We start from the raw sequence: 54,580 nt of genomic DNA on the forward strand, positions 1-54,580 counted from the left end.
GCGCAAGGTAGAGATCTGCGCGCGCGCCTATGACCTGCTGACCGGCATCGGCTTCCCGCCCGAAGACATCATCTTCGATCCCAACGTCTTCGCGGTCGCCACCGGCATCGAGGAGCATGACAACTACGGCGTCGACTTCATCGAGGCCACGCGGGAAATCAAGGCGCGCTGTCCGCACGTCCATATCTCGGGCGGTCTCTCGAACCTGTCGTTCAGCTTCCGCGGCAACGAAATCGTGCGCCGCGCGATGCACTCGGTGTTCCTCTATCACGCGATTCCCGCTGGCATGGACATGGCCATCGTCAACGCAGGCCAGCTCGACATCTACGACCAGATCGACCCCGCCCTGCGCGAGGCGTGCGAGGACGTCGTGCTCAACCGCCGCAAGTCGGTCGAGGGCGAACAGACTTCGACCGAGCGCCTGATTGACCTGGCCGAAAGCTACAAGGGCAAGGACGTCGTCGCCGAAAAGGCCGCCGAGGAATGGCGCGGCTGGGACGTCGTGCGCCGTCTGGAGCACGCACTGGTCAAGGGCATCGACGCGCATATCGTCGCCGATACCGAAGAAGCCCGCGCGCAAATCGACGCGCGCGGCGGCAGGCCGATTGAGGTCATCGAAGGCCCGCTGATGGAGGGCATGAACACGGTTGGCGACCTGTTCGGATCGGGCAAGATGTTCCTGCCGCAGGTGGTGAAATCCGCCCGCGTGATGAAGAAGGCCGTCGCCCACCTCATCCCCTATATCGAAGCGGCCAAGGAGCCGGGCGCCAAGGCCAAGGGCCGGATCATCATGGCCACGGTCAAGGGTGACGTCCACGATATCGGCAAGAACATCGTCGGCGTGGTCCTGCAGTGCAATGGCTACGAAGTGCTCGACCTCGGCGTGATGGTGCCATGGTCGACGATCCTCGACACAGCGCAGAAGGAAGGCGTCGACATCATCGGCCTGTCCGGCCTGATCACGCCATCGCTCGACGAGATGGTCACCGTAGCCGAGGAAATGAAGCGCGCCGGGATGTCGATTCCGCTGCTGATCGGCGGCGCGACCACCAGCAAGGTTCACACCGCGCTGCGCATTGATCAGGCCTATGACGGTCCGGTCGTCCACGTGCTTGACGCCAGCCGCGCGGTCGGCGTCGCCTCGCAGCTTCTGTCCGATACGCAGGCCGACCCGTTCATCAAGGCGACCGCCGCCGAATATCAGCACGTCCGCGAAGCCCGCGCCAACAAGGGCGCGTCCAAGCTGCTCACGCTTGAAGACGCGCGGCTCAATGCGTTCGAGCCCGACTTGTCGGACAAGGCCCCGCCGCCAGCACAACCCGGCCGCCACGTGTTCGAATCATGGGACCTGCAGGACCTAGTCGATTGCTTCGACTGGACGCCGTTCTTCCGCGCGTGGGAGCTCGCGGGCAATTACCCCGCGATCTTCGAAGACGAGGTGATCGGCGAAAGCGCGCGCGGCCTCTACGAGGATGCCCGCGCGATGTTGGACAAGATCATCTCGGAGAAGTGGCTGACTGCGCGCGGCGTCGCGCAGTTCTGGCCCTGCGCACGGCACGGTGACGACGTCGTCCTGCACCCGCACGACGATGAACTCTCAATTCGCCTGCCGTTCCTGCGCCAGCAGGTGATCAAGAGCCGCGACCGCGCCAACTTCTGCCTGGCCGATTTCATCGATCCGGCGGGCGACTGGATGGGCGGTTTCGCGGTGGGCATCCACGGCATCGACGAACACCTCGCCCGCTTCAAGGCGGACAACGACGACTATTCGGACATCCTGCTCAAGGCCTTGGCCGACCGCTTCGCCGAAGCCTTTGCCGAGCGTCTGCACCAGCACGTCCGCACCACGTTGTGGGGCTATGCGCCGGGCGAGCAATTGACCAACGAGGCGCTGATTCGCGAACAGTATCGCGGCATCCGTCCCGCTCCGGGCTATCCGGCGTGCCCCGACCACACGCTCAAGCCGATCCTGTTTGACCTGCTTGATGCTACCGAAACCGCCGGAATCATCCTGACGGAATCACAGGCGATGCTGCCGACCTCGGCGGTCTCGGGGTTCTACTTCGCACATCCCGAGAGCTCGTACTTCGGCGTCGCTACCATCGGTCGCGACCAGTTGGCCGATTACGCCGTCCGTCGCGGCATGGACCTGCCGACGATGGAACGCTGGTTGCGTCCGAATCTCGACTGAACATGCCCACCCCCGATCCCGCTTGCGGGAGGGGGGAATCTGGGTGTGCATCTAGCCCTCCCGCCAGCGGGAGGGCCGCGAGATTTGGGTCACGCAGTGGCCCTAGTCGCAGCGGGGTGGGGCTGCGACGCGGCGGTGATCCCCCGCGCGTGAAAATTGGTCCCCCTCCCCCGCCAGGAACGGGGAAGGGGGTGGGAGGCAGCGGCCCTCCACAGGCCGACCGCCTTTTCAAATCTCGTTATCCCCATTGCTGACTCTCTTCGTCATCCCCGCGAAGGCGGGGCCCCAGAGTCGGTGCGGCTGGGTCCCCGCCTTCGCGGGGATGACGAGGGGGGGGCGGGAATGACGAAGGGGTATGCGGGAATGACCAGGGGGTGTGCGGGGATGACGAAGCATCACTGCATCCCGCTGGCCGCGATGCGCCCCTGCGCGCGGCGGCGCAGGTAATCTTTCTCGACATTGCTGCCCGACTGTCCGGCCAATACGCCCAGCGCCGCGCCAAGTCCGTGCTGCGCCAACTGGTCGATCGCGGCATCGGTATCCTGCCCGAGTTCGGTGGCGAGCGACTTCAGCACCCGCGCCATCTCGGCGAATTCGACTTCGCTCTCCCACGCTGCCTTGCGTTCCTCGCGCTTTACGAACGCGCCTCGCGGCTCAAATCCCATCGCCTGCTCCTTCAAGCGGAAAGCCCGCCGTCAGGTGCAATCGTGGCGCAAGGTGCCCAAGAGCCGCTTAATCGAAACCATGCGCGATGCCGGAGCGCGCGAATGGTTAAGCGGTAACCCACATTTGGCTGAGCCTGCGCTTTGCCGCCGCCCCTCGATCTGGCATAGGCCGCTGCGTGACTTCCGGCGACAGACCCTACGAGCTCGATTACCTGCCCGACGAGGCCTTCGAGGAAGGCATCTTTTCAGGCTTTCCCGATGCGGATGAACCCCTCGTCCTGCGCGAGCCGAAACCGCGCCCGATCTATGCCGATACCGCCGAGGCGCTCCACGCGGTGTTCGGCTTCCCTGCGTTTCGCGGCGTGCAGGCTCAGGTCGTCGATCGCGTGCTCGCCGCGCAGTCGACGCTCGCGGTCATGCCGACAGGCGCCGGCAAATCGCTGACCTATCAGTTGCCCGCGGTGATGATGGAGGGCACTTGTGTCGTCGTCTCGCCGCTGATCGCGCTGATGCACGACCAGCTGCGCGCGGCCACCGCCAACGGCATCCGCGCGGCCACGCTGACCAGCGTCGATACCAACCGCGAAGAGACGATCGAACGCTTCCGCAACGGCGATCTCGATCTGCTCTACGTCGCCCCCGAACGCGCCAGCCAGCAGCACTTCCGCGAACTGCTGACGCGCGGCCGCATTTCGCTGTTCGCCATCGACGAGGCGCATTGCGTCTCTGAATGGGGCCACGATTTCCGCCCCGATTACCGCCTGCTGCGTCCGATGATGGACGCGTTCCCCGATGTCCCGCGCCTCGCGCTGACGGCAACGGCAGATCGCCACACCCGCGCCGACATTCTCGAACAGCTCGGTATTCCCACCGAGGGCCTGATCGTCTCGGGCTTCGACCGGCCCAACATCCGCTACGCCATCCGCCCGCGCGACAACCCGCTGCGCCAGTTGCAGGCGCTGCTGGACGAGCACCCGGGTCCGGGCATCATCTATGCGCCCACCCGCGCCCAGGTCGAAAAGCTCGCCGGGCAATTGAGCACCGGCGGCAGGCAGGTGCTGCCCTACCACGCCGGGCTCGACGCGCAGGTCCGCGCTGCCAACCAGTCGGCCTTCGTTGCATCCGAAGACATGGTCATGGTCGCCACGGTCGCGTTCGGCATGGGCATCGACAAGCCCGACGTGCGCTTCGTCGCGCACGCCGCCTGTCCCAAATCGATCGAGGCCTACTATCAGGAAACCGGCCGCGCCGGGCGCGATGGCGATCCTGCGGTCGCGGTCATGCTGTGGGCCGCCGACGATTTCGCGCGTGCCCGCCAGCGTCTGGCCGAGGTTGAGGAACACCGCCGCGCGGGGGAACGCACCCGCATCGATGCGTTGGCTATGCTGGTCGAAACGCCGCACTGCCGCCGTGCCCTGTTGCTACGCCACTTCGGCGAGGACCCGCCCGCCACTTGCGGCAACTGCGACAACTGTATCGAGGCGCCCGGCATCACCGATGGCACCACCGTGGCGCGCAAACTGCTCTCGGCGATCTACCGCACCGGGCAGCTGTTCGGACTCGGCTATATCGAAAAGGTCCTGACCGGGGTCCCCGACGAACGCGTGCTCCAGCGCGGCCACGACCAGCTTTCGGTCTACGGCATTGTCACCCCCGACGAAGCTCCGCTGCTGCGCCCGCTCGCCCGCGCCTTGCAGGCAAGGGGCGCGTTGGTCTCGACCGAACACGGCGGGTTGGCCCTGGGCGGCGATTCCCGCGCGATCCTCAAGGGTGAGGCCGAGGTCCAGCTCGTCGTCGTTCCCAAGAAGGAAGGTCGCAGCCGCCGCAAGGGCGCACCGGGCGCGGTGTTCAACCCGGTCGGCGATTCGCTGTTCGACGCGCTACGCAGTCTGCGCCGCGACATCGCGCGCGAGGCAGGCTTGCCGCCCTATGTCATCTTCCACGATTCGGTCCTGCGCGAAATGGCGGCGTCGCGTCCCGCCAGCGCCTCCGAACTCGGCCAGATCGGCGGAGTAGGAGCAAAGAAGCTCGAAGCCCACGGCGATCGTTTCCTTGAAGTGATCCGGCAGTTCTGAGCACCCCCCGTTCGTCATCCCCGCGAAGGCGGGGACCCAGATGTAACGCGTTTAGCGCGCCTGGATTCCCGCCTTCGCGGGAATGACGAAGTTAGGTTCAAGCCTTCAACGCCATCCCCCGCGTCTTCCACAACGAGAACAGCACGCCACCCGCTATCAGGCCCAGCGTTACAGCCAAGCTCATCACCGGCGGGAACTTGTCCCCGCCCAGCAGGAAGTCGGAGACGAAGATCTTCGAGCCGATGAACACCAGCACCGCGGCCAGCGCGTACTTGAGGTAGGCAAACCGGTCGATCATCGCCGCCAGCGCAAAGTACAGCGCGCGCAGGCCAAGGATCGCCATGATGTTCGAGGTGTAGACCACGAACGTATCGGTGGTGATCGCAAAGATCGCCGGGACCGAATCGACCGCGAACACGAGGTCGGCCAGATTGATCACTACCAGCGCCAGGAACAGCGGGGTCGCCGCATTGACCAACTTGCCGGTCTTTTCATCGGGCACCTTCACGAAGAAGTGCTGGTCGTGCAGGTCCTTGGTCACGCGCATGTGACGGCTGATCCAGCGCACCACCGGATTGTTGCCGATGTCGGGATCGTGATCCGAGGTGAAGAACATCTTGATCCCGGTGAACACCAGGAACGCTGCGAAGATATACAGCACCCAGTAGGCCTGTTCGACCAGCGCCGCGCCACCCGCAATCATCCCGCCACGCAGGAAGATCACCGCGACGATGCCCCAAAGCAGCGCGCGATACTGGTACTTTGCCGGGATCGCGAAGAACGTGAAGATCATGCTGATCACGAACACGTTGTCGATCGACAAGGCCTTCTCGATGAAGAACCCGGTGTAGTACTTCATCCCCAGATCCGCGCCCTTTTCGGCCCAGACCCACGCGCCGAAGGCCAGCGCGATGGTGATGTAGAATGCGGTCAGGCGCAGCGATTCAGCTATGCCCATGGCCTTGTCCTCCTTGTGGAGGACGCCAAGATCGAACGCGGTCAGCGCGACGACAAGGCCGAGAAACGCCAGCCAGAACCACGCCGGGGTGCCGAGCCAGTCGGCAAACAGAAATTCCATCACGCTACTCCATCAACCGGCCCGTGCGACTGCAAATGCAGTAGCACGGGCGGCGTTCCTCTATGTCAAAGTGTGACGGACTTGCGCGGAAGCAGGCGGGACAGGCGGTCCTTCACCATCAGCTTCAATTTCTTGATCCGCGCGATCTCGAACGGATCGACCCAGCGGCTGCGGCGGGCAAGCCGCAGCGCCTCGTCGAGTTTCTGGTGACGTTCAAGCAGGCTGAAATAACGATCGGACATATCAAGCTCCCTATCGAAGCGGTTGCAACGATCGGGTGCGCCGAGCCTTGAAGCCAGATCCGGAAGGAGGGGTTAGTAGATCCGGACCACAAGACATCGGCATCACCCGATGCGGTCCGACATCACGCAAGCGACTTGCCATCAGTGGCCAAATCGCCGCGCCAGAGGGGCCCGGTCCGCGACTTGAATGTGGAGTGATTCGCTCCGGATTGCAAGAGCCATCCGAATCCGCTTGCGGGTGCAACCTGAATTGATATTAATATGATATCATATTTAAGGGGGAAGTCCGATGTCCGATTCGCGTACGCAAGCCGCCAGCCAGGAAACCACAGCGTGGACCACCAGCGGGTATCTCATGCTCGGCCTGTTGATCGTCGTGTTCGTGCTCACCGCTGCGCGGATACTGGGCTTTGCTTCGGGCAATCCGACCGACGCCGATGTTCCGGGCTTCCTTGCCGGGATATTTTTCGGTCCCGTCCTGTTCGTGCTGATCGCCAAGGGCTTCTATATGATCCAGCCCAACCAGGCCGCCGCGATCACCATGTTCGGTTCGTATCGGGGCACCGATCGCAGCCACGGCTTGCGCTGGGTCTGGCCGTGGATGAGCAAGAACCGCATTTCGGTGCGCGCCAACAACGTCGTTTCGGAAAAGCTCAAGGTCAACGACTTGCGCGGCAACCCGATCGAGATCGCCTGCAACGTGGTGTGGCGCGTGTCGGATACCGCGCAGGCGCTGTTCGATGTCGATGACTACAAGGCGTTCGTCTATGTCCAGATCGAAAGCGCTGTTCGCTCGATCGGCTCGCGCTATCCCTATGATGATATCGAGCATCAGGAAGTCACACTGCGCAGCCATCATGACCAGATCAACGCCGAACTGCGCACCGAACTCAACGCCCGCCTGATCCTTGCCGGGATCACCGTCGACGAATGCGGATTGACCCACCTGGCCTACGCGCCTGAAATCGCAGGGGCCATGCTCCGGCGCCAGCAGGCCGAAGCGGTCATCTCGGCACGCCGCAAGCTGGTCGAAGGCGCGGTGTCGATGGTCGAAATGGCGCTCAACCAGCTTTCGGAAAAGGGCGTGGTCGAGTTGGACGACGAACGCCGCGCGACGATGGTCTCGAACCTGATGGTCGTATTGTGCGGTGAACGCGATGCGCAACCGGTCATCAACGCCGGTACGCTGTACCAGTAAGGCCTGCCGATGGCCCCGCCGCCGAAAAAGGCTTTCCCGTTGCGCATCGATCCGGCGCTGTTCGCCGCGATCGAGCGCGCGGCAGGGGCGGACCTGCGTTCGGCCAATGCCCAGATCGAAGTTCTCCTGCGCGAGGCGCTGGGCAGGCGCGGGGTGAAAGTCGCCACGACCGAAGCTCCACGTCGGGGGCGTCCGCCAAAGATCGATTGATCCGGTTCCCGCCGGAACGCAACGGCATGTCAACCATTCGTCGCTATCCACGGCATGGCAAACTCGCCCGCCGGATAGCACAAGATGTACATGACCCAAGCCAATCCCTTTGCGGTTGCAGGCCGCCGCCACCACAAGCAACGGGTCGGGATTTTCCTGCTGGCGCTTGGCGTATTGGCAGCAATCCCGGCCAGTGCCCTGTTCGCGCAGGAACAGCGCAAGCCCTACACGATCGTCGAGAGCGGCCGCAGTTTCGCCGCGCTGCAGGACGCGGTCAACGCCATCGGCGAGGGCACCGCCACGATCCGCATCGAACCCGGCACCTATCGCGATTGCGCGGTCCAGCAGGCGGGCGATGTCGGTTTTGTCGCGCAGATACCCGGCCAGACGATCTTCGATGGCGCTGCCTGCGAGGGCAAGGCGACCATCGTCGCGCGCGGTCGCTCGACCCGCGTCGAAGGGCTGATCTTCCAGAATATCCGCGTGCCCGACGCCAACGGCTCGGGAATCCGCCTCGAACACGGCAACCTGACCGTGCGCCAGTCGTGGTTCCGCGACAGCGAACAGGGCATCCTCTCGGCCGACGACCCCTCTGCCGCCGTGCTGATCGAGAAGTCGACCTTCACCCGCCTGGGTCGCTGTGATCGCGGGCTGTCCTGCGCGCACTCGGTCTACTTCGGCGACTATGGCAGCGTCACCATCCGCCGCAGCCGCTTCGAAGCGGGCAGGGGCGGGCACTACGTCAAAAGCCGCGCCGGTCGCGTCGAAGTCAGTGAATCGAGCTTTGACGATACTGCAGGGCAGACCACCAATTACATGATCGACGTCCCCGCCGGAGCCACCGGACGCATCACCGACAACGTCTTCGTCCAGGGCAAGGACAAGGAAAACTACAGCGCGTTCATCGCCGTGGCCGCCGAGGGCCGCGTGCACAGTTCGAGCGGCCTTGCCATTGCGGGCAACGACGCGCGCTTCGCTCCGGGCATCAGCCGCTCGTCGGCCTTCGTTGCCGACTGGTCGGGCGATCAACTCTCGATCGGCAGCAATACGCTCGGGCAGGGCCTGACCCGCTTCGAAAAGCGTTAGACCCGCACCACAACTCAACGCTTCGTCATTGCGAGGAACGCAGCGACCGAGCCATCCAGAGCACAGTACGTTGGCGCTCTGGATCGCGATGCTTCGCCCGCAAGGACGAGTGGATGGAGAGAGTCTGTGAGGGCCTATGGGTTGCCCCAGTGCGGGCTACCCCCTACCTTGGCCCAAGTGCACACGCTGTCATCCACACGCCTGACCGCAAGGTTCTGGGCCGCGCTCTTGGCGCTGACCGTGCTGTTCCACGCCGCCGCACCGTTCGACGCGCCGCTTGTCGCGCGAACCGGATCGGCATTCAGCGCGGCGACGGTGGACCTTGCGGTTGCGCCCGAGCGTCGGCTTACCGTGCAGCGTGTCGCCCTGCCGGTAGCGCCGCCGCCAGTCCTTCTGGCACCGCTCCCCGCAGCACCTCCACTCCTTGAATTCGCCCACGCTTGGCCGCCGCAGACAGCGCCCCCGGCACCGGCGCCGTTGTTGCTGCGTCCCGCACCACGGGCACCCCCGATCACCTGACCTGCCGCCCGCGCCGTACCCTCCGGCGCTGCCCAAACGCATGTCAGGAATCAAGAAATGTCAAAAACCTACACCGCATCTGCGGCCGATGCCCGTCGCGCCCATGTCGAGGCGCTGCTGTCCGCCTATCCAGATGTCACCCCGCAGGAGCACAACCTGCTCGTCAACTGGTTCCGCAACGACGCCACCGCGCTCGACGTCGGCATGGTCGCCAGCAATCCGGCGGCCGAACGCGGTTATCGCCGCTTCCGCGCCGAACATCTCGATCGCTTTACGCTCAAGGACATGGGCTGGGCCCTGGCGTTCGCCGCAGCCATCGCCGTTGCTGTGCTGCTGATCGCCTGGCGGGCGCTCTGACCCAACCCGCGACCGCGACGGGCTAGCGCAACAGGTGTCCCGAGCGGTCGCGTTTGGTCGCAAGGTAGCGCGCGTTGTGGGGATTGGCGGGCAGTTCGTGCGGCACGCGCTCGGACACCTCGATTCCCAGTTCCTGCAACGCCGCCACCTTCATCGGGTTGTTGGTCAGCAGCCGCACGCGCGACACGCCGAGCAGGTCGAGCATCCGTACGGCCACCGGAAAGTCGCGCGCCTCGCTCGGCAGGCCCAGCCGCTCGTTGGCGTCGACCGTGTCAAACCCCTGGTCCTGCAGTTCATAGGCACGCAGCTTGTTGATCAGCCCGATCCCGCGCCCCTCCTGCCGCAGGTACAGCAGCACGCCCCAGCCGCCCTTGGCAACCTCATCGGCCATCTGCGCCAGCGCGCCATCGAGTTGCGGCCCACAATCGCACTTGAGGCTGCCGAGCACGTCGCCGGTCAGGCATTCGCTGTGCAACCGCACCAGCGGCTCGCGCTCGCTCGTCTGCACGCCGAGCACCAGCGCGACATGCTCGCGCAAGTCGTCCCGGGCGCGGAACGCCACGATCTCGGCATCGTCGCACGGCGCGACGGGCAACCGCGCCCGCGCCTGAATGGTCAGACCGCGCGGGTCCTTGAATACCGCCAACTCCTCCGCCGAAACCTCGGCAGCGATTTCCACACCGGTCGAGACCATGAATGCGGGCAGGATTCCCGCCAGCCGCGCCAGTTCCATCGCCGCGACCGCCGCCTCGCGCGGCTCGATCGGATCGGCCTTGAACGGACCGCGCAAGGGATTGCCCAGATCCTGTGCCGGGTCGGCCAGATTTCGCGCGCCAGAAAGGCTGAACGGCTCAGCCCCCCGGATCAGCACTGGCGCTTCGGGCACGGCTGCATCGCGCTGGTTGGCAAGCTTCAGTGTCGCCGCGCGCGCATCGGAAATCAGCAGGCGCGCGGCATAGATTCCCGGTTGAACGAACGCGGTTTCAGCAGGCAACAGGTCGAGCGCGCCGTCCACCCCGGTCACCCGGATCGCCCACCCGTGGCGCAGCGCATCCAAAGCGCGGGCGACGTTTCGCGCGTCGCTCAAAGGTCCAGCTCTGTGATCAGCGGGATGTGATCCGAAGGCTGCTCCCACCGCCGCGTCTCTTCGACGAAGCGATGCCCACGCGATTGCGCCGCCGCTTGGGGTGAGGCCCACATGTGATCCAGCCTGCGCCCCTGGTCCTTCTCGCGCCAGTACGACCGGTACGACCACCACGAATAGTTGCGCTCGGGCGCAGCGATATGCTTGCGCCCGAGATCGACCCAGCCATGCGCATCGCCGAACCGCTGCAGCGTTTCCACTTCCAGCGGCGTATGGCTGACGACCTTGAGCAGCGCCTTGTGATTGTAGACGTCGCACTCGAGCGGCGCGATGTTGAAATCGCCCACGATCAGCGTCGGGCGCTCGATCTTTTCGGCCCAGCGCGTCATGCGCTCGAGGAAGTCGAGCTTCTGCCCGAACTTGGCGTTGACCTCGCGATCGGCCACATCGCCGCCCGCCGGGATATAGACGTTCTCGATGATCAGGCCTTGGCCCGGGCCGGTGAGTTCCACGCCAATATGCCGCGCCTCGCCATTGTCCTGCCAGTCATGCTTGCTGAAATCGCGGAATGGAATGCGGCTGACCGTGGCGACGCCATGATAGCCCTTCTGCCCATGCACCGCGCGGTGGGTGTAGCCGAGCTTCTCGAAAACCTCGTGCGGAAACAGGTTCTCTGGCGTCTTGATCTCCTGCAGGCACAGCACATCGGGCGCCTCCTGCAGCAGAAAACGCTCGACCTGCTCGGCGCGCAAGCGGACCGAATTGATGTTCCATGTGGCAACCGAGATCATGCGCTCGGCTTTAGGGTCGCGGGGTGGCGATTGCTAGATGGGATGTGGGGTAGGATCGGGAGGATCGACCGGTAGCACCGCGGCTTTGCGGTAGTGTCTTTGGATGTTCCGTCAGTGAAGGCAAGGCCTCGGTGTGAGACGCAGTACTTTCGCTGGAGACGCATTGAGGGCTACCTCTGGCGTCGAACTACCTTGTTTTTTCAGTATCTTACATACGATACGGCTTTCGTCCCTTGGCGGCAATTTCCGCCCTGGTGATCTCCCGGTGATCGCTGGACGCCGGGGGTTGCTGGCGAAAAATTGCGAAGGGACAAGATTACCTGACGCACGATTGAGGCATTGGTTGCCGCGCGATCAGATGGCTTTTTGTGTGACGAGGGAATCGAAGGTTTGGGATCGCGGTGATATCGACCGGAGCGCGATTGAAACCATGGAGAGTCCGTCCGCAATGAAGGCGCGCGGCAGCGAGGGCCTGCTGGCCCCGCTTGTAGAGTTCGGTCACGCCAGGATTGCTCCGCCCATAGCGGCCACGACAATCGCGGCAAACACCTTCCAACCAAAATGCCGACCTCGCGTGATCAACCCGTTTGCGACCACGCCGAACAGAATTGGTGAACAGATCAAGGGAATTGCAAGAGGCCGGTCGGAATCCGAAAACAGCCACGGTGACGCTGCGATCAAGACACCACAGCCGATCCAGATCATCGTGCTGAATTGCCACATCGCGCTCACGAGCAATCTTGATTGCCGAGTGGGAAACGTCGCGGGGCCGATCAGTTTCACTTCGCCAAGATAGCCGTGCAGGCAGGCTGCGGCCACACAACTGATACCAACCGCAACCATCCAAACGGTCATCGACGCCTCCATACATTGATGTATGGTATTGCTACTCCGATCTACTCTTGTCAAGGCTGTGACCATGGAGACCAACAGGCTCACTCGAAAGGATTGGCTGAGGGCTGCGCTTCGAGCGCTAACCGACGGCGGGGTAAAGGCACTGAACCCTGACCGTCTGGCTACCGCGCTTGGAGTATCTCGTGGGAGTTTTTACTGGCACTTTGCCGATGTGAAGGCCTTCCATCGAGCGGTCCTGGAGGAATGGGAGGGACTGGCAGTCGATGGCCCACTTGAGCGGGCTTCGATTGCTGGGAACTACGAGGCAGCCGCTTCCTTGCAGCCGCTGATCCAAAACGCGTTCACCGCACCACAGGCACTGGAACGCGCCATCTTCCGCTGGGCGACAAGCGATGCACAGGCGGACCGCGCGGTGAAAAATGTCAACTCTCGCCGGCTTCGCTTGCTTGGCGAGATGTTTGAGGCAACCGGTGGCCCACGCGATGCCATGCGCGCCAATGCCAGGATTGCCTATTCTGCCTATCTCGGTTCTATTCTGCTTGACGATGGGCCGCCCGAGCAAACCATGGTAGATAGACTTTGCGAATTGCTGGATCTGCGTGCGACGAGCCCGGATGACGCACCCTTGCCCATGCGCAACAAAACGGCCCGGCTCTAATCCCAATTGGTGGAGTGGTCGGGGTCGGCCTTGCCAACACTGGCAGGACATCAGCGCGGAGCCATAAGAGCCTGTCGCGTCCTTGACGTGCGGCAGGCTCGAATTGACGCGCTCGCCATTAATCGCCCCATTGATGGCGACATGCGCAACATGACACCCCTGCGGCACGAGTCGCGCGCCATCGGCTGCCCAAGGTCACGCAAGCCCATCTTCGCGGACGGCGTATCCGACGAATCCGATATGACCGCGCAAGCGGGCCGACGCGCCGCTAAAGATCACGATACCGCCGCGCGGAAGCAGCGCACTTCCGCTACAGAAAGCGATCGTCATCGTTTCGTCGCGAAAAACTCTCTCTTTGGGGTAGAGTATAATTTCTCTATTCGTGCAGCGGGTGATCGCGGCTAGCGCAAGGCCGCAGACAGGGGTGAACATATGGACTTTCTCGCCGGGCTCGACTGGACGGCACTGCTGCCGTTCATCGCCGTGGGATTTGCCGCGCAGATGGTCGATGGCGCGCTCGGCATGGCGTTCGGGGTCATCTCGAACACGCTGATGGTCGGCGTGCTCGGCATTCCGCCGGCACTTGCCTCGCAGCGCGTGCACCTTGTCGAGTGTTTCACCACGGCAACTTCGGGCATCAGCCACCTCATCCACGGTAATGTCGACAAGAAGCTGTTCCTGCGCCTGCTGCTGCCGGGCATGGCTGGCGGCATTCTGGGTGCCTACGTCCTGTCGTCGCTCGATGCGTCGCTGGTGAAGCCGTGGGTGCTGCTCTACCTCAGCGCGATCGGCATCTACCTGCTTTTGCGCGGCCTGTTGTATCCGCCCAAGATCCGCGAAGCGGGGTGGGTTGCCCCGCTCGGGCTTGTCGGCGGGTTTCTTGATGCGGTTGGCGGTGGCGGCTGGGGTCCGGTCGTGACTTCCAACCTGCTGATCCAGGGTGCCGATCCGCGCAAGGTGGTGGGCACGGTCAACACCGTCGAGTTCTTTCTGACCCTCACGGTATCGGCAACCTTCATCTGGCATCTCGGGTTTGCCGACCTGGCAGGGCCTACGCTCGGGTTCCTGATCGGGGGACTGGCCGCGGCACCGTTTGGCGCATGGGCGGCCAAGCACATCCCGGCCAAGACGATGCTGATACTGGTGGGAACCGTGCTCACGCTGACCAGTCTCTACGGGGCCTATAACGCGTTTTCCTGATCGTTAGCGCAGGCTAGGGGTTCGGACGCAGGCCTCGCGCCGCGCTGTGGTTACTCCGCGTTAACCACGCTGTGCCACACTGCAACAGCCGCGCGGAGTGACTAGCGGCTGGAGGGCAGACATGGCGCGCTTCGATGCCAGCGGAATGACGATCGCGGAACTGCGGGAATTTGCGAGCTTTGCTCCGGGCGAGCAGCGCTACATCCGCCGCAGCCTGGATATTGCGCTCGGTCGCGGCGATGCGGTGGCCCGCTGGGGCCGCGACGAGCCCGAGATCGCCGCCATCATCGCACAGACCAATGCCTACCGCGATCTGGTGATGCTGCGCGCGATGCTGCCGCAGGTCGATGGTCTCGAAACGCTCGAGCCGTTCATGGGCAGTCTGATGCGTCTGGCCGCGTTCGACCTCGCGCAGGATCGCCTCGGCGGGTTTTCCGCCTTCCGCTTCCTCTATGAACGCCTGCTCGGAGCCGAGGCACGGCCGTGGCTGCCGTCGGCGTTCTGCGGCGCAGCGGCCTTGCCAGTGATCCGTCCGGACCGGCGGCGGCACCTGCTGCAGTCGATCAGCGAAGCGGCTGCGACCGCGCACGGCTGGTCCACCCGCGCGCCGTTGTTCTACCCCGAATTCGTCGAGGCCGAAGCGGCCTAAGGCACCAACACCGTATCGCGGGCGATCTCGTCGGTTTGCGGATAATCGAGCGTGTAGTGCAGGCCCCGGCTTTCGTGCCGCGCCCGTGCCGAGCGGACGATCAACTCCGCGCTCTGCAGCAGGTTACGCAATTCGATCAGGTCGGTCGTGACGCGGAAGTGTCCGTAGTAATCGTTGACCTCGCCCGACAGCATCTGAATGCGGTGCGCGGCGCGTTCGAGCCGCTTGTCGGTGCGCACGATGCCGACATAGTTCCACATGAACCGGCGGATTTCGGTCCAGTTCTGCTTGATCACCACTTCCTCGTCCGAATCGGTGACGCGGCTTTCGTCCCACGGACGCACTTCGGGTGGCGCGTCGAAGCTGTCCCAGCGGCGAAGAATATCGCGCGCGGCGGCGTCGCCGAACACGAAGCATTCAAGCAGCGAGTTCGACGCCAGGCGATTCGCGCCGTGCAGACCGCTCTCGGTGCATTCGCCGGCCGCATAAAGACCGGGCAGGTCGGTCCGCCCTTCGAGATCGATGAGCACCCCTCCGCAAGTATAATGCTGGGCTGGGACTACCGGGATTGGCTGGCGGGTCATGTCGATACCAAGGCCAAGCAGCTTATCGTGGATGTTGGGGAAGTGTCCGCGCACGAATTCGTCCGGCATGTGGCTGATGTCGAGATGAACGTAGTCGAGCCCGAACTTCTTGATCTCCGAATCGATCGCGCGCGCCACGATGTCGCGGGGGGCCAGCTCAAGCCGCTCGGGGTCGTAGAACTCCATGAAGCGCTTGCCGGTGCGCGGATTGATCAGTCGTCCGCCTTCACCACGCACCGCCTCGGTGATCAGGAAATTCTTGACGTCGAGGTTGTACAGGCAGGTCGGGTGGAACTGCATCATTTCCATGTTGCAGACCCGCGCGCCCGCGCGCCAGGCCATCGCGATGCCATCGCCCGTCGCGCCACGCGGTGCAGTCGAGAACTGATAGACCCGCCCTGCGCCGCCGGTTGCCAGGATCGTGGCGCGCGCGGTGTGCGCTTCGACCTTCCCAGTGGCTTCATCGAGCGCATAGACGCCCCAGATCCGGCCCGAGCCCGAATAGCGCGCAGCCTCGTGCCGCCCGCTGATCAGGTCAATACAGGTCCGACCCGGCAGGAGCGTGATGTTCGGATGATCGCGGGCTGCCTTGAGCAATGCCTGCTGCACCGCCGCACCGGTTGCATCGTCGACGTGAACGATCCGCCGGTGCGAGTGCCCGCCCTCACGCGTCAGATGCAGAGCGCCTGCCTCGGCATTGAACGGCACGCCGAGCGATTCCAGGCGATTGATCGCCGCTGGCGCGTGTTCGACCACGAACTCCACCGTCTCGCGTCGGTTGAGTCCGGCGCCCGCGATCATCGTGTCGCGGATATGGTTCTCGAACGTATCGCCCGCGTCGAGCACCGCCGCGATTCCGCCCTGCGCCCAATTGGTCGACCCGCCATCCAGCGCCCCCTTGGCCAGAACGAGCACACGGCATTTCTCCGCCAGCACCAACGCGGCTGTCAGACCTGCCGCGCCCGAGCCGATGACCAGCACATCGTTTGCTGCGGACCCGGCGAAAGAGTTGTCGGACGCGTTTGTGACATTTCCACTCACAAGCGGAGCTCCTTGATGTTGGCAGTGCCGTTCGAAAGGGTTGCGACCCTAAAGTGTCGCGAGAACTTGATATTAAAAGATTTTTTTACAGATTCGGCACAAATCTTTCTTTTGCTTAACGATGTTGTTCACTTGCTTCGCAACCGCAGCATGCTAGGTAGCTTTGCGTATAACCGCCTGCGCCCAGAGGCTAAAATGCAACTACAACGTCTTCTATGCGTAATGAACCGCCATCGGCCCATCCGTGACAAGATCGAATGGAATGGACTGACTTACGACAGTGCCTGCCGGTATTGTGGCACTGACATCGTCCGTCTCGAAAAGGGCGGATGGCGTCGTAAGTTGGCCAAAGTTCAAATAAACCAGAACTAAAGTTAGTGGAGATACTTGCGGCTACGCCGGGACGCTGGTCAGCGTGACGAAAACATCCTCAAGATCGGCTTCACGGGTAGATACATCGACTATCGCGTAACCTTGGCCCTGAACCTGCAGCAGGACTTCGCCTGCGTTGGTGCGATCCTTATCGTAGGCGATCTCGATCTGTCGTTCGCCCGACGCCACACTGCGCGCGAACGTTTCATGCTGCGGCGCAACACCCACGTCGCGATCTAGCGTCAACACAACGATCTTTTCGCGCGCCATGTCTACCAACTCGCGCGTCGGCTTGTTGGCGATCAGCTTGCCGTGATTGATGATCGCGATACGGTCACAGAGCTGCTCGGCTTCCTCGAGGTAGTGCGTGGTCAGGACAACCGTCACACCATCGTGGTTCATTTCGCTGACCAGCTCCCACAATTGCCGCCGCAGTTCGACATCGACGCCTGCGGTTGGCTCGTCGAGCACGAGGACCGGCGGACTGTGGACCATGGCCTTGGCGATCAGCAGACGTCGCTTCATGCCCCCCGACAGCGATCGGGCGTAAGCGTTGGCCTTGTCTGCCAGGTGGACCGCGCGCAGCAGTTCCATCGTTCGCCGCATCGACTTGGGCACGCCATAGAGTCCGGCCTGGTTGTTGAGCACTTCGGCAGGGGTGAAGAACGGATCGAACACGATTTCCTGCGGCACGATCCCGATCGACGCCTTGGCGTTGCGCACGTCGTGATCGATGTCATGACCCCAGATTTCGACTTGACCGGACGTCTTGGTCACCAGCCCCGCCAGCGTGTTGATCAGCGTCGACTTGCCCGCGCCATTAGGCCCGAGCAGACCGAAAATCTGTCCTTGCGGCACGTCGAAGCTGACGCCGTCGAGCGCCAGCTTGCCTGCGGACTTGCCCGTGGCGGTATAACGTTTGACGAGATCGCGGATGCGGATTGCGGGGGCCGTCGCCGGGGTCTGTTCCATGCGGTGCTGCCTGCCCGAACCGGGGGCAAAACGCAATTGTCTCAAGGCCACGCATTTGCTAGCGCGGCGGCATGAACCAGCCGCCCGAAACCGTCCTGTCCGATACCGCCCGCGTCAAGTGTGACGGGTCCAACGATATCAGGGGCGGAAGCGCGCTCGGTCACCCGCGCGTGTGGCTCGAAATCGACGAGCGCGGCTTTGTCGAGTGCGGCTACTGCGACAAGCGCTTCGTGCTGCGCGGCGGCCCGGCGGACAAGGCGCAGGCGGCCTGAAATATCGGTTAGGCTGCGCCTTTCGCGTTGGCCCATAGCTTCCTATATCGGTGGCGATGACCCAAACCGATCCCCGCTCGCTGCTCTACCGCCCCGGCCTGCTTTCGCCCGCCGACGCCCAACGCCTGACGCGTGAGGCACTGCGCGATTGCGATGACGGCGAACTCTACCTTCAGTTCATCGCGTCCGAGAGCTTCGGCTTCGATGACGGCAGGCTCAAGACCGCCGACTATTCCCGCGATGCAGGCTTCGGCTTGCGCGGCGTTTCGGGCGAGATGACCGGGTTTGCTCATGCCAACGAGATATCCGTCGCAGCCATCGCCCGCGCCGGAGAAACGCTCAAGCTGCTCGATCCGACGAAGGGGCAACCCGCCCCGCCACCGCAGGGCAACAACCGCCACCTCTATACCGATGCCTCGCCGCTCGACGCCGTGCCGTTCGAGGCCAAGGTCAAGCTGCTCGAAACGATCGACGCCGCGGCCCGTGCGCGCGATTCGCGCGTGGCGCAGGTCTCGGCGTCGCTGTCGGGCTCATGGTCGGTGGTCGAGATCGTGCGCGCGGATGGTTTCGTCGGGCACGACGTGCGTCCGCTCGTCCGGCTCAATGTATCGATCGTGGCGGAAAAGGACGGACGCCGCGAGACCGGCTCGTTTGGCATCGGCGGTCGCCGCTTGTACGACGACTTGTTCGAACCCGCGACCTGGAATCGCGCGATCGACGAAGCGCTGGCGCAGGCGCTGGTCAATCTCGATTCGGTTGCGGCTCCAGCAGGCGAGATGACCGTGCTGCTCGGCCCCGGCTGGCCGGGCGTGCTGCTCCACGAAGCGGTCGGCCACGGCCTCGAAGGCGATTTCAACCGCAAGGGCACCAGCGCGTTCTCGGGCCGCATCGGCCAGCGCGTTGCCGCGCCAGGCGTGACGGTGATCGACGATGGCTCGATGGCAGGACGGCGCGGCTCGCTCTCGATCGATGACGAGGGCACCCCGACGCAGGAGAACATCCTGATCGAGGACGGCATCCTCAAGGGCTATATCCAGGATCGCCTCAACGCCCGCCTGATGGGCGTTGCCCCCACCGGCAATGGCCGCCGTGAATCCTATGCCCATGCCCCGATGCCGCGCATGACCAACACCTTCATGCGCGCAGGGAACGACGACCCGGCCGAACTGCTCAGCCGCGTCAAGAACGGCATCTTCGCCAAGTCGTTCGGTGGCGGGCAGGTCGACATCACCAGCGGCAAGTTCGTGTTCTCGTGCACCGAGGCCTATCGCGTCGAGAATGGTAAGCTCGGCGCGCCGATCAAGGGCGCGACGCTGATCGGTGATGGTCCGACCGTGCTCACCCGCGTGATCGGGATCGGCAACGATCTCGCGCTCGACGAAGGCGTCGGCGTCTGCGGCAAGGGTGGGCAAAGCGTACCTGCGGGCGTCGGTCAGCCGACCCTGCTGGTCGAAGGCCTGACGGTCGGCGGCACGGCTTGAATTTCAGCACCGGTTCAGCCGACTCGTGATAGCGTAGCCGCATCGAACAGAAGGAAGTGCCAGCCATGATGAAAATCGCGAGCAAGATTGCCGCAGGCCTGGCCGCCGGATCGCTTCTCCTTGCCGGAGCCGCCGCCGACGCCAAGCCGCGCCTGACCCCCGAACAGCAGCTAGCCAAGTCGCTCGAAGGCCGTGTCGCGGGTAAACCGGCAAACTGCATCTACACCCCGCGTGTGATGAACACACGGATCTACGACAAGACCGCCATCGCCTATGACGCCGGTAACACGATCTGGGTGAACCGTCCCGATGCGGGTGCGTCGTCGCTGGACGATAGCGATATCATGGTGACGCAGCCGTTCGGCTCGCAGCTGTGCAGCGTCGATATCGTGCGGATGATCGATCGGACCAGTGGATTCTGGCGCGGATCGGTCGGGTTGGGCCAGTTCGTCCCTTACACGAAGGTCAAGGTCGCCAAGGTCGACTGAGCGGTTTATGGCGCAGGGATCATGACCCTGCGCCTTGCCACTCCTCTTGATGTATCGGCCATTGGCGATCTCGGGCGCCGCGCGTTTGTCGCGAAGTTCGGCCATCTCTACAGCGCTGCCAATCTCGCGCGCTTTCTAGACGATTCGCACGCGGAAACCGTTGTCGCCGCGCAGATCGGGCGCACCGACATGCGCGTCGCGGTCATCGAGCAGGACGGCGCGATCGCCTCGTTCTGCAAGCTGGTAAGGGCCAGCAGCCTTCCGCGCCACACCCAGGCGCTCACTCCGGCAGAAATCAAGCAGCTCTATACCGACCCCGCCCTGATTGGGCGCGGGCATGGCGCGCGGCTGATGGATTGGGCGCTGGCACAGGCACGCGATTGGGGCGCCGACGAGATGCAGCTATCGGTCTATGCCCACAATCCGGAAGCGCAGAAGTTCTACCGCCGCTATGGCTTGGACAAGGTCGCCGACATCGAATTCTGGGTGGGCGATCATTGCGATCCCGAATTCATGTTTGCAGGGCCGGTTTGACGGACCTTCGAACGGCTTTCAGTCCGGCCCGCAAGTCCCTATAGGGGCGTCCATGTCCTCAATCCGTCCATGGCGCGATATCGCGCGTCGCAAGAGCCGCCAGATCATGGTCGGCGCGGTCCCCGTCGGCGGAGATGCGCCGATTACCGTGCAGACGATGACCAACACGCTCACGTCCGATCCGGTAGCGACGATCAACCAGATCCGCCGTTGCGAGGAAGCGGGTGCCGACCTGATTCGCGTATCGTGTCCCGATGTCGAGAGCACGACTGCCCTGCGCCAGATCGTGCGCGCCGCGCGCGTGCCTCTGATCGCGGACATTCATTTCCATTACAAGCGCGCCCTCGAAGCCGCTGACGCAGGCGCCGCATGCCTGCGCATCAACCCCGGCAACATCGGCAGCAGCGAGCGCGTCGCCGAAGTCGTGCGTGCGGCCAAGGCCAACGGCTGCGCGATCCGCATCGGCGTCAATGCGGGCAGCCTCGAGAAGGACCTGCTCGAAAAGTACGGCGAGCCATGCCCCGAGGCGTTGGTCGAATCTGCGCTCGATCACATCAAGCTGCTGCAGGACCACGATTTCCACGAATACAAGGTGGCGGTCAAAGCCTCCGACGTGTTCCTCGCGGTCGCGGCTTACATGGGGCTGGCCGATGCTGTCGATTGCCCGCTGCACTTGGGCATCACCGAGGCGGGTGGGCTGATCGGCGGCACCGTCAAGTCCTCGATCGGCATCGGCAACCTGCTCTGGGCCGGCATCGGCGATACCGTGCGCGTCTCGCTCTCGGCGGAACCCGAGGAAGAAGTCCGCGTCGGATTCGAGATCCTCAAGAGCCTCGGCCTGCGTACGCGCGGTGTCCGCGTGGTTTCGTGCCCCTCATGCGCACGTCAGGGCTTCGACGTGATCCGCACGGTCGAGGCGCTGGAGAGCCGCCTGAGCCACATCAAGACCCCGCTCTCGCTCTCGGTCCTGGGTTGCGTCGTCAACGGCCCCGGTGAAGCGCGCGAAACCGATATCGGCCTCACCGGCGGCGGCAACGGCAAGCACATGGTCTATCTCTCGGGCGTAACCGACCACACCGTTCAGTCCGAAGACATGCTCGACCACATCGTCGCGCTGGTCGAGGCGAAAGCGGCAGAGTTGGAAGACGCCACGACTGACGCAGGTCAGACGACCGAGGCAGCGGAGTAGGCGGCTTGCGGCTGGTGGCAACATTTGCTACCAGCTTAGCATGGGCAAAATCGAGAAGATCAGCCGCGTGGAAAAGGTTTCGGTCGCCTTGACCGACGAACTTCTGTCGTACGTTCAGGGTGCGGTGAAGTCCGGCGATTACGCGTCCGCCAGCGAAGTCATTCGTGAGGCCTTGCGCCACTGGAAGGCGCGCCGCACGCAGGACGAGCAAGCGTCGATCGCACTCCGACACCTCATTGCCGAAGCGGATGCCAGCGGCCCATCCGAATCCTGGGAAGGCGCTGAGGTGTTGAAGCAACGGTTCCGCGAGCAGAATGCGCGTTGACTGGAAGATCGTTCGCAAGCCTGCGGCGATCGAGGACCTGTTTCACGTCTGGCAATATCTCGCCGCACACGACAGCGCGATAGCCGATCAGTGGATTGACCGGATTGACGAGAGTGTCGGCAGACTTGCACAGTTTCCCGAGGCAGGCGGCGGACGCGCCCATCTTGCGCAGGACCTCCGCGTCTGGCCGGTGCCGCCGTACGTGATCCTCTATCGGCTCAACGAAACCGACCGTATCGTCGATATCCTGCGGATCGTCGATGGCCGGCGCGATATTGGAAAGCTCCTCGCCATATGACCATTTCCATCCGCCCCGCCACTCGTAGCGACATTCCGCTGATCGCCAGCCTGATCCGCGCGCTGGCCGAATACGAAAAACTGGCCCACGCTGTCCGGTTCGATGAGGCGGTGCTGGCCGAAAAGCTGTTCGGCGCGCGGCCCTATGCCGAAGTCGTGATCGGCGAGGTCGACGGCGCGGCGCAGGGTTTCGCCTTGTTCTTCCACAACTTCTCCACTTTCGAGGGCAAGCCGGGAATCTATCTCGAAGACCTGTTCGTCCAACCCGAAGCGCGCGGCGTGGGACTCGGCAAGGCCCTGCTCGCGCATCTCGCAGCATTGGCGGTGGAGCGTGATTGTGCCCGGCTAGAATGGTCGGTGCTCGATTGGAATGCGCCCGCGATCGGGTTCTACAAGTCGCTGGGCGCGCAACTGATGGACGAATGGACCGGAATGCGCGTCGATGGCGCTGCCTTGCATCAGCTTGGCGCGCAGGCTGGAAATCTCGGCGCAAATGCCTAGTATGTGCGCTGTTCACGCTGGATACGGGGTCGGCGTGATAGGGACCGGGCATGACCATCGAAGTTGACAGGCGGACCGTTCTGGCAGGCGTTGCGGCAAGCGTCGCCGCTGCCGTGTACCCGCCGCGCGTGGCCGCCGCGACATACTATCCCACCGAGCAGCACCGCCGCGTGCTGGCGCTCGCCAAGGAAAAGGTCGAGCAGCATCGCGCCGCGCTGTGGCGGACCGATATGGTCGGGATCGCCGACTTCGCGATGCCGTCATCGCTGCCGCGCTTTCATTTTGCCGATCTGGAGAAGGGCGAGGTTCGCTCGTTCCTGGTCGCGCACGGGCGGGGCTCGGACCCGGAGCATGACGGGTTTCTCAAGTCCTTCTCGAACGATGTCGGCAGCCTCGCCACCTCACGCGGGGCCTATGTCACCTACGAATGGTACAAGGGCAAGTACGGCACTTCGATCCGCCTCGGCGGCATCTCGCCCGACAATACCAATGTTCTGGAACGCGCAATCGTGCTGCACCCGGCGTGGTACGCAAACCCCGCCATGCTCGAAAAGTGGGGCAAGCTCGGGCGCTCGGACGGCTGCTTCGCGATGGGCGAATCGGATTTCAACGAGGCGCTATGGCACCTCTCGGGCGGACGCCTGATCTACGCAGATCGGCTGGGGCTGGGCTGACGCCGCCCCTTGGTGCGGCTCGTCAGGTGCCAGCGCCGACAGCGATCACACAGATACGGATGCAACACGAGGCCGCTCGTGGTCACAGCCTCCGCCGCCGCCTCGCGCGTCGGATAACGGACCTTGCGCTGGCAAACGCTGAACCGGGTCCGCACCTCCCTTACAGCGGGTTGTCCAGCTTGATCACGGCCTCGTTGCTCTTGCGCTGGGTCGTGTGCAACTGGCGCGGCTGGGCGAAGCTTGCCAGGACCGGCGCATCGCGGCCGTAAATGTCCGCGAACGAGCGCAACGTGCCGGTCACGTCGCGCGCCACCGTGAAATACGTCAGATAGACCGGGAAGGTCTTGGTCATCGGCACCTTGGTATAGACCCGCGAGGTATGCACGGCGACGGCATCGTCTGGCGTCATGTTGGCACCCAGGATCGCCATGGTCATCGCCAGTTCGGTCGCACCCTCCACGCGGACGCACCCATGGCTCAGCGCGCGGGCGGGCAGGTTGAACGCAGACTTGCTCGGCGTATCGTGCAGGAAGATCGCGTGTTCGTTGGGCATGTCGAGCTTCATCCGGCCCAGCGAATTGTTGTCGCCCGGCTGCTGCACGACATAGATCGTACCGTCGGCGGCCTTGGTCACCTTGTAACCCTCGCGCTCGGCCTGCTTGGGGTTGTTCACCAGCCGCGCGCCCAGGCCTTCACCGACCACGATCGACTGCGGCACGGTCCAGGTCGGGTTGAAGATCACGCCTTCGACCGTTTCGGCAAGCTGCGGCGTCGCGGTCTTGCCGGGTTTGCCGACGACGACCTTGTAGGTCTTGATGATCTTGTTCCGCACGGTCAGCCGCAGCATCTGCTCGGGCACGTTGGTCAGCAGGTACTGCGTGCCCAGATCGCGCGCGAGCCAGCGCCAGCGATCCATGTTGGCGCGGATCAGAGCGGTCTGCTTGGGTGTGGTCGCCTTGGGCAGCGCGGCTTTCAGCGCGGCATAATCGGGCACCGTCGGGGACAGCGCCATCAGCGATCCCTTGATGTCGCTGCGCACCAGCGCGTCGGCAAGGATCAGCGCGGTCGGATTGGCATCCTGATCGGGATCAACCGCAAACCACTGCACCCGCGCTGGCATCGGAGTCCGCCCGTCGCGCAGGTCTTCCGCGAGCCACGTGAACAGGCGCGTCGCGACCTCATCGAGTTCGGGACCTTCGCCGCGCGTGATCGCAGCGGACAGCTTGTCGGGCTCGTAATCCTTGGCAAACAGCCCTTCCGCGCCGATCCCCTTGATCGTGGCGAGCAAAGCCTGCGCATCGGACTGCGACCAGTGCGGCGCGGGCACGGGGGGCAGAGGCTGCGGCGCGGCCTGCATCGGCACGACCACCGCGCTCGTACCCGGAGCCGGCATTGCCTGCTTGGTCAGGTCGACAGGTCCTGTATTCGAACCGGCAGCGGTCTGCGCTGCGACCGGCTGGGCGAGCAGCGACAGACCTGCCAGCGCCAAGGTCATCTTGCTCGAAAAGCCGCTACCGTCGATCACTCGCTTCACTATCGAAATTCCCTGTCTGGCTACCGGTACGTTGGCCCATGCACGCATCGCGATCAAGCATTGCGCCTGACTGGAGCCTGAATCGTCAATGATCCGGTGGACAATCTGGTTTCACCGCGCAACCGATTTCCCTATGCCCCCCAGCATGATGTCCCCCACCGCCAACACTGCCCGCACGCCATGGCTGCCGATCGGTGCCGTGATTCTCGGGCTCGCCCTTTTCTCGGTCATGGACGGGGTGATGAAGGCGGCTTCCATCCTCAGCGGTGTTTATGCCGCGATGTTCTGGCGCGGGCTTGCAGGCTCGACGATGATGCTGCCCTTATGGCTGAAGCGCGGGCGTGGCTGGCCAGATTGGGCGACGATGAAGGTCCACATCCAGCGTGGCGTGGTATCTGCCTGCATGGCGACGCTCTTCTTCTACGGCCTCGTGCGCACGCCGCTGGCCGAGAGCATCGCGCTCAGTTTCATCGCACCGCTGATCGCGCTCTATCTCTCGGTCGGCATGCTTGGTGAGACCTTGCAAAAATCAGCCGTCGCCGGATCGTTCATCGCGCTGCTTGGCGTCTGCGTGATCTGCTGGAGCAAGTTCGAGGGCTCATCCGATCCCGAAGCCATAAAGGGCGTCGTCGCGCTGCTCGTGTCGGCGGTACTCTATGCCTGGAACCTCGTATTGCAGCGTCGCCAGGCCCTGATTGCGGGGCCGGAGGAGGTGGCTTTCTTCCAGACGTTGGTGTCCTTCTCGTTCCTCGGGCTGGGTGCATGGTGGTTTGCGCCGTGGCCGAGTGCTGAATCCTGGGGACTGATCGTGATTTCGGCAGTGCTCTCGACCGGCTCGCTGATGCTGCTTAGCTGGGCTTACGCGCGGGCAGAGGCGCAAGTACTGGTCCCGTTGGAATATTCGGCCTTCATCTGGGCTGCGATCGTCGGCTGGATCGCATTCGGTGAAGAGGTTACGCTGGCAACGTTTGCAGGCGTCGCGCTGATCGTGGCGGGCTGCCTCTACGCAACCCGCCGAAATCCCGATCCACCACGTCCCGAAATGCCCAACTGACATCCCACGGCGACCAATCGCCCTGCTTATTGCAACTGCAAATCAGTAAGCGGAATTTTGTGCCTCCTTCTCGCCAAATGGCGGGTTGCCGCCCTTGACGAGGGGCGGCTTTGCGCGCATCGCCCTCTCGCTTTCAGGCCGTAAACCGCCGCGCTGCGTGGGGTAACCCCACTTGCATTTCCCCGCGTGGCAATTGGCAGCAACGGCCGCGACAGGAGGGAAGATCTCAGCCATGACCCAAGTCGGACAGGATACACTCGGCACCCGCAGCACGATGACCGTGGGTGGCAAGGATTTCGCCTACTATTCGTTGAAGAAGGCAGCCGACAAGTTCGGTGACGTCTCGCGTCTGCCGTTCTCGATGAAGGTGCTTCTCGAAAACCTCCTCCGCTTCGAAGATGGCGGCTTCACCGTCTCGACCGACGACATTAAGGCCGTGGTCGATTGGCAGAACCATCCGACCGAAACCAACAATGAAATCCAGTATCGCCCCGCGCGCGTGCTGCTGCAGGATTTCACCGGCGTTCCTTGCGTGGTCGATCTGGCCGCGATGCGCGATGCGATCGCCACGCTCGGCGGCGATACCAGCAAGATCAACCCACTGGTGCCGGTCAACCTGGTGATCGACCACTCGGTCATGGTCGATGAATTCGGCCACCCCAAGGCCTTCGAAGAGAACATGGAAATCGAATATCAGCGCAACATGGAGCGCTACGATTTCCTCAAGTGGGGTTCCAAGAGCCTCAACAACTTCTACGCCGTGCCTCCCGGCACCGGCATCTGCCATCAGGTAAACCTCGAAAACATCGCCCAGACGGTCTGGACCAGCACCGACCAGAACGGCGTGACGGTCGCTTATCCCGATACCTGCGTTGGCACCGACAGCCACACCACGATGGTCAACGGCCTGGGCGTGCTCGGCTGGGGCGTCGGCGGGATCGAGGCTGAGGCTGCGATGCTCGGCCAGCCGGTCTCGATGCTCGTCCCCGAAGTCGTCGGCTTCAAGCTGACCGGCGAGATGGTCGAAGGCGTCACCGCAACCGACCTCGTGCTGACCTGCACCAACATGCTGCGCAAGCACGGCGTGGTCGGCCGCTTCGTCGAATATTTCGGCCCCGGCCTTGCTTCGCTGAGCCTTGCCGACCGCGCGACGCTGGCCAACATGGCGCCCGAATACGGCGCTACTTGCGGCTTCTTCGGTATCGACGACAAGACGCTCGACTACTTGCGCCTGACCGGTCGCGAGGAAGCGCAGATCGCGCTCGTCGAAGCTTACGCCAAGGAGCAGGGTTTCTGGATCGATCCCTCGGTTGATCCGATCTTCTCCTCGACGCTCGAACTCGACCTTGCCACCGTCGTGCCCTCGCTCGCAGGACCCAAGCGCCCGCAGGACCGTGTCTCGCTTCCGGAAGTCGACGACGTGTTCAACGCCGATATGGCCGCAACCTACAAGAAGGCCCCGACCCGCGTTCCCGTGGCTGGCATGGACTTCGACCTCGGTGACGGCGATGTCGTGATCGCCGCGATCACCAGCTGCACCAACACCTCGAACCCGAGCGTTCTGGTCGCCGCCGGCCTCGTCGCCAAGAAGGCCAACGAACTCGGTCTCAAGCCCAAGCCGTGGGTGAAGACGTCGCTCGCTCCCGGATCGCAGGTCGTCACCGACTACCTCGACAAGGCTGGCCTGTCCGAACATCTCGACGCGGTGGGCTTCAACCTCGTCGGTTATGGCTGCACCACCTGCATCGGTAACTCCGGACCGCTGTCCGACCCGATCAGCAAGGCGATCAACGACAATGGTCTCGTCGCCAGCGCCGTGATTTCGGGCAACCGCAACTTCGAAGGCCGCGTCTCGCCAGACGTGCGCGCCAACTTCCTCGCCTCGCCGCCGCTGGTCGTCGCCTACGCCCTCAAGGGCACGGTGATCGAAGACTTCACCACCACGCCAATCGGCAAGAGCACTGCCGGCAACGACGTGTACCTGCGTGATATCTGGCCTTCGAACAGCGAAGTCGCCAGCACGATGGCGGCATGTGTCGATCGCGGCATGTTCCAGGCGCGCTATGCCGATGTCTACAAGGGCGATGCGCACTGGCAGGCGATCAACGTCACCGGTTCGGACACCTACTCGTGGCGCGCGGGATCGACCTACGTCGCCAACCCGCCGTACTTCGAGGGCATGAGCATGACGCCAGCCCCGGTGAACGACATCATCGACGCCAAGCCGCTGCTGATCCTGGGCGATTCGATCACCACCGATCACATCAGTCCGGCAGGCTCGATCAAGGCCGATAGCCCCGCGGGGAAGTGGCTGATGGAGCATCAGGTTTCCAAGGCCGACTTCAACTCCTACGGCGCGCGCCGTGGCCACCATGACGTGATGATGCGCGGCACTTTTGCCAACATCCGCATCAAGAACGAAATGGTCCCCGGCACCGAAGGCGGCTTCTCGCGCTATGGCGACGAAGCAGGCTCGGTGTTCGACGTGGCGATGAAGCACAAGGCCGACGGTACGCCGACGGTCGTCATCGCGGGCAAGGAATACGGCACTGGTTCCAGCCGCGACTGGGCGGCAAAGGGCACCAACCTGCTCGGCGTGCGCGCCGTGATCGTCGAAAGCTTCGAGCGTATCCACCGTTCGAACCTGGTCGGCATGGGCGTGCTTCCGCTGCAGTTCAAGGAAGGCCAGAGCCGTCACTCGCTGGCGCTTTCGGGCGACGATACTTTCACGATCAAGGGTGTCGCCAGCCTTGAGCCGCGTCAGGACGTCGAAGTCGAAGTGACGCGCAAGGACGGCACCAAGCTGACCTTCACCGCGCTGTGCCGCATCGATACCGCCAATGAAGTCGAGTACTTCATGAACGGCGGCATCCTGCACTACGTCCTGCGCAAGCTCGCTTCGTAAGCGGACAAGATCGCATCAAATGGCCCGCCGGGGAAACTCGGCGGGCTTTTTTGCGCTACCAAGACCCGTTCGTGTCGAGCGAAGCCGAGACACTGCGCGCGGTGTCTCGACTTCGGGCAAAGCCCGAAGTTTATCCTGAGCTTGTCGATGGGCTCGACACGACGGCGGAGGAAACCGCTCCCAAGGCACAAAAAAGGGCGGCTCCCCCCGGAGGCCGCCCTTCTCTTGACCCCGCCGGAGAGCAGGGGTTGTCGTTAGAACTCAGGCCGCTTTGGGCTTGGCAAACCGACGCCGAGCAACCAGGCCTGCTGCCGCTGCGCCGAACAGGATCACCATCGACGGCTCGGGAACTTCGGTTCCGCCCGTGGTCGACGTGGTCGTCGTGGTTCCGCCGTTGGTCGTCCCGCCGTTCGAGCTGGACGTCGACGACGAAGTTGAGGTCGACGAGGATGTCGAACTGCTGGTGCTGCTCGATGTCGAGGAGCTGGACGTTACGTTGCCCGAAGACGTCGAGGTCGAAGAGCTCGATGTGACGTTGCCCGACGACGTGCTGACGTTGCCGCTCGAAGTGGAAACGTTCCCGCTCGACGTGGATACATTGCCCGAGGACGTCGAGACATTCCCCGAGGACGTCGAGGTCGAGGTCGAGACCCCGCCCGTCGAAGTCGAGACACCACCGGTCGTGGACGAGCTGCCACCCGAACTGGTCGAGCTGGACCCGCCCGACGAGGACGTCGACCCACCGGACGTTGAGGTCGAGCCGGTGCTTGTCGAAGAAACGACAACGCTGCCGCCGCCACCACCGCCGCCGCCACCAAAGAAGCCGCCGAAGAACCCGCCGCCAAAGCCGCCGATCCCGCCACCGCCGATGACGACAGGCACGCCGCCACCCGAACTGCCGCCGATCGGCTGTGGGGGCATAGGAGGCATGTACGGCACCGGCACCATCGCCATCTGCTGGGCGGGCGCACACGACTTGGTCGTGGTCGTCGTCACGATGCGGCGTGCGCGGTGCACTTCGCGCGGTGCGGCGCGCCGTGCGATCACGCGCTTGGCGGGCTTCGCGCTCTTCACCTTGACCGGCTTGGTGTGGTGGATCTCACCCTTGGAAGGTGCTTCCGAAACGTGCACGGCGCCACCGCCGAGCATCGCTCCGCCTGCTGCGGCTGCCGCCAATTTCGCCAATGCCATCCGAACCGACATGATCTGTGCTCTCGTTCTTCCCTGGGAAAGCGCGTTAGCAGATGGGAGTTAACACACCGCTCGCCTTTCCTGACCTGCCCAAGAACGCAGAAGGGCAGGGTCGCGGCAATGCCGTTAACCCTATTGAAACCTTGGAATCTGACCAAAAACGGGACCGGCTGCGGCTGGCCGTCAACTCTGTACCAATATGGGACCGAACCGACGGGGCTTCTAAATAATCGAATTGACGCGATGTAACCCCAGGGTTACTAGTAACCTGTAAGTTACATCGAGTGGGGGAGCCCGACCATGACCGATTCTGCCGAAGCCGCCGACCGCCTCAGTCTCCGCCGTGTGCGTGCTCTGCAGGTAGTGATGATCCTGTTCGCCGCGCAGGCCGGTCGGCCGCAAGTCGACATGCCGGACCGCGCAGTCGAGTACGTCGGCCACTTCGCGTGGCTGGTCATGGCTTTGGTGCTGTTCATGGTTTTGCGCACCGGTGGCTTCTGGCTGCGCAACCCGGAACTGCGCGCGCTCGCCAATGACGAAGTAACCCGCGCGCACCGCGCCGAGGCGATGGAATGGGGCTTCACCGCCGCAATTCTCGTGGCGATCGGTGGCTGCGTCGTTGCCTCGTTGACCGCTATGCCTTCGGTCTTCGCGTTCAAGCTGGTGATCCTGATCGGCCTGTTCGTGGCGGTGTTCCGCTTCGTCAAGCTGGAGCGCGCGGCACTTGCCTGAGCGGCTCGACAACACGCTGCGCGCCGCGCGCGAAGGCAAGGGCTGGACGCAGGCCCAACTGGCCGACGCCATCGGGGTCAGTCGCAAGACCGTCAACACGGTCGAAAACGGCGTGTTCGTGCCCTCGACGATCATCGCGCTCAAGCTGGCGCAGGCGCTCGGTCAGCCCGTGGAGGCGCTATTCAGGATCGTCGAAGAGTGACGGGATCGAACCCGTCGGCGGCGTCAACCCGAGGTGCTTCCACCCGCGATCGTTGAGGCAGCGCCCGCGTGCAGTGCGCGCCACCAGTCCCAGCTGAATCAGGTAGGGCTCGATCACTTCCTCGATCGTGTCGCGCGGTTCGGAAAGCCCCGCCGCCAGCGTTTCGACGCCGACCGGACCGCCCTTGTAGATGTCCGCAATCATCATCAGGTAGCGCCGATCCTGCAGGTCGAGCCCGATCTTGTCGACCTCGAGCCGGGTCAGCGCGCTGTCCGCGACGCCTTGCGTAATCGTCTCCACCCCATCGACTTGCGCGAAATCGCGCACCCGGCGCAGCAGGCGCCCTGCCACGCGCGGCGTGCCGCGTGCGCGCCGCGCGATCTCGTTCGCGCCGCCATGGTCGATGCCCACGCCCATCAGCGAAGCGCCGCGCGCGACAACGCGCTCCAGTTCGGGCACCGAATAGAACTGCAAACGCACCGGGATTCCGAAGCGATCACGCAACGGCGTCTGCAACAGCCCTTGCCGCGTCGTCGCGCCGATCAGCGTGAATGGCGGCAGGTCGATCCGCACCGATCGCGCCGACGGCCCTTCGCCGATGATCAGGTCGAGCGCGCGGTCCTCCATCGCCGGGTAGAGCACTTCCTCGACCACCGGATTGAGCCGGTGGATCTCGTCGATGAACAGCACATCGCCCGATTCGAGATTGGTCAGCAGCGCCGCCAGATCGCCCGCCTTGGCGATGACCGGCCCCGACGTCGCGCGGAAATTGACCCCCAGTTCGCGCGCAATGATCTGCGCCAGCGTGGTCTTGCCCAGCCCCGGCGGCCCGAAGAACAACACATGATCCATCGCCTCACGCCGCATCTTGGCGCTTTCGATGAACACGCGCAGGTTATCCCGCGCCGCCTCCTGCCCGACGAACTCGTGCAGCGTTTTCGGACGCAACGCGGCGTCCACGTCCTCGTGCTGGCGGTCGGGGGAGAGGAGGGGGTTGTCTGTCATGCTGGTTTAAGTCGAGCGTTGCGCCCTTGTAGGTCAAACCGTTTGAAATTTTGGGAAACGGATTCAACGCTTCGCCTACCCAAGTTGCGGACCAATGCAACTGCCGCAACAGCAGCACCTTTCCCAACTACTTCGTCACCAATGTCGCCATGAGCTATTCTGTGCCGCAGTTTCAGCATGTCTTCAAGTTTGCCGACATAAATTTCCGGACCCCACCGCTGGTATCGCCATGATAATGTAATGTCATCAATATCAAGCGTTGATCTAAATATCTTTTTTAAATTATCCGAGTTTGGTGTGTTTAAGGCTGCAGTTTTTGATGCCACATACTCTCGGTATATTTCCCGCCACCCATGACCAGCAAGACTCCATAATGCTTCTTTTGATGTTTTGTTAAGCGACTTCATGCCGGTTTTGTTGTAATACCATTCGAGCATTGGGTCGCGAACGCCAACGGGTAAGTCATCTGCCCGCTTGAAGCGTTTGGCCAGTGAGGCTCCATTCCTGCGGATGAGATCTTCGCAAAACCATTCCCAGGCAGACACCGAAAGCAGCAGAGAACTGCGATTTAAGACGTCCATGTTGTGCCGCCTTCCAGGCCCCGCACCCCCTATGTGTGCATGGAACTCAATCAGGCGATCCGCATCGGCGAGCCGAAGGTCGAGCCGTTCCAGTGTAGTTAGCTTCACCCCGCCGCCCTCTTAAGCGCGACCCGCACAAGGTCGTTCAGCCCCGCATCCTCGCCCAGTTCCTCGACGGCCTTGCCAACCGCATTGCTGGCCACCAGCGGCTTGAAACCAAGGTTCTGCAACGCCGAGATCGCGTCTGCGCTGGCCGAGCCCGGCGGCACGTAACCCACGTCGCCGCCCATCCCGACCGGCGAAGCATAGCCCGCAAGGCCACCCGCCTTGTCCTTCAGCTCGTTGACAATCCGGCTCGCCAGCTTCGGCCCGACGCCGTTTGCGCGCGCCACCATTGCGGCATCGCCATGGGCGCAGGCGCGCTGCAGTTCCTCGATTGCGAGGGCCGAGAGGATCGCCAGCGCGACCTTGCTTCCCACGCCCTGAACCGCCGTCAGCAGGCGGAACCATGCGCGTTCGCCGGCGCTGGTAAAGCCGATCAGGCGCTGGTCGGTCTCGCTCACCTGCATTTCGGTATGGACCACCACCGCGTCGCCGCGAATGCCAAGGTGCGTGAGCGTCTTGGCCGAGCATTGCACGAGGTAGCCGACGCCGCCCACGTCGATCACCGCCCAGTCGGGGCCGGTATCGTCGAGTATCCCGGTAAGCTTGGCGATCATGGTTTGTTCCTATGACAGGAACTTTTCACCAAAGCCAGAGCCTAAAGCCACCAATCAGGTGTTGGCCTGATCTTCCTCGGGCACATCGTCCCACGGACGGTAGTAGAGCTTTGCGCATTCGTCCGACAGGACCCCGCCGGTCAGCGTCAGGTCGTCCTTGAACGCATCGGCGACGAAATCCATCGTCGAGAGGTGGCGGTCCTCGAAGTACATCTCGTGGACGTCGTCCCGCCCCGCGCCATAGACGATGCGCGATACGCCCGCCCAAATCGAGGCCATCGTGCACATGCCGCAGGGCTGCAGCGTGGAATAGAGCGTAACGCCCGGAAAGCGCATCTCGCCTGAATGCTTGCCCGCCGCGCGGATCGCCATGATCTCGGCATGGGCGGTGGGATCGCAATGCTCCTGCGTGCGGTTGATGCCGTGCGCGAGCAGTTCGCCATCGCGCACGATGATCGCGGCAATCGGCGTGTTTGCAGGATCTGTACCCTTGCGCGCTATCGCAAGGTCGCGGGCGCGGGCCATCCAGTCTTCGTCGGTGAGCTTTTCCATGCCTTGCGATACGCCGGACGAAGGCAAGTCGTTCCGCCAGAAATTAGCGATGACTTCCCAGCATATTCGCATGCGTGATCGCCACGGCCAGCGCGTCGGCCGCGTCCTCGCCTGCCAGCTTCACGCCGGGCAGCAGGATCTTGAGCATGTGCTGTACCTGCTGCTTTTCCGCGCCACCGGTGCCGACCAGCGCTTTCTTGATCACCTTGGTCGGATATTCCGCGACCGGAATGCCCGCGCGTGCGACCGACAGCATCGCCACGCCGCGCGCTTGCCCGAGCTTGAGCGTCGACTGCGGATTGACGTTGACGAACACCTCTTCCACCGCGCCGCTATCGGGTCGGTGTTCGAGGATCACCGCCGCCAGCGCGGAGTCCAGTTCGACCAGCCGCTCGGCCATGCTCGCCTTGGCATTGGTGCGAATCTGGCCGTTGGCCACATGGCGCAAGTTGCTGCCCGATTTGGACACGATGCCCCAGCCGGTGCAGGTCAGGCCGGGGTCGATGCCAAGGATGATCATGTCAGGCCCTTAATCCGGCAATCCAAACTCTCCCACGAACGGGTGAGGGAAGAAGTCACAAACGCAGCCCGAAGCGCGGTCCAACCTGCATCATTGCCAGATACAGCGCCACGGTAAGAACGCATCCCGCAGCCAGCGCTGCCCAGAACGGCAGACCGGCACGCAGCAGGCGCGGGATCAGCAGGAACATTGGCAGCGACGGCAGCACGTACCAGAACGTCGCCTCGGCATGGATCGCCATGTTCTCTGCGTCCGGCCTAGCATTCCACAGCAGGATCATGCCCAGCACCGAGACGAGCGGGAGCGAGGCGACCAGCGCGCCCACCGCTGGCAGCTTGCGCCCGATCTCGGCGATCAGCGCGATCAGCAGGCCCGAGAGCACAGCCTTGATAGCAAGCGGCATCATGGGTCAGTAGACCATTTCGAACGGGCTTCCGGGTGTTTCTGTGCCTACCCAGTCCTGCGGGGCGGCTGTCTGCAAGGCGTCAAATGCCTCCCGATTGAACCGGGCGCTGGTCTTGCAAGCGAGGCTGGCGATTTGTCGCTCACCCGATGCCCCGCGCAGGACCTCGATCCCGGACGATCGAATTCCCGGACTCTCGTTGAGCGAGCCGGTCTCGTCAACGTGGACCACGTAATGCGTCAAACCGTTGGTGAAGCGGATATAGTCCTGGTTGAGCCCGCCTTGGCTGCGATTGCCGCCGGTGCGGATGTTGCGCCAGTCAGGCGTGCTCGCCACCGCTAGCTCGGGTCGGCCAAGTCGCCCAAACCGATAATGCAGCGAGCTTCTGCCAAGACAGACACTGCCGATCTTCGCGCCGAACCCGCATGAGTAGACCACCCGTTCGCCGCCCGAGCAGAGACTGGCGGGGGGCGCCGGACGAGGGCGGGCAGGCGTTGCCACCGATCCGCTGGCAGCAAGCAGCCCGGCAAAGGCGACGGCAACACAACAAGTTGCCGCAGCCATTTGCATCAGCCCAACTTCTCCATCACCTCATCGGGGATTTCGTAATTGCCCCACACCGTCTGGACGTCATCGTCCTCTTCCAGCACGTCGATCAGCTTGAGCAAGGTCGCCGCATCATCGGCCGAAACCTCGGTCGTGAGGCTCGGCCGCCAGGCAAGCTTGACGCCTTCGGCTTCGCCCAGCGTCTTTTCCAGTTCGCGCGCAACTTCGTGGAGACCGTCGACCGCGACCCAGATCTGGTGGCTGCCGGGATTTTCATCACCATCGCCCATGTCCGATTCGACATCGTCGGCACCGGCTTCGATCGCCGCTTCGAGAACCTTGTCTTCGTCGCCGACCTTGCCCGGATACTCGATCAGCCCGAGCCGTTCGAAGCCATGGCTCACTGCGCCGGTCGCGCCCAGATTGCCGCCGTTCTTCGAAAACGCGGTGCGCACGTTCGTGGCGGTGCGGTTGCGATTGTCGGTCAGCGCCTCGACGATGATCGCGACGCCGCCCGGGCCGTAGCCTTCGTAGCGCACTTCCTCGTAATTATCGCCTTCGCCCTTGCTCGCCTTGTCGATCGCGCGCTGGATGTTGTCCTTGGGCACCGACTGCGCCTTGGCGGCGTTGACGGCCGCGCGCAGGCGCGGGTTCATGTCCGGATCGGGCATGCCCATCTTGGCCGCCACGGTGATTTCGCGGCTCAGCTTGGAGAACTGCGCCGAACGCTTTTTGTCCTGCGCACCCTTGCGATGCATGATGTTCTTGAACTTGGAATGGCCTGCCATGGGTCCCGTGCTTCTTGCTGGTCTTGCGGAATGTGGCATGCCCCCTAGCGGACGGCGCGCTTTCGGGCAATCATTGCGACATGACCGATCCGATTGCCATTCCACCCGCCGCCCCGATACCCTCCAACATCCGCGCCGTGCTGACAGAGCCCTTCGCCTTCTGGGCAAGGCCGCACCTGATCGAGCCGACCGGCCTGCGCGCGCCGGGCGCTCTGCGGCACTGGGCGTTGCTTACCGTGCTGCAGGTGGCAGTGCTGCTGTGCGTGGTCGTGCCGATCATGCTGGCCTGGAAGAGTGCTTTCGACCTGGCCGCGCCCAACGCGTTCGACGGCATGGGGCCGCTCGCACTGTGGGGCGGGGCGGTTCTGCTCGGCCCGGTGCTGGAGGAACTGTTCTTCCGCGCTTGGCTCGCCGGACGTCGCCGCGCCTTGTGGGCGATGGCGGCCACGATCGCGGGCCTGGCTCTGTTCGTCGCTCTGGGCCGTGGCAACGCGCTGGCAGGCGGCGGCATCCTGCTGGCAACGGTAGTCGTCGCTGCGGGCGGGTGGTTCTGGCTGCGGCGGCGCGTGGATCGACCCGGCTGGTTCGTCCGCGCCTTCGCATGGCTATTCTACGCCAATGCGCTGGTATTTGCAGCGATGCACCTCGCCAACTATCCGAAGATTACACTGCTCGCACTGCCGATGGTCCTGCCCCAGCTATGGACCGGGCTGATGCTCGGCTTCATCCGCCTGCGCATCGGCCTGATCCCCGCGATCATGACTCACATCGTCTCGAACGCGGTCACTCTGGGCATCGCACTGACGTGGGGTTAAAGCACGACCGCCGTCCCGCTCACGCTGACCATGAGCATCGATCCCCGCGCGCCGATCGTCTCGTAGTCGATGTCGACGCCGATCACCGCATTGGCCCCTAGCGACAACGCCTTGTCCTCAAGTTCGCGCAGCGCCTGCTCGCGGCCGCGCGCCAGCACCTCTTCATACTTGCCCGAGCGACCGCCGAAGATGTCGGTGATCGAGGCGAACACATCCCGCACGATATTCGCGCCGAGGATCACTTCGCCGGTTACCACGCCAAGATAGCGCTGGACCGGTCGGCCCTCGATCAGGCTGGTGGTTGAAATGAGCATGCCGTGCCTCCCTGTTCAGAATGGGGAGGCTAGCACTTGCCGCGCCCTCGTCCAATCAACTCCCGACAATCGTGCCGCCATTGGGGTGCAGCACCTGGCCCGACATGTACGACGAATCCTCGCACGCCAGAAACAGGAAGCATGATGCCACCTCGTTCGGCTGGCCGGGGCGGCCCATCGGTGTGTTCTCGCCGAAAGTCTCGAGCTTCTCCGGACTGGCCCCGCCGCTGGGGTTGAGCGGTGTCCAGATCGGGCCGGGCGCCACCGCATTGACGCGGATACCCTCACCGATCAGATTCTCGGAAAGCGACCGCGTGAATGCGGTGATCGCGCCCTTGGTGCTTGAATAGTCGAGCAGTTCCTTCTCGCCCTGATACATCGTGATCGACGTGCAATTGATGATTGCGGCACCCTCTTTCAGATGCGGACGGGCCGCTTGGACCACATAGAACATCGAGAAGATGTTGGTCTGGAAGGTCCGCTGCAACTGCTCGACGGTAATGTCGCGGATATCCTTGTCGGGATGCTGCTCGCCTGCGTTGTTGATCACGATGTCCAGTTGGCCGAATTCGCCGATCACCAGATCGACCAGCGCCTTGCCAACATCGGGATCGCCCAGATCGCCTGCGAAAGTCAGCGCCTGCGCGCCTTCGGCCTCGCACAACTCGCGCGTCTTTTGCGCATCGCGGTCCTCGCACAGATAGGCGATCGCAACCTTGGCACCCTCACGCGCGAACAACACCGCGACCGCACGCCCGATACCGCTGTCGGCCCCGGTGACGATTGCGACCTTGCCTCTCAACCGCCCCGATCCGGGGAAGCGCGGCTGCCATTCCGGCTTGGGATCGAGCGTGGCTTCCGCACCGGGAAGGCCATCTTCATGAATCGGCGGGCGGACGGTGGCGGTATCGGTCATGTGCGGGGATCCTAGAGAAACAAGTACCTCGCAAACGGAATGAAAAGCACTCGGTTCTGGATCAATCGATCAGCGCTGTTAGAAGTGGGATGGTTTGAACGGAGGAGCGGATGACGGCCAAGAGCAGTGCGCCCGTCACTGGCCGCGACGAGTTTGAACGCGAGTTTATGGCGACGTTGATTGAAGACGCCGCAAGAGCGCTGCACCGTTTTGCGAGTGTCGGATCCGTCGAAATCGCGGCCAAGGACTTGCAAGCTGCGCGAAGGGATCTGGTCAGGAATCTCCATGCTGCCATCGAAGGGGCTGTCTGGGCCTTTCGCGAGCATGTCAGATCGACGGCCAAGTCACTAGATGTGCTTTCCCGTCATGAGGAAATCGCGCTCAGCGAAGAGAGCATTCAGGTCAGCGAACGAGGAACCGTCTCTGCGCAGCGTCGGAACCTCACGCTTGTCTCAACGATCCGGCTCACGACGAAAATTGCAGTGCGGCTGAATCCCACGCTGACGCCAAGCTTCGATACGACGGACTGGGCGAATTTCCGAAGTTCGGTCGCGACGCGGAATCGCGTCACCCATCCGAAAGCTATGGATGACCTCGTGGTGTCTGCAGATGACGCCTCGTCCAGCATTGCCGCTTTTTACTGGCTGATCGAACTGGTCGTCACGGGGATGGAGACCACCAACGCAGCTATGAGAGGCTACGTCAGAGGTCTCGCAGAGGCCATTGAGGGTTTAAGGGCGGGCGACCCCACAATTGTCGCCGCCTATCGGGAGCTTTTGCACGCGTCTTGGGACTGATTACTCAATTCCGAGCGCCGTCTTATACAGTTCCAGAATCGCTTCCATCTCGCGGCGATCATCAGGCTTCATCTTCCGCAAGCGAATGATCTGGCGCATGATCTTGGTATCATATCCGACGGCCTTACCTTCCGAATACACATCCTTGATGTCGTCGCCGATGCCCTTCTTTTCCTCTTCGAGGCGTTCGATACGCTCGATCAGGAGGCGCAGGCGGTCGTCGGCGGTTTCGGCCATCGGGGATATCCTCAAGGTAGCTGGTGAATCGATTGGCGGCGCTGTAGCCGCGCCAAGGGATTCGGGCAAAGCCGTGCCTGTGGAAATGTCCGGACTAGTGGTCGGCCGCGTTCTTCTTCATGCTTTCATCCATCCGCGCGATCTGCTCGGGCGTGGCTTCGGTCTGGAAGCGCTGCTTCCATTCGCCAGCCGGCATCCCGTGGATCACCTCGCGTGCGGCGGCCTTGTCCAGCCCGGCGCCAGCATCGTTGATCCAGTCGGCCAGACAATTGCGGCAAAATCCCGCAAGCCCCATCAGCTCGATGTTCTGTGCATCATGGCGGTGGCGCAAGTGGCGCACCAGTCGGCGGAAGGCCGCGGCAGCGACGGCATCGGGAATTGCGTCGATCGGGTCCGGAGCGGCGTTCGTTGCATTCGTATCCACTGTAATCGTCCTTGGGTTTTGGCAGGGCATACGCCATAGCGCGTGGCATTGTTGCATAAGGAGTATGATGGCTGTGGCAAAGATCGATCCGCGTGGGCGCAAGGTAAAAATCCTCGCCACCGTCGGCCCCGCCAGCCGCAGCCCTGAAATGCTCGAGAAGCTGGTGCGTGCAGGCGTCGATGCGTTCCGCGTCAACATGAGCCACGGCGAACATGCGATCCACGCTGAAACCATCGCCAGCATCCGCGCGCTCGAAAAGAAGCTCGGCCGTGCGATCACCGTGCTGTGCGACTTGCAGGGCCCCAAACTGCGCGTCGGCCAGTTCAAGGAAGGCCGCGCGGTTATCCGCCATTCGGGCCACTTCACGCTCGATCGCAACCCCGAACTCGGCGACGAAAACCGCGTCTGCCTGCCGCACCCCGAACTGTTCGGCGTCTTGCAGAAGGGCCAGCGCCTGCTGATCGACGATGGCAAGCTGCGCCTGCGCGTGATCCGTGCCGATGAGAACGAAATCCTGTGCTCGGCCGAAGTCGGCGGCGTGATCTCTGATCGCAAGGGCGTGAATGTGCCCGACGCTGTCGTGCCGGTGCCCGCACTCACCGAAAAGGACCGCCGCGACTTGTCGTTTGCGGTCGAACAGGGTGCCGACTGGATCGCGCTGTCGTTCGTCCAGCGGCCCGAGGATGTCGCCGAAGCGCGTCGCCTGATGGGCGGCTACGGCTCGCTCATGGCCAAGATCGAAAAGCCGGCTGCAATTTCGCGCCTCGAAGAAATCGTCGAACTGTCCGATGGCATCATGGTCGCGCGCGGCGATCTCGGTGTCGAACTCAATCCCGAGGAAGTCCCGCCGCTCCAGAAGCGCATCGTCGAAACCGCCCGCCGCCAGGGCAAGCCGGTCGTCGTGGCAACGCAGATGCTCGAATCGATGATCGAAGCGCCGACGCCGACGCGCGCCGAAGTGTCCGACGTCGCCAACGCGGTTTACGACGGTGCCGACGCAGTCATGCTGTCGGCCGAGACAGCGGCGGGTGCCTGGCCTGAAGAGGCGGTTACGATCATGCATCGCATCGCCGCGCAGGTCGAAGCCGATCCGGGATACGCCGCGCGGGTCCACTTCATTGAAACGCTGCCAGATCCGACCACCGCAGATGCGCTGGCGCAGGCTGCGGCCAGCATCGCCGACACGCTGCCGATCGCGGGCATCATCGTGTTTACAGGCTCCGGCTCGACCGCACGCCGTGTCGCGCGTGAACGTCCAGCGGTGCCGATGCTCGTGCTTACCCCTTCGGCCAAGACCGCGCGCAAGGTCGGGCTTCTGTGGGGCGCGCACGCCGTCAGCACCAAGGACATCGGCAGTTTCGAGGAGATGATCGCAAAGGGCAAGCGGATGGCGCTGCGGCACGGCTTCGGCTCGGCCGGATCGCGGCTGGTGATCCTCGCTGGCGTCCCGTTCGGCACGCCCGGCGCGACCAACCTGCTCCACGTCGTCACGCTGACCGGCAAAGAGCTCGAAGCCTCCAGCTAGGCGTTGGGCGCTAAGCCAGCTTGCCTGGCTTGATCGTCGTCAGCCGAGGCGCATCGCGACCGGCGCGCTTGTCGGCGGCGACCACGCAGTTCTTGCCTGCCTTCTTCGCCGCATAAAGCGCCGTGTCGGCAATCGGCAGGATGTCGGTGGCCGACGTCGCTGTTTCGGGCACCGTGGCCACGCCCAATGAGGCACTGATCGCGCAGGCATGGCTCGTGCCCAGCGATTCGATCCGCTCGCGCAGCATCTCGGCTTTGGCGAGTGCGTCCTCGAGCGAGCAATCGGGCAGGATCGCTACCAGTTCTTCCCCGCCATAGCGGCAGGCCACGTCGGTAGGGCGCAGGCACCCGACGATCTGCGCCGCGACATCACGCAGCACGGCGTCGCCCTTGGCATGGCCGTGTTCGTCGTTCAGCTTCTTGAAGTTGTCGAGGTCGAGCATGATCACCGCCGTGCTGGCGCCGGTCCGCGAACCCAGCGACACGAAACGTTCAAGAGCGTCTTCCATATAACGACGGTTGTACAGCCCGGTGAGGGGATCGCGCAGCGACTGCGTGCGCAGCTTCTCGCGCAACGAAATGTTCGATAGCGCAAGGGACATCGAATCTGCCAATGCACGACCCAGGCGGCGGACCGACATCAGCCTTTCGAAAGCGCCGTCGGTTTCGCTGTGCGTGATGATCAGCAGGCCGTGCAGTTGCCCGCAGGCCATCATCGGCAGCTCTACGCTGGCAATCTGCGACGCATGGTGCGCGCAGCAGAGCGTTGCCTGATGCGGCGCATTGATGTGGGGCTTGCCCCGCTTGAGCGCCCAACAGTTTGATGGCGATAGCGTTTCCTGCGCGATCATGCCGTCTGGCATGTCCCAGGCGCGGGCAAGGTCGAGCCGGTCTCGCGAATTGTTGAAGACATAGAGCGCCGTGCCGTAGCCCGGAAGCAGCCGACGCGACGTGGCCATTAGAACTGCGCCCGCATCCTCGTACGTTTCGGCGGCCTGAAGCATGTCCGTCATGGCGAACAGTTCCTGGATCTGTTCGCGCGAATCACGGGTCTGCCTGAAATTTTCTGCTTCGCGTGCGCGGATCGTCAATGCGACGCGACGCAAGGTTAACTGCAACATGAAGACGCCCGCGATGGCGATCGATCCTATCGCCGCAAGCAGGTCATGGTACTTTTCATCGATCAGCAGAGTCAGCAATACGGCGATCAGGACCACGGCCTGCGCGATCATTCCCGAGATGTGCGCACGGTCCAGCACTTTGGCCCGGTCTATCGAGCGCTGAACGCTGCCCTGTGCTTCTGACATTGCCGCACGCCCTCCCATGACCCCGCAGACTATATCGCGGTGATCGCGGAAATTCGTTAAAGCTCACCACCGTACTCGCCGAATAGGTCAAAGGTCTGAAATTAGGGTTAAAGAACGTTTGTTTTCAACGCGATCCGAACAATGCCGAGCCGACGCGGACATGCGTCGCCCCAAGCTGGACCGCGGTTTCCAGATCGTCGCTCATGCCCATCGACAGCGCGGCCAGGCCATTGTCGTCAGCCAGCTTGTCGAGCAGCGCAAAGAAAGGCGCCGCCTCGATCTGAGCGGGGGGCACGCACATCAGTCCGATGACTTCGACGCCCTTTGCACGTGCCCGCTCCAGCAGCGCCGGAAGCTCGGCCACCGGGCAGCCGCCCTTCTGCTCCTCCGCGCCGATGTTGACCTGAACGAAGCACGGCACGCGCTTGTCCAGCTTGTCCTGTGCCTTGGCCAGCGCGTCGACCACACTCGTCCGGTCAAGCGAATGGATGCAATCGAACAGCGCGACCGCATCCTCGGCCTTGTTCGATTGCAACTGCCCGACAAGGTGCAGTTCCACCTCGGGATGATCGGCCAGGATCGCCGGCCACTTGTCCTGCGATTCCTGCACCCGGTTCTCACCGAACACCCGCTGACCTTGCGCAATCAGATCGCGGATCGCGTCTGCCGGCTTGGTCTTCGAAATCGCGATCAGCGTGACATCGGCGGCCTTGCGCCCAGCGATCTTTGCCGCCGAGGCGATGCGCGAACGGACCTGTTCGAGCGGCGATGAAGGGACTGCCTGTTCCATGGCGCGGTGCTATAGCGCGCGCATGGCAAAGCGCCAGACCAACAAGCGGGTGCCTTCGGCCATCCTGATCAGCGATGCGCGCAACGATGCCGCGCTCGAACGCGCCATCGCGCGCCTGCCGCGCGGCGCAGCGCTGGTGTTCCGGCACTACCACTTGCCGCCAGCAGAACGGCGCGCGCGCTTTGAGGCCTTGCGCAAGTTAGCGCGGCTCCACCGCATCGCGATGATCGGGGCAAGGGTGCCGCGAAGCTGGCGCGCCGATGGCGTCTACGGCACCCCCGCCGAGATCGCGGGCGCGCGGGGCCTGCGCCTGGCCACCGCGCATTCGCTGTCCGAAATCGGCGCGGCCACCCGCGCCGGGGCGCATGCCATCCTGCTTTCGCCCGTCTACGCAACACGCTCGCACCCCGGAGCCTTGGCGCTCGGCGCGCCGCGCTTCCTGATGCTCGCAAGGCACTCTTCCCTGCCGGTGATCGCGCTGGGCGGGATGACAAGGGCGAGGGCGGCAAGACTGCCGGTGCACGGCTGGGCCGCCATCGACGGCCGCGCCTGAGCCTTTGCAAACAGGCGATTCCATCAGGGATTCTTGACGCTTACGCCCCTTCAGGCGCATAATGGGCAAGACAAGGGCAGGGACAATCGCAATCATGGCAAGCCGGGCAGCATCGAAGGCACGCGCAAGCGGGGCGGACTGGCGCGCCGTCCTGCGCCGTTCGCTACGCCGCAGCCTCGAGCTGATCGGCGGCGGCGTGCTGGTCGCGCTGCTCGTGTTCCTCGCGCTCGCATTGGTCAGCTACACCCAGACCGATCCCTCGGGCAGCACCGCATCGGGTAGTCCGGTCGAAAACTGGATGGGCCTTCCAGGTGCCTGGAGCGCTGAACTGGTCCTGCGCTTTTTCGGGCTGCCCGGCGCGCTGTTGCTCCCGCTGCTGTGGGTCTTCGCCCGCCGCCTGTGGGATGCCGACAGCGACGTGATCGACCGTGACGATGATGAGGACGCGCCTGCACCACAACGCTGGTGGCGGCCGACCCTGCTGCTGTTTGCGGGCATGGCGCTGATCGGCACCGCGCTTGCCTTATGGGGTCCGGACTCGGCCAATCGGCTGCCCGCAGGACCCGGCGGCCTGTCGGGGCTGCTCGGCGCAGCGGGCATATTGGCGATCACCCGCCTGGTCCCGCAAATCCCGGAGCTGTGGATCACGCTGCCTTTCGGCCTCGTCACGCTGGGCAGCGGTTTCGCGATCGCTGCGCGCGTGTTCGCGTTCGACTGGGGCCGGATGTTGACCCTGCCGCCGTTCCTGCACCGTGCCCCCCGGGCCGAGCGCACAGCGGACGACGTGCCCGCGCTTCCCGCTCCGCGCAAGGAACGCCGCGAGAAGGAAGCCCGCGCCACCGCCGATGCGATCGACGTGCAGGCTTCGCTCAGCCAGCGCAAGCCGACCGAGATCAGCGACGCTTCGCGCGGGCCTGCACCTGCCGCGATGCTCGCCAAGGCGCGTCAGGGCGACCTGTTCGACGCGCATGAACTGCCCTCGATCGACCTGCTCGTCGAAGCGCCCGCTGGCTCGGCGCAAAAGGTCGACAAGCTCGCGCTCGAACGCAACGCCCGCCTGCTCGAAAACGTGCTCGACGATTTCAACGTCAAGGGTGAGATCACCGCCGTGCGTACCGGTCCGGTCGTCACGATGTACGAACTCGAACCCGCGCCGGGAATCAAAGCCAGCCGCGTGATCGGCCTTTCCGACGACATCGCCCGCAACATGAGCGCGATCTCCGCGCGCGTATCCTCGATCCCCGGCCGCACCGTGATGGGCATCGAACTGCCCAATGCAATTCGCGACATGGTCTCGTTCCGCGAACTGATCGCGTGCGAAAAGTTCGCCTCGTCCAAGGCCCTGCTGCCGATCATCCTGGGCAAGGATATCTCGGGCGAACCGATCGTCGCCGATCTTGCGACGATGCCGCATCTGCTGGTTGCGGGCACCACCGGCTCGGGCAAGTCGGTCGGGCTCAACTGCATCCTGCTGTCGCTGCTCTATCGCCTTACGCCCGCACAGTGCCGCCTGATCCTCGTCGATCCCAAAGTGCTCGAACTCAAGTCCTACGACGACATTCCGCACCTGCTGTCGCCTGTCGTGACCGAGCCTGCCAAGGCTGTCCGCGCGCTCAAGTGGGCGGTCGAAGAGATGGAGCGGCGTTATCGCCAGATGTCGTCGATCGCCGTGCGCAACATCTCGGGTTTCAACGAAAAGGTCCGCGCCGCACAGGCCAAGGGCAAGCCCCTGGGCCGCCGCATCCAGGTCGGCTTCGATCCCGACAGTGGCGAGGAACTGTTCGAGGAACAGCAGCTCGATTACGAAGTGATCCCGCAGATCGTCGTCATCGTCGACGAATTGGCCGATCTCATGGTCACCGTCGGCAAGGAAATCGAAGTCCTGATCCAGCGGCTTTCGCAAAAGAGCCGCGCGGCCGGCATCCACCTGATCATGGCCACGCAGCGCCCGTCGGTCGACGTCATCACCGGTGTGATCAAGGCGAACCTGCCCACCCGCATCAGCTTTGCCGTCACCAGCCGCATCGACAGCCGCACGATCCTGGGTGAACAGGGCGCAGAGCAGCTGCTGGGCAAGGGCGACATGCTCTACAAACCCAACACCGATCCGATCAAGCGCGTCCACGGCCCCTTCGTCTCGGACGAGGAAGTCGAACGCGTCGCCGATCACTGGCGCAGCCAGGGCAGCCCCGAATATGTCGATTCGGTCACCGAGGAACCCGAGGACGGCGGCTTCGGCTTCGACGATATCGACGGTGCCTCGGACAACCCCGAGGATCGCAAATACCGCCAGGTTTGCCAGCTCGTGTTCGAAAGCCAGAAGGCTTCGGCCAGCTGGATCCAGCGCCAGATGGGTGTCGGCTACAATACCGCTTCAAAATGGATCGAACGTATGGAGAGCGACGGCCTGGTAGGTCCGGCGAACCATGTCGGGCGGCGCGAAATCTATCGCGATAAGGACGGTAACATCCTGTAACTGCGCGATGATGCATGAACGCAACAGCATTTTATTATCGACAGAACTTCATGCCCTTGCCGCTGTGCATTAACTGGCTCCTAAGTTTGTCGCTTTAGTCAGGGTCCATGGTGTGGATCGTACGTCAGGGGGCTTATCTGCTTGCCTTGCTGCTGGTCGGGTTGGTCCCGGCTGCGGCAAGCGCACAGTCCATCCCCGTGGAGCGCGTCTGCCACGCCTCGGCCAGTGCAACCGAAACCTGGCACGACCTCGCCCGCACGCCTGCGCGCTGGCGCTGCGACGACGGCGGGTGGTCCCTGTCGAGCGAGGCGGTACTTATCCGGTTCGATCTTGGGGCAGGGGACGGCGCGGTGCTGCCACAAAGCATTTCGACGCATACGGGCTACTTCGAGAGGATCGACGTTGGCATCGTGGATCGCTCCGGCCGGACGCGATGGGCATCATGGGGGCCCGACGATCTTCAGCACATTGCAAGCGGCCCTTACATGAGCCTCGACCTGGTCGGGGTCGATAGCAACAGCGCGCAGATCGTGGTTCGTGTCATCCGCCCGTGGAGCAAGACGATGCTTAGCGAGATGACGCTGGATCCCGCTCCGCACGGTACCGGCTGGCCGATGGGCCGGATCGTCGCCATGGCAGCAATCTGCGGGATGCTGCTCGTACCGCTGTTCATCAACACCGCGTTCTATTCCGCCCTGCCCGAACGCTACGTGCTCTGGCATCTCTTGATGGTGGCAGCGATGCTGGTCCAGGCGGCTTTTGCCACCGGGTTCGTGCATCTGATCGTCGAACCTGGTCTGATGACCGAATGGCAGTTATCGAACATGGCGTTCGCGGTGATGGCCGGCGCTGCGCTCATGTTTGCAACCACGTTTCTTGAGCCGGACAAGAGCGACCCGCGATTGCGCCGTGCGGGCAGATCGCTAGCGCCAGTCATCGTTCTCGTGGGTGCCTTGTCGTGTGTTCCGGCGGAATTGCTGCGCCCGCTTTCGGCGCCTGCAATGCACATAGCCGTGGGCGCCACGATCGGCGTGATCGCGGCAATCATAATTGACGCATGGCGCCGGGGCAGCCGGGTCGTCCGTTTCCAGATCATCGGCTGGACGCCGATTATGGTGAGCGGCACATACCGCATCGCCGCCTACCTGATCCCTTCGCTCCACCCGACCGAAGCGATCGTACTTTACCAGCTCGCTCTCGCATTCGAGGTCCTGGTCACTGCGCTTGGCATTGTCAGCCGGTTCGTCGACGTGAGGCAGGAGCGCGACGACGCCACCGCACGTGCGATCGAGCTCGAAGGCGTCGCCGACCGCGATCCGCTGACCGGTCTGCGCAACCGCCGCTCGATCGAAGGGCGCTTCGACGACCTGTTCCTGCGCGGCTTCCGCACGATGGCGGTGATGGACCTCGACCTGTTCAAGCATGTCAACGATACGCACGGCCACGCGGTCGGTGACACGGTACTGCGCGCAGCGGCCAGGGCACTGATCGACGATCGCGACACCAAGGCGATCCGCATGGGCGGCGAGGAGTTCATCCTGCTCCTGCGCGGGCCCGGCAGCGTCGCACGCGCAGAATGCTGCCGCCGCGCGATCAGTACCCGCGTCGCCGCCGAAGTGCCGGGGCTTGATCGCCTCGTCACCGCCAGCATGGGGCTGGTCGAGCATGACACCGGCGGCACGCTCCAGATCGAATTCGCCACACTCTACGCCCGCTGCGATCGCCTGCTCTACGAAGCCAAGCGCCTCGGTCGCAATCGTACGATGAAAGAGCGCGTCACCGGGTTCGACGTGCACGGACGCGCCGTCGCCTAAGGCAAGAACGGCGCGGCAACGTCCTTGGGCACGCGCAGCAAGCGCCCACTGGCGCGATCTAGCAACGCCCACGTCGTGCGCGCAGACACGATCACCTTGCCCGCATCGTTGGTGAAATCCACCCGCCGGTCGAACCGCGCGCCGGTCGGCGCTTCGGGGATGAACGTCTCGGCGCGTACGCTCTGCCCCAAGCCGATATTCCCCCGATAATCGATCTCGTGCCGCGTTACGACCCAGACGTAGGCCGCCTTGTGCGCGTCGCTCGCCACGGCATCCCAGTGCGCCACCGCGATGTCCTGCACCCACTGCAGCCACACGGCGTTGTTGACGTGGCCCAGCTCGTCGATGTGCTCCGGCGCTGCGGTGAAGGTCAGGGCGTGGCGGTTGGTCACCACTTCGGCCCTCCCGCGTGCGGGAGGTCGCTCCACCATTTCCCCCCTCCCGCCTGCGGGAGGTCGTTCCACCAATTCTCCCCTCCCGCCTGCGGGAGGGGTCGGGGGTGGGCCTGTTCTTTAGCGGGATTTGCAGCGATCATGATCATCAACATGCCCCCCCCCAGCCCCTCCCGCAAGCGGGCGGGGAGCCTGCAGTCAGTCAGACTTCGTCGGCAGGCCGTCTTCCACACCCAGCTGCCACAGGATGAACGCGAACTCCTCGGCGGTTTCCTTCAAACTCTCGAACCGGCCCGATTTGCCGCCGTGGCCTGCACCCATGTTGGTCTTGAGGATCAGCTCGTTGCCGTCGGTCTTGAACTCGCGCAGCTTGGCGACCCATTTGGCCGGCTCCCAATAAGTCACGCGCGGATCGTTCAGCCCCGCCGTCACCATCAGCGGCGGATAGGCTTGTGCGCGCACCTGATCGTAGGGCGAGTACGACCGGATCAGCTCGAACGCCGCGCGGTCCTCGATGGGATTTCCCCATTCGGGCCACTCGCCCGGCGTCAGCGGCAGGTCGGCATCGAGCATCGTCGCCAAGACGTCCACGAACGGCACATGCGCCACGACCGCGCCCCACAGATCAGGGTCCGAATTGATCACCGCGCCCATCAGTTCGCCGCCCGCCGATCCGCCCGAAATGCTGATCTTGCCTTCCTGCGTGAACCCGCGCTCGATCAACCCGCGCGCCACATCCACAAAATCGTTGAACGTGTTGGTCCGCGCCTCCAGCTTGCCCGCCTTGTACCAGGCGCGACCCATGTCATCGCCGCCGCGAATATGCGCGATGGCGTAGGCAAAACCGCGATTGACCAAGCTCAGCCGCGTGGTCGAGAACCCCGGCCCGATGGCGATGCCATACGCGCCATAGCCATAGAGATGCAGCGGCCCACCGGCAGCACGATCCTTGCGCCACACCACCGACACCGGCACCAGCGTGCCATCGCGCGCCGCAATCTCCAGCCGCGCAGTCTCGTACAACGAAGCATCGTAGCCGCTCGGGATTTCCTGCACTTTGAGCAGGTTCAGGCTCCGCGTCGCCACGTCGTAATCGTACGAAGATGCCGGGCTGACCATCGATTCATAGCCGACGCGCAGCACCGTCATGTCCCATTCGGGATTGTCGCCCAGCGACGCCTCATAGCTCGCCTCGGGAAACTCGATCGGCTCGATCCGCGCGGGATCGTCGTAGTAACGGATCTCGATGCGATCCAATCCGCGCACCCGGCCCTCGACCACATAGAAATCGCGGAACAGCTCGAACCCGGTCAGGTAGAAGTCGTCCGAACCTTCGATCAGCGTGGTCCATTCGCCGGGGCTAGACAACGGCGCGGTGGCGAGGCGGAAGTTCTCGTGGGCATCGTTGGTGTGGATGAAAAGCACGCCATCGCGCTCATCCACCTCGTACTCCACACCCTTCTCGCGCGGCTTGACCAGAATCGGTGTGGCCAGCGGATCGCTCGTCGGCACCAGCCGCGTCTCGCCGGTTTCATGATCGCCGGTCGCAATGATCAGCCACTTCTCGTTGGCCGAAAGCGCCGCGCCGACGCGGAAGCCCTCGTCATCCTCGTGATACAGCTCGACGTCACTCTCGATCGGCTGGCCGATCCAGTGCAGCCGCGCATTGTCGGTCCGCCAATTTTCGTTCGCTAGCGAATAGACGAGGCCCGTATCGCCCGCGACCCAGATCAGCCCCGAGAGCGTGCCCGGAATCTCGTCGGCCAGAACTTCGCCGGTCGCGATCACCTTGATCCGCGCGGTGAAGCGTTCAGACCCGTTGTCATCCACCGCCCACGCCAGCATCGTGCCGTCTGACGAGACCGAGATCGCGCCCAGCCGGAAGTACTCAACGCCGTCCGCCAGCGCGACCTCGTCGAGGATCAGTTCATCCGCGCTGCCATCGTCGGCAGAGCCCACCGGCCTGCGCCACCACTTCTTGTACTCGGCACCTTCTTCGTACTCGATCCAGTACAGCCAGTTGCCGTCCTTCTGCGGGACCGACTTGTCGGCCTCCTTGATCCGCCCGCGCATCTCGGTGAACAGCGCGTCGATCACCGGCTTGCGTGCGTCCATGCGCGAATGGAACCACGCGTTCTCGGCCTCCAGATGTGCCAGCACTGCCTTGTCGGTCACTTCGGGATAGCCCGGATCGCGCAACCACGCGTATTCGTCGCTCACGGTCAGGCCGTGGTGCGTAAAGCTGTGTGGTTGCTTGGGGGCGACGGGAGGTGTGGCAAGTGTCATCCCTGCCATCTATGGTGCATGCATGGTGCCCGCAAGGCGGGCCGACACAGTTCAGGACAAGTCCCCATGTTGATGCACACGCATGAAGCCCGCCTAGACGCCCTGCGCAAGCAATTGGCCAAGGACGGCCTCGACGGCTTCGTCATCCCCATTTCAGACGAACATATGAGCGAATACGTTGGCGCCTATGCCCAACGCCTCGAATGGCTGACCGGCTTTGGCGGCTCGGCAGGCACCGCCGTCGTGCTGGCAAACGAAGCCGCGATATTCGTTGACGGACGCTACACGTTGCAGGTCCGCGATCAGGTGGACGGCAAGCTGTGGTCCTACGAGCAGGTTCCGCAGACCAGCATTGCCGCATGGCTTGGCCAACACGCACCGCGGGGTGGAAAGATCGGCTACGACGCCTGGCTCCACGCCAAGGGCTGGGCCGATGGCGTCGCGCAGGCGCTCGCACAACGCGAAGCCACGCTCGTGCCCGTCGCCAGCAACCCGGTGGACGCGGTGTGGCAGGACCAGCCCGCACCCTCGCTCGCCCCCGCCGTGCCCCATGCTGATGCGCACGCCGGCAAGTCTGCAAACGAAAAGCGCGCCGATGTCGCCGAATGGCTCAGCGCCAAGGGCCTCGACGCTGCGGTCGTTACCGCGCTCGATTCGGTCGCGTGGCTGCTCAACATCCGGGGCGCGGACGTCGATCGTACCCCGGTCGCGCTGTCGTTCGTCATCGCTCACGCCGATGGCACCGCCGACCTGTTCATCGCGCCCGAAAAGGTCACGCCAGACCTGACCGCCCATTTGGGCAACGCCGTCCGCATCCAGCCCCGCGATGCCTTCGTGCCCGCGCTGCGGGCGATGCAGGGCAAAAAGGTCGCGGTCGATCCCGAACGCGCGGTCGCTGCGATCTTCCAGGCGCTCGAAAGCGCAGGGGCAAAGATCGTCCCGCTGACCGACCCGGTCGTCCTGCCAAAGGCGATCAAGAACCCGGTCGAACAGGCAGGCCACCGTGCCGCGCAGGCCCGTGACGGCGCGGCCATCGCGCGTTTCCTGCGTTGGATCGGAGATGAAGCACCCAAGGGCGAGGTCACCGAACTCTCCGCCGCCGACCGCCTCCAGGCCTTCCGCGCCGAAGGCGGGCTGCTGAAAGACCTGTCGTTCGACACCATTTCCGGCGCAGGCCCCCACGGCGCAGTCGTCCATTACCGCGTGAGTGAAGAGACAAGCCGCACGCTCGAACCAAACAGCGTCTACCTCGTCGATTCGGGCGGCCAGTATGTCGATGGCACCACCGACATCACCCGCACCGTATGGATTGGCCCTGACGCCCCACCCGCCGAAGTAAAGGACCGCTTCACCCGCGTGCTCAAAGGCCACATCGCACTCGCGCGCGCAGTCTTCCCCAAAGGTACCGCAGGCAGCCAGCTCGACAGTTTCGCGCGTCAGTATTTGTGGCAGGCTGGGCTCGATTACGCCCATGGCACGGGCCACGGCGTCGGCAGCTTCCTCGCCGTCCACGAAGGTCCGCAGCGCATCGCCAAATCGGCGGGGGGGCAGGCCGGAACCGGTCAGGAACTGTTCGCCGGCATGATCCTGTCGAACGAGCCGGGCTACTACAAGACCGGCGCATACGGGATCCGCATCGAGAACCTCGTCCTCGTCGAGGCTCGCGAAATCCCCGGCGCGGAAGGTGAGTTCTTCGGCTTCGAAACGCTCACTTTCGCCCCGATCGACCGGGCTCTTGTCGATCAGGCGCTGCTCTTGCCGGAAGAACGCGCGTGGCTCGACAGCTACCACGCGCAAGTCCACTCAAAGCTCGCCCCGCAGCTCGCCGGTGATGACCTGGCTTGGTTGGAAGCCGCCTGCGCCCCCTTGTGAGCGGAACTATGTTCTTATAATGTTCTAGCGTCGAATCGATTGAAGGAGGATACCCATGATCGGATACGTAACCGTCGGCACCAGCGATCTGGCGCGCGCGGCAAAGTTTTATGACGCGATCGCCGCCGAATTGGGCACCGGCCGGATGATGGAGTTCGAAACCGGAATCGCCTGGGGCAAACCCGGCGGCGGGGCCGGCATCGGCGCGATGAAGCCGTTCGATGGGCAGCCCGCCACCGTCGGCAACGGCACGATGGTCGCGCTCGAAGCCCGCGACAACGCGCAAGTGGACAAGCTCTACGAAATCGCGCTCGCCAATGGCGGCAGCGACGAAGGTGCGCCCGGCGTGCGCGGTGGCGGCTTCTACGCCGCCTATTTCCGCGATCCCGATGGCAACAAGCTCAACGCCTTCACGATGGGGTGATTTACGCTGCCTCGTCATTGCTCCGCTCGCAATGACGAGTGCCTTGGATCAATTATGGCGCCAGACTGACAGCGGTGTGAACGGCACCTCCCGGGCGCGACAAATTGCGACACTAAACCGGTGTTCCGGGCATAGTCCCGCGACAACCCGCGCCTAGATAGGTGTCACAGGAACTGCGGTCGCCCCCGTCCAGTCCCCTCCTGAGCAAGGTTACCCCCTCTCCTTGCATCTCGGGCGGCGGCCGCAGTTCCTCCCTTTTTTGACTCATGGGAGCACACCACATGAAGAAGTTCCAACTCGCCGCTACAGCCGCCGTCATGGCGACTGCAACGGTCGCGCTTTATGCCGCAACGCCTGCCATAGCGCAGAAGATGGACGCCAACGGCGACAAGACCATCACTTGGGCCGAGGCCAAGGCCAAGTCCGACCAAATGTGGACCCGGATGGACGTCAACAAGGACGGCAAGCTCGATTCTGCCGATCGTGCGGCCAAGACTGCCGAACGCTTCGACAAGCTCGACACTGACAAGAATGGCTCGCTCAGCAAGCAGGAGTTTGCTGCAAAGCCCGGTCCTGACGGCATGGCTGGCCCCGAAAAGGGCAAACGCGGCGATCGCATGGGCGGCCACGGCAAGGGCGGTCACCGCGGCATGATGGGCGGCGGCATGCATATGATGGCCATGGCCGATGCCAACAAGGACGGCACCGTCACCCGCGCCGAATTCGATACTGCGACCAAGGCCCACTTCGACATGGCCGATGCCAACAAGGACGGTAGCGTCACCGCTGAAGAGCGCCGTGCCGCGATGAAGTCGATGATGGGCAAGATGGGCGGCATGCGCGGTCACGGGGGCATGGGCGCAATGGGTGATGGACCTCCGCCCCCGCCTCCTGCAGACTGAATGCCATGAACGACACGCCGATCCGCGTCCTCCTCGTCGATGACGAACCGGCCCTGCGCGAACCCCTGGCGGACTACCTTGTCCGTCAGGGGTTTGTCGTGACGCAGGCCGGCACAGCAGCCGAGGCCCGCAGCCGCCTGCTGGAGGTCGGCTGCGACATCGTCCTGCTCGACATCATGATGCCGGGCGAGGACGGCTTGTCGCTGTGCCGCCATCTGGTCGAAGCCAAGCGCCTGCCGGTCATCTTCATCACCGCCAAGGGCGAAGCGACCGACCGCATCGTCGGTCTCGAGATCGGCGCTGACGATTACGTCGTCAAACCCTTCGACCCGCGCGAACTCGTCGCGCGCGTCCGCTCGGTCCTGCGGCGCGCTTCCAAGCAGTCGAGCGAAATCGCCGATGCGGTGATCTATGAAT

The 54,580-nt window shown here is 63.8% G+C and carries 61 protein-coding genes (2 of these 61 running past the window's edge); 35 read left to right on the forward strand and 26 right to left on the reverse strand.

Annotation, left to right across the window (positions count from 1 at the left end):
- Positions 1-2,191, forward strand: the 3' portion of a protein-coding gene (gene metH / locus GGQ88_RS06770) for a methionine synthase (protein WP_183612350.1). Its footprint begins 446 nt before the window's first position; the window shows 2,191 of its 2,637 coding nt (coding positions 447-2,637); the start codon falls outside the window, past its left edge; its stop codon occupies positions 2,189-2,191.
- 395 nt (positions 2,192-2,586) lie between these two features.
- Here the strand turns inward: metH and GGQ88_RS06775 are convergent, their stop codons facing one another.
- The gene (locus GGQ88_RS06775; protein WP_183612351.1) at positions 2,587-2,856 is read right to left on the reverse strand and encodes a hypothetical protein; all 270 of its coding nucleotides are present in this window, start codon (positions 2,854-2,856) and stop codon (positions 2,587-2,589) included.
- A 278-nt stretch (positions 2,857-3,134) separates the two neighbouring features.
- On the opposite strand from GGQ88_RS06775, the gene recQ reads away from it, so the two are divergent.
- Positions 3,135-4,931, forward strand: a complete 1,797-nt coding sequence (gene recQ, locus GGQ88_RS06780) for a DNA helicase RecQ (RefSeq protein WP_183612486.1) — start codon at positions 3,135-3,137, stop codon at positions 4,929-4,931.
- A 97-nt stretch (positions 4,932-5,028) separates the two neighbouring features.
- Here the strand turns inward: recQ and GGQ88_RS06785 are convergent, their stop codons facing one another.
- Both GGQ88_RS06785 and GGQ88_RS06790 read right to left on the reverse strand, forming a co-directional pair.
- On the reverse strand, positions 5,029-6,009 hold the full coding sequence (locus GGQ88_RS06785; RefSeq protein ID WP_183612352.1) for a TerC family protein: 981 nt from the start codon (positions 6,007-6,009) through the stop codon (positions 5,029-5,031).
- A 65-nt stretch (positions 6,010-6,074) separates the two neighbouring features.
- Positions 6,075-6,251 (reverse strand): DUF465 domain-containing protein, encoded by a 177-nt coding sequence (locus tag GGQ88_RS06790; protein WP_183612353.1) that lies wholly within the window; start codon positions 6,249-6,251, stop codon positions 6,075-6,077.
- Between the two features lie 289 nt (positions 6,252-6,540).
- Between GGQ88_RS06790 and GGQ88_RS06795 the strand changes: the two genes are divergently transcribed.
- The 5 genes from GGQ88_RS06795 (at position 6,541) to GGQ88_RS06815 (ending at position 9,621) form a co-directional block, all read left to right on the forward strand.
- Entirely contained in the window at positions 6,541-7,449 is a 909-nt protein-coding gene (locus tag GGQ88_RS06795) for an SPFH domain-containing protein (RefSeq protein ID WP_183612354.1), read from the forward strand.
- Positions 7,450-7,458: 9 nt separating this feature from the next.
- A complete protein-coding gene (locus GGQ88_RS06800) occupies positions 7,459-7,659 on the forward strand; it encodes a type II toxin-antitoxin system antitoxin (protein ID WP_183612355.1) in 201 nt (66 codons plus the stop codon).
- 90 nt (positions 7,660-7,749) lie between these two features.
- Positions 7,750-8,745, forward strand: coding sequence for a right-handed parallel beta-helix repeat-containing protein (locus GGQ88_RS06805; RefSeq protein WP_183612356.1), 996 nt, complete (start codon positions 7,750-7,752; stop codon positions 8,743-8,745).
- A 177-nt stretch (positions 8,746-8,922) separates the two neighbouring features.
- Positions 8,923-9,264 (forward strand): hypothetical protein, encoded by a 342-nt coding sequence (locus GGQ88_RS06810; protein WP_183612357.1) that lies wholly within the window; start codon positions 8,923-8,925, stop codon positions 9,262-9,264.
- Between the two features lie 57 nt (positions 9,265-9,321).
- Positions 9,322-9,621, forward strand: a complete 300-nt coding sequence (locus tag GGQ88_RS06815) for a hypothetical protein (RefSeq protein WP_183612358.1) — start codon at positions 9,322-9,324, stop codon at positions 9,619-9,621.
- Between the two features lie 22 nt (positions 9,622-9,643).
- Here GGQ88_RS06815 and ribA read toward each other — a convergent pair whose 3' ends face one another.
- From ribA to GGQ88_RS06830, 3 genes are all read right to left on the reverse strand, one after another.
- The gene (gene ribA, locus GGQ88_RS06820) at positions 9,644-10,708 is read right to left on the reverse strand and encodes a GTP cyclohydrolase II (RefSeq protein ID WP_183612359.1); all 1,065 of its coding nucleotides are present in this window, start codon (positions 10,706-10,708) and stop codon (positions 9,644-9,646) included.
- Positions 10,705-11,496: an exodeoxyribonuclease III gene (locus GGQ88_RS06825; protein WP_183612360.1), complete on the reverse strand. Its 792-nt coding sequence runs from the start codon at positions 11,494-11,496 to the stop codon at positions 10,705-10,707. Before GGQ88_RS06825 ends, ribA begins: the two co-directional genes overlap by 4 nt.
- A gap of 498 nt (positions 11,497-11,994) precedes the next feature.
- Complete coding sequence (locus GGQ88_RS06830) at positions 11,995-12,351, reverse strand: hypothetical protein (RefSeq protein WP_183612361.1); 357 nt, start codon at positions 12,349-12,351, stop codon at positions 11,995-11,997.
- Positions 12,352-12,415: 64 nt separating this feature from the next.
- On the opposite strand from GGQ88_RS06830, the gene GGQ88_RS06835 reads away from it, so the two are divergent.
- From GGQ88_RS06835 to GGQ88_RS06850, 4 genes are all read left to right on the forward strand, one after another.
- The gene (locus tag GGQ88_RS06835) at positions 12,416-13,009 is read left to right on the forward strand and encodes a TetR/AcrR family transcriptional regulator (RefSeq protein ID WP_183612362.1); all 594 of its coding nucleotides are present in this window, start codon (positions 12,416-12,418) and stop codon (positions 13,007-13,009) included.
- A gap of 141 nt (positions 13,010-13,150) precedes the next feature.
- Positions 13,151-13,414, forward strand: a complete 264-nt coding sequence (locus GGQ88_RS06840; RefSeq protein WP_183612363.1) for a hypothetical protein — start codon at positions 13,151-13,153, stop codon at positions 13,412-13,414.
- Between the two features lie 27 nt (positions 13,415-13,441).
- Positions 13,442-14,209 (forward strand): sulfite exporter TauE/SafE family protein, encoded by a 768-nt coding sequence (locus tag GGQ88_RS06845; protein WP_183612364.1) that lies wholly within the window; start codon positions 13,442-13,444, stop codon positions 14,207-14,209.
- A gap of 121 nt (positions 14,210-14,330) precedes the next feature.
- Positions 14,331-14,858 (forward strand): hypothetical protein, encoded by a 528-nt coding sequence (locus GGQ88_RS06850; RefSeq protein WP_183612365.1) that lies wholly within the window; start codon positions 14,331-14,333, stop codon positions 14,856-14,858.
- Here GGQ88_RS06850 and nadB read toward each other — a convergent pair.
- Positions 14,855-16,483, reverse strand: a complete 1,629-nt coding sequence (gene nadB / locus GGQ88_RS06855) for an L-aspartate oxidase (RefSeq protein WP_183612366.1) — start codon at positions 16,481-16,483, stop codon at positions 14,855-14,857. The genes GGQ88_RS06850 and nadB overlap by 4 nt on opposite strands.
- 15 nt (positions 16,484-16,498) lie before the next feature.
- Here nadB and GGQ88_RS06860 point away from each other — a divergent pair, with 15 nt between their 5' ends.
- Positions 16,499-16,855, forward strand: coding sequence for a hypothetical protein (locus GGQ88_RS06860; protein ID WP_183612367.1), 357 nt, complete (start codon positions 16,499-16,501; stop codon positions 16,853-16,855).
- A gap of 21 nt (positions 16,856-16,876) precedes the next feature.
- On the opposite strand, the gene GGQ88_RS06865 is transcribed toward GGQ88_RS06860, so the two are convergent.
- Positions 16,877-17,827, reverse strand: a complete 951-nt coding sequence (locus tag GGQ88_RS06865) for an ABC transporter ATP-binding protein (protein ID WP_183612368.1) — start codon at positions 17,825-17,827, stop codon at positions 16,877-16,879.
- A 71-nt stretch (positions 17,828-17,898) separates the two neighbouring features.
- On the opposite strand from GGQ88_RS06865, the gene GGQ88_RS06870 reads away from it, so the two are divergent.
- The 9 genes from GGQ88_RS06870 to GGQ88_RS06910 all read left to right on the forward strand — a co-directional run bounded on the left by GGQ88_RS06870 (position 17,899) and on the right by GGQ88_RS06910 (position 23,588).
- The gene (locus tag GGQ88_RS06870; RefSeq protein WP_183612369.1) at positions 17,899-18,099 is read left to right on the forward strand and encodes a zinc-finger domain-containing protein; all 201 of its coding nucleotides are present in this window, start codon (positions 17,899-17,901) and stop codon (positions 18,097-18,099) included.
- 56 nt (positions 18,100-18,155) lie between these two features.
- Complete coding sequence (tldD, locus tag GGQ88_RS06875) at positions 18,156-19,580, forward strand: metalloprotease TldD (protein WP_183612370.1); 1,425 nt, start codon at positions 18,156-18,158, stop codon at positions 19,578-19,580.
- A gap of 65 nt (positions 19,581-19,645) precedes the next feature.
- Positions 19,646-20,068: a hypothetical protein gene (locus GGQ88_RS06880; RefSeq protein ID WP_183612371.1), complete on the forward strand. Its 423-nt coding sequence runs from the start codon at positions 19,646-19,648 to the stop codon at positions 20,066-20,068.
- A 21-nt stretch (positions 20,069-20,089) separates the two neighbouring features.
- Positions 20,090-20,602: a GNAT family N-acetyltransferase gene (locus tag GGQ88_RS06885; protein WP_183612372.1), complete on the forward strand. Its 513-nt coding sequence runs from the start codon at positions 20,090-20,092 to the stop codon at positions 20,600-20,602.
- Between the two features lie 52 nt (positions 20,603-20,654).
- Positions 20,655-21,791, forward strand: coding sequence for a flavodoxin-dependent (E)-4-hydroxy-3-methylbut-2-enyl-diphosphate synthase (gene ispG / locus GGQ88_RS06890; RefSeq protein WP_183612373.1), 1,137 nt, complete (start codon positions 20,655-20,657; stop codon positions 21,789-21,791).
- Between the two features lie 40 nt (positions 21,792-21,831).
- Positions 21,832-22,116 (forward strand): type II toxin-antitoxin system ParD family antitoxin, encoded by a 285-nt coding sequence (locus GGQ88_RS06895; RefSeq protein WP_221214538.1) that lies wholly within the window; start codon positions 21,832-21,834, stop codon positions 22,114-22,116.
- Positions 22,106-22,414, forward strand: coding sequence for a type II toxin-antitoxin system RelE/ParE family toxin (locus GGQ88_RS06900; RefSeq protein ID WP_183612374.1), 309 nt, complete (start codon positions 22,106-22,108; stop codon positions 22,412-22,414). The genes GGQ88_RS06895 and GGQ88_RS06900 overlap by 11 nt, the downstream gene beginning before the upstream one ends.
- Positions 22,411-22,914, forward strand: coding sequence for a GNAT family N-acetyltransferase (locus tag GGQ88_RS06905; RefSeq protein ID WP_183612375.1), 504 nt, complete (start codon positions 22,411-22,413; stop codon positions 22,912-22,914). The genes GGQ88_RS06900 and GGQ88_RS06905 overlap by 4 nt, the downstream gene beginning before the upstream one ends.
- A 50-nt stretch (positions 22,915-22,964) precedes the next feature.
- Entirely contained in the window at positions 22,965-23,588 is a 624-nt protein-coding gene (locus tag GGQ88_RS06910; protein WP_183612376.1) for a murein L,D-transpeptidase catalytic domain-containing protein, read from the forward strand.
- Between the two features lie 160 nt (positions 23,589-23,748).
- Here the strand turns inward: GGQ88_RS06910 and GGQ88_RS06915 are convergent, their stop codons facing one another.
- Positions 23,749-25,113: a L,D-transpeptidase family protein gene (locus GGQ88_RS06915; RefSeq protein ID WP_425490420.1), complete on the reverse strand. Its 1,365-nt coding sequence runs from the start codon at positions 25,111-25,113 to the stop codon at positions 23,749-23,751.
- A gap of 154 nt (positions 25,114-25,267) precedes the next feature.
- Here GGQ88_RS06915 and GGQ88_RS06920 point away from each other — a divergent pair, with 154 nt between their 5' ends.
- Together GGQ88_RS06920 and acnA are read left to right on the forward strand one after the other, a co-directional pair.
- Positions 25,268-26,176, forward strand: a complete 909-nt coding sequence (locus tag GGQ88_RS06920; protein ID WP_343057113.1) for a DMT family transporter — start codon at positions 25,268-25,270, stop codon at positions 26,174-26,176.
- Positions 26,177-26,408: 232 nt separating this feature from the next.
- Positions 26,409-29,081, forward strand: a complete 2,673-nt coding sequence (acnA, locus tag GGQ88_RS06925) for an aconitate hydratase AcnA (RefSeq protein WP_183612377.1) — start codon at positions 26,409-26,411, stop codon at positions 29,079-29,081.
- Between the two features lie 261 nt (positions 29,082-29,342).
- Here the strand turns inward: acnA and GGQ88_RS21645 are convergent, their stop codons facing one another.
- Complete coding sequence (locus GGQ88_RS21645; protein ID WP_183612378.1) at positions 29,343-30,284, reverse strand: PEP-CTERM sorting domain-containing protein; 942 nt, start codon at positions 30,282-30,284, stop codon at positions 29,343-29,345.
- 288 nt (positions 30,285-30,572) lie between these two features.
- On the opposite strand from GGQ88_RS21645, the gene GGQ88_RS06935 reads away from it, so the two are divergent.
- Entirely contained in the window at positions 30,573-31,004 is a 432-nt protein-coding gene (locus tag GGQ88_RS06935; RefSeq protein WP_183612379.1) for a hypothetical protein, read from the forward strand.
- A complete protein-coding gene (locus tag GGQ88_RS06940; protein ID WP_183612380.1) occupies positions 30,997-31,206 on the forward strand; it encodes a helix-turn-helix transcriptional regulator in 210 nt (69 codons plus the stop codon). The genes GGQ88_RS06935 and GGQ88_RS06940 overlap by 8 nt, the downstream gene beginning before the upstream one ends.
- Here the strand turns inward: GGQ88_RS06940 and ruvB are convergent.
- Genes ruvB through GGQ88_RS06980 form a run of 8 tightly spaced genes read right to left on the reverse strand, consistent with a single transcriptional unit; the run spans position 31,183 to position 36,320 of the window.
- Entirely contained in the window at positions 31,183-32,211 is a 1,029-nt protein-coding gene (ruvB, locus tag GGQ88_RS06945) for a Holliday junction branch migration DNA helicase RuvB (protein WP_183612381.1), read from the reverse strand. The two genes, GGQ88_RS06940 and ruvB, sit on opposite strands and share 24 nt — an antisense overlap.
- A complete protein-coding gene (locus GGQ88_RS06950; protein ID WP_183612382.1) occupies positions 32,208-32,900 on the reverse strand; it encodes a HEPN domain-containing protein in 693 nt (230 codons plus the stop codon). The genes ruvB and GGQ88_RS06950 overlap by 4 nt, the downstream gene beginning before the upstream one ends.
- Positions 32,897-33,511, reverse strand: a complete 615-nt coding sequence (gene ruvA / locus GGQ88_RS06955; protein ID WP_183612383.1) for a Holliday junction branch migration protein RuvA — start codon at positions 33,509-33,511, stop codon at positions 32,897-32,899. The genes GGQ88_RS06950 and ruvA overlap by 4 nt, the downstream gene beginning before the upstream one ends.
- 54 nt (positions 33,512-33,565) lie before the next feature.
- The gene (locus GGQ88_RS06960) at positions 33,566-34,063 is read right to left on the reverse strand and encodes a nucleoside deaminase (RefSeq protein WP_183612384.1); all 498 of its coding nucleotides are present in this window, start codon (positions 34,061-34,063) and stop codon (positions 33,566-33,568) included.
- A 43-nt stretch (positions 34,064-34,106) separates the two neighbouring features.
- Positions 34,107-34,583, reverse strand: coding sequence for a crossover junction endodeoxyribonuclease RuvC (ruvC, locus tag GGQ88_RS06965; protein WP_183612385.1), 477 nt, complete (start codon positions 34,581-34,583; stop codon positions 34,107-34,109).
- A gap of 55 nt (positions 34,584-34,638) precedes the next feature.
- A complete protein-coding gene (locus GGQ88_RS06970; protein WP_183612386.1) occupies positions 34,639-34,989 on the reverse strand; it encodes a DUF3147 family protein in 351 nt (116 codons plus the stop codon).
- A gap of 3 nt (positions 34,990-34,992) precedes the next feature.
- Positions 34,993-35,550 (reverse strand): hypothetical protein, encoded by a 558-nt coding sequence (locus GGQ88_RS06975; protein WP_183612387.1) that lies wholly within the window; start codon positions 35,548-35,550, stop codon positions 34,993-34,995.
- A 5-nt stretch (positions 35,551-35,555) separates the two neighbouring features.
- Entirely contained in the window at positions 35,556-36,320 is a 765-nt protein-coding gene (locus tag GGQ88_RS06980) for a YebC/PmpR family DNA-binding transcriptional regulator (RefSeq protein WP_183612388.1), read from the reverse strand.
- Between the two features lie 80 nt (positions 36,321-36,400).
- On the opposite strand from GGQ88_RS06980, the gene GGQ88_RS06985 reads away from it, so the two are divergent.
- Entirely contained in the window at positions 36,401-37,135 is a 735-nt protein-coding gene (locus GGQ88_RS06985; protein ID WP_183612389.1) for a CPBP family glutamic-type intramembrane protease, read from the forward strand.
- Here the strand turns inward: GGQ88_RS06985 and GGQ88_RS06990 are convergent.
- Entirely contained in the window at positions 37,132-37,449 is a 318-nt protein-coding gene (locus GGQ88_RS06990; protein ID WP_183612390.1) for a heavy metal-binding domain-containing protein, read from the reverse strand. The two genes, GGQ88_RS06985 and GGQ88_RS06990, sit on opposite strands and share 4 nt — an antisense overlap.
- Positions 37,450-37,504: 55 nt before the next feature.
- Complete coding sequence (locus GGQ88_RS06995; RefSeq protein WP_183612391.1) at positions 37,505-38,365, reverse strand: SDR family oxidoreductase; 861 nt, start codon at positions 38,363-38,365, stop codon at positions 37,505-37,507.
- 110 nt (positions 38,366-38,475) lie between these two features.
- Between GGQ88_RS06995 and GGQ88_RS07000 the strand changes: the two genes are divergently transcribed.
- On the forward strand, positions 38,476-39,162 hold the full coding sequence (locus GGQ88_RS07000; RefSeq protein WP_183612392.1) for a hypothetical protein: 687 nt from the start codon (positions 38,476-38,478) through the stop codon (positions 39,160-39,162).
- Here GGQ88_RS07000 and GGQ88_RS07005 read toward each other — a convergent pair whose 3' ends face one another.
- Together GGQ88_RS07005 and GGQ88_RS07010 are read right to left on the reverse strand one after the other, a co-directional pair.
- Positions 39,163-39,399 carry a DUF2312 domain-containing protein gene (locus tag GGQ88_RS07005; RefSeq protein WP_183612393.1) on the reverse strand — a complete coding sequence of 79 codons (237 nt, stop codon included), beginning with the start codon at positions 39,397-39,399 and terminating at the stop codon, positions 39,163-39,165.
- 94 nt (positions 39,400-39,493) lie between these two features.
- A complete protein-coding gene (locus GGQ88_RS07010; RefSeq protein WP_343057114.1) occupies positions 39,494-39,823 on the reverse strand; it encodes a DUF1244 domain-containing protein in 330 nt (109 codons plus the stop codon).
- 73 nt (positions 39,824-39,896) lie between these two features.
- Between GGQ88_RS07010 and pyk the strand changes: the two genes are divergently transcribed.
- Complete coding sequence (pyk, locus tag GGQ88_RS07015) at positions 39,897-41,348, forward strand: pyruvate kinase (protein ID WP_425490418.1); 1,452 nt, start codon at positions 39,897-39,899, stop codon at positions 41,346-41,348.
- 10 nt (positions 41,349-41,358) lie between these two features.
- On the opposite strand, the gene GGQ88_RS07020 is transcribed toward pyk, so the two are convergent.
- The gene (locus tag GGQ88_RS07020) at positions 41,359-42,654 is read right to left on the reverse strand and encodes a sensor domain-containing diguanylate cyclase (protein WP_183612396.1); all 1,296 of its coding nucleotides are present in this window, start codon (positions 42,652-42,654) and stop codon (positions 41,359-41,361) included.
- 124 nt (positions 42,655-42,778) lie between these two features.
- Positions 42,779-43,444 (reverse strand): YggS family pyridoxal phosphate-dependent enzyme, encoded by a 666-nt coding sequence (locus GGQ88_RS07025; protein ID WP_183612397.1) that lies wholly within the window; start codon positions 43,442-43,444, stop codon positions 42,779-42,781.
- A gap of 22 nt (positions 43,445-43,466) precedes the next feature.
- Here GGQ88_RS07025 and GGQ88_RS07030 point away from each other — a divergent pair, with 22 nt between their 5' ends.
- From GGQ88_RS07030 to GGQ88_RS07040, 3 genes are all read left to right on the forward strand, one after another.
- The gene (locus GGQ88_RS07030) at positions 43,467-43,997 is read left to right on the forward strand and encodes a thiamine phosphate synthase (RefSeq protein ID WP_246385585.1); all 531 of its coding nucleotides are present in this window, start codon (positions 43,467-43,469) and stop codon (positions 43,995-43,997) included.
- 94 nt (positions 43,998-44,091) lie between these two features.
- Positions 44,092-46,473, forward strand: coding sequence for an FtsK/SpoIIIE family DNA translocase (locus GGQ88_RS07035; protein ID WP_183612399.1), 2,382 nt, complete (start codon positions 44,092-44,094; stop codon positions 46,471-46,473).
- A gap of 107 nt (positions 46,474-46,580) precedes the next feature.
- Positions 46,581-48,287 carry a GGDEF domain-containing protein gene (locus tag GGQ88_RS07040; RefSeq protein WP_183612400.1) on the forward strand — a complete coding sequence of 569 codons (1,707 nt, stop codon included), beginning with the start codon at positions 46,581-46,583 and terminating at the stop codon, positions 48,285-48,287.
- On the opposite strand, the gene GGQ88_RS07045 is transcribed toward GGQ88_RS07040, so the two are convergent.
- A complete protein-coding gene (locus tag GGQ88_RS07045; protein WP_183612401.1) occupies positions 48,284-48,718 on the reverse strand; it encodes an acyl-CoA thioesterase in 435 nt (144 codons plus the stop codon). The genes GGQ88_RS07040 and GGQ88_RS07045 overlap by 4 nt on opposite strands.
- A gap of 159 nt (positions 48,719-48,877) precedes the next feature.
- Entirely contained in the window at positions 48,878-50,974 is a 2,097-nt protein-coding gene (locus tag GGQ88_RS07050; protein ID WP_183612402.1) for a S9 family peptidase, read from the reverse strand.
- 57 nt (positions 50,975-51,031) lie between these two features.
- Between GGQ88_RS07050 and GGQ88_RS07055 the strand changes: the two genes are divergently transcribed.
- From GGQ88_RS07055 to GGQ88_RS07070, 4 genes are all read left to right on the forward strand, one after another.
- Positions 51,032-52,837 carry an aminopeptidase P family protein gene (locus GGQ88_RS07055; RefSeq protein ID WP_246385587.1) on the forward strand — a complete coding sequence of 602 codons (1,806 nt, stop codon included), beginning with the start codon at positions 51,032-51,034 and terminating at the stop codon, positions 52,835-52,837.
- Positions 52,838-52,892: 55 nt separating this feature from the next.
- Positions 52,893-53,261, forward strand: coding sequence for a VOC family protein (locus GGQ88_RS07060; protein WP_183612403.1), 369 nt, complete (start codon positions 52,893-52,895; stop codon positions 53,259-53,261).
- Between the two features lie 281 nt (positions 53,262-53,542).
- Positions 53,543-54,163: an EF-hand domain-containing protein gene (locus tag GGQ88_RS07065; RefSeq protein ID WP_183612404.1), complete on the forward strand. Its 621-nt coding sequence runs from the start codon at positions 53,543-53,545 to the stop codon at positions 54,161-54,163.
- A gap of 5 nt (positions 54,164-54,168) precedes the next feature.
- A protein-coding gene (locus GGQ88_RS07070; RefSeq protein ID WP_183612405.1) for a response regulator crosses the window boundary here: on the forward strand, positions 54,169-54,580 show its 5' portion. 326 nt of this gene lie beyond the right edge of the window; 412 of the gene's 738 nt are visible here — the first part of the coding sequence; the start codon lies at positions 54,169-54,171; its stop codon lies off the right edge, out of view.

Origin of the sequence: Novosphingobium hassiacum (assembly GCF_014196055.1) — a bacterium.
In the GTDB taxonomy this organism is placed as follows: domain Bacteria; phylum Pseudomonadota; class Alphaproteobacteria; order Sphingomonadales; family Sphingomonadaceae; genus Novosphingobium; species Novosphingobium hassiacum.

What these genes read in the sequence shown, in the direction of transcription:
- GGQ88_RS06805 (WP_183612356.1), top strand. Translation starts at nt 7,750, where the DNA reads ATGACCCAAGCCAATCCCTTTGCGGTTGCAGGCCGCCGCCACCACAAG.
- GGQ88_RS06860 (WP_183612367.1), top strand. Translation starts at nt 16,499, where the DNA reads ATGTTGGCAGTGCCGTTCGAAAGGGTTGCGACCCTAAAGTGTCGCGAG.
- GGQ88_RS06850 (WP_183612365.1), top strand. Translation starts at nt 14,331, where the DNA reads ATGGCGCGCTTCGATGCCAGCGGAATGACGATCGCGGAACTGCGGGAA.
- GGQ88_RS06840 (WP_183612363.1), top strand. Translation starts at nt 13,151, where the DNA reads ATGCGCAACATGACACCCCTGCGGCACGAGTCGCGCGCCATCGGCTGC.
- GGQ88_RS06845 (WP_183612364.1), top strand. Translation starts at nt 13,442, where the DNA reads ATGGACTTTCTCGCCGGGCTCGACTGGACGGCACTGCTGCCGTTCATC.
- GGQ88_RS06830 (WP_183612361.1), bottom strand. Translation starts at nt 12,351, where the DNA reads ATGACCGTTTGGATGGTTGCGGTTGGTATCAGTTGTGTGGCCGCAGCC.
- GGQ88_RS07050 (WP_183612402.1), bottom strand. Translation starts at nt 50,974, where the DNA reads ATGGCAGGGATGACACTTGCCACACCTCCCGTCGCCCCCAAGCAACCA.
- GGQ88_RS06905 (WP_183612375.1), top strand. Translation starts at nt 22,411, where the DNA reads ATGACCATTTCCATCCGCCCCGCCACTCGTAGCGACATTCCGCTGATC.
- ruvB (WP_183612381.1), bottom strand. Translation starts at nt 32,211, where the DNA reads ATGACAGACAACCCCCTCCTCTCCCCCGACCGCCAGCACGAGGACGTG.
- acnA (WP_183612377.1), top strand. Translation starts at nt 26,409, where the DNA reads ATGACCCAAGTCGGACAGGATACACTCGGCACCCGCAGCACGATGACC.
- ruvC (WP_183612385.1), bottom strand. Translation starts at nt 34,583, where the DNA reads ATGATCATCCTTGGCATCGACCCCGGCCTGACCTGCACCGGCTGGGGC.
- GGQ88_RS06920 (WP_343057113.1), top strand. Translation starts at nt 25,268, where the DNA reads ATGATGTCCCCCACCGCCAACACTGCCCGCACGCCATGGCTGCCGATC.
- GGQ88_RS06795 (WP_183612354.1), top strand. Translation starts at nt 6,541, where the DNA reads ATGTCCGATTCGCGTACGCAAGCCGCCAGCCAGGAAACCACAGCGTGG.
- GGQ88_RS06980 (WP_183612388.1), bottom strand. Translation starts at nt 36,320, where the DNA reads ATGGCAGGCCATTCCAAGTTCAAGAACATCATGCATCGCAAGGGTGCG.
- GGQ88_RS06885 (WP_183612372.1), top strand. Translation starts at nt 20,090, where the DNA reads ATGACCCTGCGCCTTGCCACTCCTCTTGATGTATCGGCCATTGGCGAT.
- GGQ88_RS06995 (WP_183612391.1), bottom strand. Translation starts at nt 38,365, where the DNA reads ATGACCGATACCGCCACCGTCCGCCCGCCGATTCATGAAGATGGCCTT.
- GGQ88_RS07045 (WP_183612401.1), bottom strand. Translation starts at nt 48,718, where the DNA reads ATGGTGGAGCGACCTCCCGCACGCGGGAGGGCCGAAGTGGTGACCAAC.
- GGQ88_RS06910 (WP_183612376.1), top strand. Translation starts at nt 22,965, where the DNA reads ATGACCATCGAAGTTGACAGGCGGACCGTTCTGGCAGGCGTTGCGGCA.
- GGQ88_RS06835 (WP_183612362.1), top strand. Translation starts at nt 12,416, where the DNA reads ATGGAGACCAACAGGCTCACTCGAAAGGATTGGCTGAGGGCTGCGCTT.
- GGQ88_RS07065 (WP_183612404.1), top strand. Translation starts at nt 53,543, where the DNA reads ATGAAGAAGTTCCAACTCGCCGCTACAGCCGCCGTCATGGCGACTGCA.
- GGQ88_RS06825 (WP_183612360.1), bottom strand. Translation starts at nt 11,496, where the DNA reads ATGATCTCGGTTGCCACATGGAACATCAATTCGGTCCGCTTGCGCGCC.
- GGQ88_RS07055 (WP_246385587.1), top strand. Translation starts at nt 51,032, where the DNA reads ATGTTGATGCACACGCATGAAGCCCGCCTAGACGCCCTGCGCAAGCAA.
- GGQ88_RS06865 (WP_183612368.1), bottom strand. Translation starts at nt 17,827, where the DNA reads ATGGAACAGACCCCGGCGACGGCCCCCGCAATCCGCATCCGCGATCTC.
- GGQ88_RS06985 (WP_183612389.1), top strand. Translation starts at nt 36,401, where the DNA reads ATGACCGATCCGATTGCCATTCCACCCGCCGCCCCGATACCCTCCAAC.
- GGQ88_RS07025 (WP_183612397.1), bottom strand. Translation starts at nt 43,444, where the DNA reads ATGGAACAGGCAGTCCCTTCATCGCCGCTCGAACAGGTCCGTTCGCGC.
- GGQ88_RS06970 (WP_183612386.1), bottom strand. Translation starts at nt 34,989, where the DNA reads ATGATGCCGCTTGCTATCAAGGCTGTGCTCTCGGGCCTGCTGATCGCG.
- GGQ88_RS06895 (WP_221214538.1), top strand. Translation starts at nt 21,832, where the DNA reads ATGGGCAAAATCGAGAAGATCAGCCGCGTGGAAAAGGTTTCGGTCGCC.
- tldD (WP_183612370.1), top strand. Translation starts at nt 18,156, where the DNA reads ATGACCCAAACCGATCCCCGCTCGCTGCTCTACCGCCCCGGCCTGCTT.
- GGQ88_RS06815 (WP_183612358.1), top strand. Translation starts at nt 9,322, where the DNA reads ATGTCAAAAACCTACACCGCATCTGCGGCCGATGCCCGTCGCGCCCAT.
- GGQ88_RS06785 (WP_183612352.1), bottom strand. Translation starts at nt 6,009, where the DNA reads ATGGAATTTCTGTTTGCCGACTGGCTCGGCACCCCGGCGTGGTTCTGG.
- GGQ88_RS06790 (WP_183612353.1), bottom strand. Translation starts at nt 6,251, where the DNA reads ATGTCCGATCGTTATTTCAGCCTGCTTGAACGTCACCAGAAACTCGAC.
- GGQ88_RS06775 (WP_183612351.1), bottom strand. Translation starts at nt 2,856, where the DNA reads ATGGGATTTGAGCCGCGAGGCGCGTTCGTAAAGCGCGAGGAACGCAAG.
- GGQ88_RS06990 (WP_183612390.1), bottom strand. Translation starts at nt 37,449, where the DNA reads ATGCTCATTTCAACCACCAGCCTGATCGAGGGCCGACCGGTCCAGCGC.
- GGQ88_RS06870 (WP_183612369.1), top strand. Translation starts at nt 17,899, where the DNA reads ATGAACCAGCCGCCCGAAACCGTCCTGTCCGATACCGCCCGCGTCAAG.
- GGQ88_RS07060 (WP_183612403.1), top strand. Translation starts at nt 52,893, where the DNA reads ATGATCGGATACGTAACCGTCGGCACCAGCGATCTGGCGCGCGCGGCA.
- GGQ88_RS21645 (WP_183612378.1), bottom strand. Translation starts at nt 30,284, where the DNA reads ATGTCGGTTCGGATGGCATTGGCGAAATTGGCGGCAGCCGCAGCAGGC.
- GGQ88_RS06800 (WP_183612355.1), top strand. Translation starts at nt 7,459, where the DNA reads ATGGCCCCGCCGCCGAAAAAGGCTTTCCCGTTGCGCATCGATCCGGCG.
- GGQ88_RS07020 (WP_183612396.1), bottom strand. Translation starts at nt 42,654, where the DNA reads ATGTCAGAAGCACAGGGCAGCGTTCAGCGCTCGATAGACCGGGCCAAA.
- GGQ88_RS06935 (WP_183612379.1), top strand. Translation starts at nt 30,573, where the DNA reads ATGACCGATTCTGCCGAAGCCGCCGACCGCCTCAGTCTCCGCCGTGTG.
- GGQ88_RS07035 (WP_183612399.1), top strand. Translation starts at nt 44,092, where the DNA reads ATGGCAAGCCGGGCAGCATCGAAGGCACGCGCAAGCGGGGCGGACTGG.
- GGQ88_RS07040 (WP_183612400.1), top strand. Translation starts at nt 46,581, where the DNA reads ATGGTGTGGATCGTACGTCAGGGGGCTTATCTGCTTGCCTTGCTGCTG.
- ruvA (WP_183612383.1), bottom strand. Translation starts at nt 33,511, where the DNA reads ATGATCGCCAAGCTTACCGGGATACTCGACGATACCGGCCCCGACTGG.
- GGQ88_RS07030 (WP_246385585.1), top strand. Translation starts at nt 43,467, where the DNA reads ATGGCAAAGCGCCAGACCAACAAGCGGGTGCCTTCGGCCATCCTGATC.
- ispG (WP_183612373.1), top strand. Translation starts at nt 20,655, where the DNA reads ATGTCCTCAATCCGTCCATGGCGCGATATCGCGCGTCGCAAGAGCCGC.
- GGQ88_RS06975 (WP_183612387.1), bottom strand. Translation starts at nt 35,550, where the DNA reads ATGGCTGCGGCAACTTGTTGTGTTGCCGTCGCCTTTGCCGGGCTGCTT.
- GGQ88_RS06960 (WP_183612384.1), bottom strand. Translation starts at nt 34,063, where the DNA reads ATGGAAAAGCTCACCGACGAAGACTGGATGGCCCGCGCCCGCGACCTT.
- GGQ88_RS07000 (WP_183612392.1), top strand. Translation starts at nt 38,476, where the DNA reads ATGACGGCCAAGAGCAGTGCGCCCGTCACTGGCCGCGACGAGTTTGAA.
- GGQ88_RS06900 (WP_183612374.1), top strand. Translation starts at nt 22,106, where the DNA reads ATGCGCGTTGACTGGAAGATCGTTCGCAAGCCTGCGGCGATCGAGGAC.
- GGQ88_RS06880 (WP_183612371.1), top strand. Translation starts at nt 19,646, where the DNA reads ATGATGAAAATCGCGAGCAAGATTGCCGCAGGCCTGGCCGCCGGATCG.
- GGQ88_RS07005 (WP_183612393.1), bottom strand. Translation starts at nt 39,399, where the DNA reads ATGGCCGAAACCGCCGACGACCGCCTGCGCCTCCTGATCGAGCGTATC.